Here is a 57,671-nt window from a genome sequence, read left to right as displayed (position 1 = left end):
CATCAATTATCTTCAAGGACGTCCGTTGGCGCCCACCGGCGAACAATGGACCGCCGCCGTCGCCTACTGGAAGACCCTGCGATCCGATCCCGGCGCGCGCTACGACAAGGTGCTCCGCTTCAATGTCGATACCTTGACTCCGCAAGTCACTTGGGGCACCACTCCGGCCATGTCCGTCGGCATCAATGAATCGATTCCATCGCTCGCAAGCTTCTCCGATCCGGCTGCGCGCAAGGCTGCCGAGAACGCGTTGAAGTACATGGGGCTGACCGGCGGCACGCCGATCCGGTCCCTGCGGCTGGACAAGATCTTCATCGGCTCCTGCACCAATTCGCGCATCGAGGATTTGCGCGTGGCGGCCGGGATTGTGGAAGGAAAAAAAGTGGCCGCCAATATCCGCCAGGCCCTGATCGTTCCCGGCTCCGGCCTGGTGAAGAAGCAGGCGGAAAGCGAAGGCTTGGACAAGATTTTCATCAACGCCGGATTTGAGTGGCGGGATGCCGGCTGCTCCATGTGCCTGGGGATGAACAATGACCGTCTTTCCGACGGTGAGCGTTGCGCCTCGACCTCCAACCGGAACTTCGAGGGACGGCAAGGCCATGGCGGCCGCAGTCATCTGGTGAGCCCGGCGCTGGCCGCCGCGAGTGCAATCGCAGGCCATTTCTGCTTGCCGGGAGAATACTGATGACACCCTTTGTCCGACTCACCTCCCATCTGGTGCCGATCGAGCGCGAGAATGTCGATACCGATGCGATCCTGCCAAAACAGTACATGGCGATGATCACGCGCCAGGGCTACGGTGCCTACCTGTTCGACAGTTGGCGCTACCGGGAAGCCGGCGCACCCGGCCAGGACAATTCCCATCGCACGCCCTATCCCGACTTCCCTTTGAACATGCCGGTGTACGAAGGCGCACAGATCTTGCTGGGCGGAAAAAATTTCGGATGCGGATCCAGCCGCGAGCACGCGGTCTGGGCGATTCAGCAATATGGCATCCGCGCCCTGATCGCCAGCAGCTTTGCCGACATCTTTTATGGAAATTGCATTCGTAACGGCGTGCTTCCCATCTCTCTTCCCGCAGAGACCGTGGATGCACTGTTCGACCTGGTCAGGCAGCATGGCCGGGTGGAAACGACCATCGACCTGGAGGCCCAGCAGGTGCGCGTCGCCAGTCAACACGCTGAAATCACCTGCTCCTTCGAGATCGAGGCGCGGCACAAATCTTCACTCTTGCTCGGGCTGGATGAAATCGGACGAATTCTGGCGGAAAACCGGACGGCACTTGAGAAACTGGAGGCACGACGGTTCGTTGAAGAGAGTTGGCTAAAGTAAAAATATTCGTTAAATAAGATGAGGAGCAGACAATGCCTGAAGCGATAAACGCCGTATCACCCGCGTCCAGAAAATGGAACGCACGATTGACCCCGAAACACTGGAAGACATTGAAAGGAGCATTTCTCGGCTGGATCTTCGACGGCTATGAAGCGCTGGCCCTGATCGTCGTCTTGTCACCGCTGCTCAATTCCCTGCTGACGACAAGCCAGGCCGCCTCCAAGCCATTCTATGCCGGGCTGGTAATCGGCATCACGCTGCTCGGATGGGGAATCGGCGGCCTGGTGGGCGGCGTGCTGGCCGACTACATCGGCCGCAAGACCGTCATGATGTGGTCCGTCTTCCTGTATGCGCTTTTTACCGGACTGACTGCGTTTTCCGACACCATCGTCACGCTGTGTGTCCTGCGTTTCATCACAGGCCTGGCCATGGGTAGCGAATGGAGCACCGGCATTGCGCTGGTGGCCGAAACATGGCCTCCGGAAGCCAAGGCAAAAGGTGCGGGCTTCCTGCAATCCGGCTTTGGCTGGGGCACACTCGCCGCCGCCTTCATCTGGTACGTCCTGCAATTGATCGGCCCCATCGGCATCGACAGCTGGCGCGTGATGTTCGTGGTCGGCGCGCTGCCGGCTTTCTTTGTTCTCTATATTCGCAAGGATGTCGACGAATCGGAAGAATGGATCACCGCGCTCAAGAGCCAGGAATGGGGCGCCACCGAACAATCCACCGAGAAGGGCGGCAAGCGTCCGTTCACCCTGAAGCAGGTTTTCACCGAGCGCGAAGCGGTCCGCCGCATTCTGCTGACTTCCTTGTTGTCAGTGGTGAGTATTGCCGGCTGGTGGGCGGTGTCGAGCTGGCTGACTGAATACACGCGCATTCTCAGCGCAGCGCAAGGAGGTCAGTTCCATTGGGATTCCTATGTCTCGCTGCTCTACACCACCGGCGCAATCGTGGCTTACATGGCGTCGGGCTTCATCGCAGACAGCATTGGCCGGCGCTGGTTTCTCTTCCTGACCTTTGCGGGATCGCTGGCAACCACGTTTCTCATCTACAGCTATGCCTCGACACCGATGGAAATCCTGATTTTTTCGCCGGTCAATGGTTTCTTCACGCTGGGTTGTGCGTTCGCGTGGCTGGCGATTTATCCATCCGAATTGTTCAACACTTCAGTGAGATCAACTGCCGTCAGCTTTGTTTTCAACTCGGCGCGATTGCTGGCTTGCCTCTTCCCCATCGCCGCCGGTGCAATGATCAAAGCCTTTGGCGGCATCGCTCCTACGGCCCTGGCGTTCGGGTCCATCTATGTGATCGGCCTGATCGTCCCCTGGTTCTTGCCTGAGACGGTCGAGCGCAGCAACTAGAAGGGCGGCTTTCCCGGCCTCATCCCGCGAATTGGAATTGATTCCTTCGCGGGATTTTTTTTGGGCTGCCGCCAACGTCCGGCTTGCTTCGCGCGCTCGGAGGATCTGGCCCGGATCAGCTGCTGAATGGCCGATAACAGCGCATGGCGGCGGTTGTTCCTGCGTGCGTTCTTGCCCATAATCAGTCTCGCTGCGCAGATCCGTGACCTGCGCGCCTCCACCTTGATTACGTATTGACAGCTCAGAGCATGAAACCAAGCCTCACCGTTGACTCCCCTCTTCCCGATATCCTGGCCGCGGGTCTCGACGTCATTTTCTGCGGCATCAATCCCGGCATGCGCGCAGCGGCGAGCGGTCATCATTTCATGGGCAGGAGCAATCGTTTCTGGAAGACCGTGCATCTCTCGGGCTTCACGCCTGAACTCATCGATCCGCTCGATGACCGCAACATTCTCGGCCATCGCTGCGGCCTGACGACCGTGGTTGAACGTCCGACTGCACGCGCCGACGAGGTGCTGCGCGATGAGTTCATTCGTTCCGCCGCAACGCTGTGCCAGAAGGTAGAACTGCTCAGGCCGAGGTGCCTGGCCTTCCTCGGCAAACCGGCCTATCAGGCCATCACGGGGAAACCGAAAGTCGAATGGGGCAAACAGCCGGAGGCATTCGGCGGCGCCATGGTGTGGCTCTTGCCGAACCCCAGCGGACTGAATCGCGGATTCAGCCAGGACATGCTGGTGCAGGCTTATCGGGAGTTGCGCGAGGCGCTCGCAGAGAACGTTCCGATCATGTCCGGAGAAAGTCGTTCAGCCCTTGCCGAAGCGGCGCTTGATCGGTGACGCGCTCGACACCACCATCATCAGGCGCGCGGTCTTGGCGCCTATGTTGCGGCCCATGTGGGGTTTCTCGCAATTGAAATGCAGGCAATCGCCGCGCTCCAGAATCAGCACATCGTCGCCGATGTGGAATTCCAGTTTGCCGTCGAGCATGTACAGCACTTCTTCGCCTTCATGCGAAACCAGCGTCGGCTGCTTTTCCTGGTTGGCGGGGAACTCCAGTTCGAACGCCGCCAGCTGCTGCCCGGGCAGATCGCCGCACGAGCGGTGGAAGGTGTACCCGGCCGCCGACAGCGGCGCTTCGTCGTTGCGCGCCTTGGCCTTGGACAGGACATAATCGGGAGGCGGCGGCGCTGCTTCTGCGGACGTCTGGAACAGATCCTGCAGCGACAAGCCGAGGTACTTCGATATCGAAATCAGGTTCGCGATCGAGGCGCTGGCTTCGCCGCGCTCCAGCTTCGACAGGAAGCCCGTAGACAGCGCGGTCTCGTCGCTCAGGACTTGCAGGGTGATGTTCTTCGCGCGCCGGCATTCGCGGATGCGGCTGCCGATTTGTATCGCCACTAATTCTGGATTATCCATGCGTTGTTCTTGGTGAGGGACGAAGGCCTGTGCCTGTTTCCGGCATTGTACCTGTCCTCGTGCGCAGCAAAGACAAACGGCCGCATGCGTCCATGCGACCGTTTTTGCAGCAGACGGCTGATGCAAAAATGACCGTACTCAGATGTCAGTTCGCTCCAGCGCAATATCGACACGTTTGGCCATGTTGAAACGCTTGTCGTAGATCGGCCGCCCGCCCGTCGTCGGTCCCGGATACTGCACGATCAGGATCACGCCGCCGAGTTCGGTATGCAGCTCTTCTTCGCAATGCGGGTCGCCGTGGCACAGCATGGTGCCGGGCGTGCACACCCTGCCGCCGATGGTGAACTCGCCTTCGAGGATGTACCAGACCTGGGCAAAATCATGGCGATGCCACGGATGATGCGCACCCGGCGCCAACCGCAGCAGGCCGGCGTTGGGAGCGGTTGGATTTTCTTCGCTCGGATGAAACAGCATCTTGCCGGTTTCACCGGGCCAGCGGATGGTCTCCCACTCCATCTCGTCGACGTGGCGCACTCGTGGGGGCGGATCTTTTTGCTCGGATTTCTTTGCAACTTCAGACATCGTCATCTCCTTGATTGATGATGGATTATTTCTTCACCAGCGGGCAGTCGCTCTGCGCCAGCGGCTTGAAGATCTTGTCACCGGGGATGGTGGACAACACCTTGTAGTAGTCCCACGGTACTTTCGATTCGGAGGGCTTCTTGACCTCGACCAGGAACATGTCGTGCACCATCTGGCCGTCTTCACGCAGGCGGCCGTTCTGCGCGAACATGTCGTCGACCGGCAGCTCGCGCATCTTCTTCATGACCTCGGCGGCGTTGTCGGTATTGGCCGCCTTGACCGCCTTGAGGTAGTGCAGCACGGAGGAATAAACGCCGGCCTGGGTCATGGTCGGCATGGCCTTGCGGCGCTGATAGAACCGTTTGGCCCACTCGCGCGTGCGCTCGTTGCGATCCCAGTAGAACGCCGTGATGAATCGCAAACCCTGCGCCGCCTTCAGCCCCATGCCGTGGATGTCGGTCAGGAACACCGCCGGCGCCGCCAGCGCCTGGTTGGCCGTCACGCCGAATTCGCCGGCCTGCTTGATCGCAGTCGTCATGTCGGCGCCGGCGCTGGCCAGGCCGATGATCTTGGCTTTGGAGGCTTGCGCCTGCAGCAGGAAGGAACTCATGTCGGAGGCGTTGAGCGGATGGCGCGCCTCGCCGGCCACGGTGCCGCCGGCGGCCTTGATCGCCGCTTTCATGTCAGCGGCGAAAGCATGGCCGAAGGCATAGTCGACCGTCAGCAGGAACCAGGTGTTGTAGCCCTGCTCGGTCAATACCTTGGCCAGGCCGTAGCCGTTGGTGTAGCTGTTGTAGACCCATTGCACCGAAGTCGCGGTGCACGACTTGCCGGTGAAGTCGGACGACGCCGCGGCGATCATGGCGATCTTGCCGCGCTCCGCGGCCAGCCCCTGCACCGCGAACGCCACCGACGAATTCGAGAAATCGGCAATCATGTCGACGCCGTCCTTGTCGAACCAGGCGCGTGCAATCACCGCGCCGACATCGGCCTTGTTCTGGTGGTTGCCGGACACCAGCTCGATCTTTTTGCCGGCGACCGTGCCGCCCATTTCCTCGATGGCCATCTTGGCCGCCTCAACCGACCCCAATCCGGCCAGGTCGGCATACAAACCCGACTGGTCGTTAAGAATGCCGATCTTCACCACGTCGCCGGAGAAAACACCGGGAGCAGCCTGTGCGCCGCCGAAAGCGCACGCCAGCAGCGCCGCCAGTCCGGTGCGTTTCAATCCGGTCGTCCAGCCGCGTGCTTGCCCTGATTGCCGCCGCCTGGCCACCGTTTTCATCTGTGTATCCATGTCTTTCGTCTCCTGTTTTATTGTCTTGCCTGCCTTGTCTCGTGTTTACTATAGTGCAAATATTTTATTCATACAATGAACAATTTAATTTTTCTTTTGCACAAAAACATCACGTTGCAAGAACAAAAACAAGCAGCGCCGGACGTGCCGGAGCGCAACCGCACGCCGGTACGGCACGGGAAATCCGAGGAGAAATCCGAGAGGGAAGCGCGAGGAGGAAGGAAAGGAGAGAGGGAAAAGCGCGCTGAAACTCAGCGCTCCATGAGAGCGTTGATGCCGTTCTTGATTTCTTCGAGCAGGGTATACGCCAGCCGCGACGGCGGCCGCGCCTTCGGGAAAATCGCCCAGACGTTGACCATGATCTGCGGCCGGAACGGCACGATGACCACCGCCGGATCATTGCGCAGCGTGCTCGCGGAAAACCAGTCCACCACAGTCACGCCGACGCCGGCGCGCACCAGCAGGCAGGCGGTTTCCGAATAGCGTACTTCAACCGCCGCGCGGTGCGGCACGCCGGCATGGCTGAACGCGGCGCGCACCATCGGACTGAGGCGCGCGGAGCTTTCCAGGGCAATCAGCGGATGCGCGCGCAGGTCTTCCGGCGAGATCGTCGTCCTGCCCGCCAGTGCGTGGCCGGCAGGCAGCACGCAGACCATTTCGATGTCGGTCATCAACACCATCTTCAGACTGTCGCTGAGCTCAGGTTCGAGCGCGATCGCCAGTCCGAAATCGGCGGCCTGGGCGTCGACGCTCTCGATCACCTTGTGTGAATCGATGACGTCGCACAAGACTTTGACCTTGGGCCGCTCGGCCAGGAAACGCTGGATCGCGCCGGGCAACACGGTGTGGCCGAGCTGCGGCGTGGCCGTCACGCGGATGCGGCCAACGCGGTTTTCCTTGAGGTCTTCAGCGACGTCGTCGAGCTTGCGCGAAAACAGGAACATGGCGTCGGACTCGGTCAGCAGCACCTTGGCTTCTTCGCGCGCGACCAGGCGGTTGCCGACGCGGTTGAACAGTTCGAAGCCTAGCTCTTCTTCCAGCTGGCGGACGGCATTGCTGACCGCCGGCTGCGAAATACCCAGGCTGCGCGCGGCGCCGACGGTGCTCTGGCTGCTCATGACGGCGCGAAAGATGCTCAACAGGCGCAAATTCATAATAACCAAACCTAATAGAAAGTGAATAAATATTAATAGTTGACTATTATATCCACGCCCCTAAAATTGGTCCCGGGTTAATCACAAGTTGATCCGGAAACACCGCAGCTGCTCCGCTTTGCCCGCCGGCGATGGCCATCGCCGACACGTTGTCAATGTCGTCAAATGTCATCCATCGTCACCATCGCCAATCCAAAGGGGAGCGCCATGAATCCGGCAACCGCAAACGAAGACAGCCACCACGATGCTGTCCTGATGAAGAAACTGATGTGGAAGATCATTCCCTTCCTCATGCTGCTGTACTTCATCGCCTTTCTCGACCGCGTCAACATTTCCTTCGCCTCGCTGCAGATGAACGCCGATCTCGGCCTGTCGAGCATCGCTTACGGCTTCGGCGCCAGCATGTTCTTCATCGGCTATTTTTTCTTTGAAGTGCCGAGCAACCTGATTCTCGCCAAAGTCGGCGCACGCGTCTGGATCGCCCGCATCATGATCACCTGGGGCATCGTCTCGCTCTGCATGGCCTTCGTCAGCGGCGAGAAGAGCTTCTACGTGCTGCGCTTCCTGTTGGGCGCTTCGGAAGCCGGCTTCTTCCCGGGCATCATGGTGTACATCGGCCGTTGGTTCCCGACCAGCTACCGCGCCCGCGTCACCGGCATCTTCATGGTGGCGATCCCGCTGTCGGGCCTGATCGGCAGCCCGATCTCGGGCGTCATCCTCGACGGCATGAACGGCGTGGCCGGACTGCGCGGCTGGCAATGGATGTTCATCATCGAAGCCATCCCCGCCCTGCTGCTGGGCCTGGCCTGTCTGCGCATGCTTGCTGACGGCCCGTCCGAAGTGAGCTGGCTCAGCGCCGGCGAAAAACAGCGTCTGGAACTGATCATGACCCGTGAACGCCAGGCGCTGGACGCCGGAGGCCATTACAAGCTGTCGGCCGCGTTCACCAATCCGGCGGTGTTGCTGCTGGCCGGTACGCTGTTCTGCATCGTGTTCGGCACCACCGGCATCGCCTTCTTCCTGCCGCAGATTATCAAGAGCTTCGGCTATACCGATTCCGTGGTCGGCTACCTGAGCGCCGTGCCTTACCTGTTCGGCGCGCTGGCGATGGTGTTCTGGGGTCGCCACTCGGACGCCAAGCGTGAACGCGTGTGGCATCTGATCGGCTCGTTCGCGCTGGCCGCAGTCGGCTTCCTGGTGCTGTCGCGCATGCTGGACGTGCATGCGGCGGCGATGTGCGGCCTGATCATTGCGGCCATGGGCGTGTACGCCTCCAACGTGGTGTTGTGGAGCCTGCCGACCTCTCTGCTGACCGGAGCCACCGCCGCCGCCGCCGTGGCCTTCATCAATTCACTGGCCAACCTGTCCGGCGTGATCGCGCCAAGCCTCCTGGGCTGGAGCCGCCAGACCACCGGCAGTTTTGCCGCCACCGGCTATATCTTCTTCGGCTTCATGGCGTGCGGCATCGTGCTCATGCTGCTGTTCCGCACCACCACGCTGTACCGTTCGAGCCGCATCTCGGGCGCGGCGGCTAATACCGATACTGATACTGCACAGACTGACGATGGGAAATTGCATGCACAAACAACTGGCCGCTGAACCGATCAGCGCGGAACGCTTCGCCGCCTTCGGCGAACTGCTGGAAAACAAGACCGACCTGCGCCGCCAGGACTTCAGCCTGCAATTCGCCGGCGACAACCGGCCGCAACTGTGGGTCAATCGCCTGCCGCAGGTGGCCGATCCGGTGGTGCTGGTGGACGTCATGGAGAGCCACCCGCATTCGGCGCAGACCTTCGTGCCGATGCAGTCAGGCCGCTGCCTCGTGGTCGTGGCGCCCGGCGGCGCCGACGGCCGGCCCGACCTCGGCGCCTTGCGCGCCTTCCTGACGCAGGGCGGCCAAGGCGTGAGCTACCGGCCCAACGTGTGGCACTATACTTTTACCTCGGTCGACGGCCCCAATGAGGTGGTCGTGATGATGGGGCACACCGGCCGCGGCGACGATACCGTGATTGCGCACCTGGAACAACCGGTGGCGGTCACCGTCGCCGTCTCCGGACAAGGAGGACATCATGTCTGACGCCGCTTCCGATCCGCATTCCCATCTTGCGCGCGACTTCGTCGGCTACGGCGAACAGCCCCCGCATGCACGCTGGCCCGGCAACGCCAGGCTGGCGCTGAACATCGTCGTCAATTACGAAGAAGGTTCGGAGATGTCCTTCGACGACGGCGACGGCGTCACCGAGTCCGGTCTCATCGAGGGCGGATCGGGCGGTTTCGAAGGCCGCGACCTGGCAGCCGAATCGATGTACGAATACGGCAGCCGTGTCGGCATCTGGCGAGTGCTGCGCCTGCTGCAGGCGCGCGCCATGCCGGCCACCGTGTTCGCCACGGCGCTGGCGCTGGAACGCAATCCGGCCGTGGCGCGCGCCATCCGCACCGCCGGTTATGACGTCTGCAGCCACGGTCGCCGCTGGGTACGCGCCCAGCAATTCACGGCCGAACAGGAAGCCGAAGAAATCCGCGCGGCCTACGACTCCATCACGCGCAGCATCGGCACGCCGCCGCTGGGCTGGTATTGCCGCTATGCGCCGACGCTCAATACGCGCCGGCTGCTGGCCGAGCACGGCGGTTTTTTGTACGACGCCGACGCCTATAACGACGAGTTGCCGTACTGGGTGCGCGTGCAGGAGCGGGATCACCTCGTGATCCCCTACAGCCTGGCCAACAATGACGGCAAATTCAGCCGCGGCTCGATGACTACCGCCAACGACTTCTTCGAGTTCTTGCGCGACAGCTTCGACATGCTTTATGAGGAAGGCGCGACCGCGCCCAAGATGATGTCGGTCGGCCTGCATCTGCGCCTGATCGGCCACCCGGGCCGGGCCGTCGGTCTGGCGCGCTTCCTGGACCACGTCGCTGCGCACCGGGACGTCTGGGTCTGCCGCCGCGCCGACATCGCTGCGCACTGGAAAGCCGTCCATCCGCCACGGCCATGAGCTGGTCCCGGCCATTGTGGAATTGCAGCGCGTCGGACCTGCACGCACGCGTGCTGGCAGGCGCCTGCAGCGTCGAGCAGATCGTCGCCGCCACGCTTGAACACATCTCCCGGCGCGAACCGGATGTCCGCGCGTGGAGCTGGCTCGACGCCGATGGCGCACTGGCCGCAGCACGCCGGCAGGATCGCGACGGCGCACACGGCCCCTTGTCCGGCGTGGTGGTCGGCCTCAAGGACATCATCGACACCGCCGACATGCCGACCGCTTACGGTGCGGCGCTCTACCGCGACCACCGCCCGCTTCGCGACGCCGCGCTGGTGACGCGCCTGCGCCGGGCCGGCGCCATCATCCTCGGCAAGACCGTCACCACCGAATTCGCCTATGCCGCGCCCGGTCCGACACGCAACCCGCATGACGCGGCGCATACGCCGGGAGGATCGTCGAGCGGCTCGGCGGCAGCTGTTGCGGCCGGCATGGCCGGCCTCGCCATCAGCTCACAGACTGGCGGCTCCACCATCCGGCCGGCGGCGTTTTGCGGTGTGATCGGATTCAAACCCACCCTTGGACTCGTCGACAGCAGCGGCATGAAAGCGCTGGCGCCTTCCAGCGACACGGTGGGATGGCATGCACGCAGCGTCGCCGACATCGCGCTGGCGTTTGCCGTGCTGGCCGATGGCCCGGCGCCTGCGCGCGTGGGCTCGCCAATCCGCATCGCCTGGTTTCCCGGACCGCATGCCGCCGAGGCATCGTCCGCTGCCGCCGCCGCGCTGGAGCAAGTGCGCCGTACGCTACAGAAACACGGCATGCAATTCGCCGCGCCGGACATCGAAGCAGCTGACGTGGCAAGACTGGGCGAATGCAATAGCCTGATCATGGCGGTCGAAGCCGCGCACTCGCTGGAGCCTGAATACCACCGGTACTGCGAACGGCTGGCCGCCCCCACGCAACGCCTGATCGAAACCGGCCGGGCAGTGCCCGTGGAACGCTACCGTAAAGCCTTGGAATTCGTTGAACAATGCCGCGCCGGTTTCGACGCCGCCATGACAAACGGCGGTTTCGACGCCTTGCTGAGTTTCAGCGCACCAGGCATCGCGCCGGCGGTCGCAGACGGCACTGGCAACTCGCTCTTCAATCGTCCCTGGAGCATGCTGGGCGCACCCTGCCTGGGCCTGCCTTGCGGTTTTTCCGCAGGCTTGCCGCTGGGTGTGCAACTGGTGGCTCGTCGCGGCGCCGACCTGGCGCTGCTGGAATTGGGCGGCGAGGTCGAACGCTTGCTGCAGCAAGATCTGCACATCCCTGCCTGAAACGGCATTCCGAGGCAAATACTTGCTTCTGTAGCAACACCATCCCTCTCCCGTTTTACATGCCCGCGCCGGTCAATTCAGCCTGCCGTTGCATTACAATGTGCGGTTTCTCCGATTTGCGGTCGGACCGCATCCGCCAAGGCGAACTCAAGCCCGTCGGAGACCGTTTTCATTTGCAGCAATCAGTAAGGAACAACATGCTTTTGTCGCACAACATGAAGAGGCTCGCCGCCTTGCACTGGCCTTACAAGAAACGCCTCGCCATCGCGTTCCTGGCCATGATTGTCACGGCGGCCACCGAACCGGTGGTGCCGTATATCTTCCAGGTGCTGCTGGACAAGGGCTTTGTCGGCAAACCGGCCTTCTCGCTGTGGCTGGTGCCGGTGGCGGTGATCGGCATCTTCTTCATCCGCGGCATCGCGACGTTCACCAGCTCGTACATGATGACCTGGGTGTCGACCCGCATTCTCAACGAACTGCGCCGCCAGATGTTTGCGCGCATGCTCGACCTGCCGGTCAACTTCTACGCCACCAACACCGTCGGCAAGGTGATCAACTCGATGATGTTCGAAGTACAGCAGATCATCGACATGGTGACCAAGGTGTTCACTTCCATCGTGCGCTCGGCGCTGACGGTGCTGGGTCTGCTGGCCTGGCTGCTGTACCTGAACTGGGTGCTGACCATTGTCACGCTGGTGCTGCTGCCGCTGGTGACCATCGTCGTGCGCACCACCGGCAAGCGCCTCAAGAAGCTCAATCGCGATTCGCTCGCGGTCAACGCCGAACTGACCCAGGTCATCGAAGAAACCACCCGCGCCCAGCAAGTCATCAAGGTGTTCGGCGGCCATGACTACGAGAAGGGCCGCTTCCACGAGCGCGCCGAAAACCTGCGCCGCTACACCATGCGCATGACCACCGCATTTTCGGCCACGGTGCCGATCACGCAACTGATGACCGCCTGCGCGGTGGCGATCGTGATCGTCATGGCGCTGATCCAGTCCGGCAACGGCCAGATCACGGTCGGTGGCTTCGTCTCCTTCCTGACCGCGATGCTGATGCTGCTGGCGCCGCTCAAGCAACTGGCGGAAATCAACGGCCCGCTGCAACGCGGCATGGCGGCGGCGGAAGAAGTCTATATCCTGATCGACAAGCCCATCGAACGCACCGGCGGCGAAACGCTGTCGGCACGCAGCACCGGCAAGCTGGAACTGGTCAACGTCAATTTCTCCTACCCCGGCCATTCCCAGCTGGCGCTGCAAAACATCAACCTGAGGGTGCAACCGGGCGAGACCATCGCCTTCGTCGGCATGTCCGGCGGCGGCAAGTCGACGCTGGTGAGCCTGATTCCCGGCTTCTACTCTGCAACAGGCGGCGAGATCCTGCTCGACGGCAAGCCGATCGAGTCGATTTCTCTGACCAGCCTGCGCCGGCAAATCGCCATGGTCAGCCAGAACACCGTACTGTTCGACGACACGCTGGCGGCCAACATTGCCTACGGCGACGCCCGGCCCGATGCTGAGCGCGTACGCGCGGCGGTGGTCGCCGCGCATCTGACCGATGTCGTGGAAGGCATGCAGGAAGGCCTGGAAACCCGCATCGGCGACAACGGTTCGCGCCTGTCCGGCGGACAGCGCCAGCGCGTGGCGATTGCGCGCGCGATCTACAAGGACGCGCCGATCCTGATCCTCGACGAAGCCACCTCGGCGCTCGACACCGAATCCGAGCGCGCCGTGCAAGCCGCGCTGGACCGGTTGATGGAAGGCCGCACCACCTTCGTCATCGCCCACCGCCTGTCGACCATCGAACGCGCCGACCGCATCGTCGTGCTGTCGCACGGTCAGATCGTCGAAGTCGGCAGTCATCAGCAGTTGCTGGCCAACGAGAGCGTGTACGCCAATCTCTACCGCCTGCAATTTTCCCAACAAGCCGACTGATTTCGCGTCAATAACAACAACCGTTATCCATGCCCCAGACACCTCAGACACTGATCCCGCCAGCGCTGCTGAAGAAGTCGGACAAGATCCTGTTCATCGCCCACCTGGCGCTGGGCGATTTCACTTACCTGCAGAATTTCTTCCAGGCTTTCGCGCGCGCCAACCCGCACCTGAAAGTTCATCTGTGGGTTGACGAAGTTCGCCGCACCAGCGACCCGGCGCAATGGAAGCACCTGGGAAAATATTCGCTCTACGACTGGGTCGCGGCCTGTCCGTTCTTCGACAAGATCTACACCCGCACCTACAGTCCGGCGCTGTATCAGGAGTCGATTGAGGAAGCGCAACGCGAACACTATCCCATCGTGGTGTCGCTGGCGACGCTGCGGCCGCACCTGTATGCCGGCCTGGCGCGCAGCATCAGCCCGGACGGGCTGGTGATCGGCATGAAGAAGCGCGTCAAGTTCTACCAGCCGCACCACCAGCTGGCCTACCGCAAGCTCAACGCCGCGATCCCGCCGTACAGCGTCGACCGCGCCAACCCGCAGCACATCAGCGACGTCTATGCGCACTGGTTCCATCAGCTCAGCGGCCTCGAGGTCGGCGCCGCCGAGCGCTTTCCGTTCGTCGATATTCCGCAGCAGTGGCGCGACTACGCGCAAGAGAAGCTGACTTCCTGGAATGCCAAAGCGGCGTCGGGACAAAGCGGCAAACTGGTGTTCATCAATCCCTACGCGAAGACCAAAAAACGCTGCTGGCCGCTGGAACATGTCGCCGAACTGATCATCGGCATGAAGAAACTGGACGCCTGGCGCGACAGCAGCTTCATCGTCAACGCGGTGCCGCAAGAGCTCGAGCACGCACGCGCCATAATCAGCGGCTACCAGTTGGAACGCACCGAACTGTTCAGCGCCGAGGAGAATTTCTTCCAGCTCCCGGCCATCCTGGAACGCTGCGACCTGATCATTTCGGTGGAAACCGCCGTCATGCACCTAGCCAACGCCGTCCACGTACCCGTGATTGCGTTGATGCGCCAGAAGAATCCGGAATGGGTGCCGATCGATCGCGCCAACAGCACCGTCATCACCGCCCCCAGCCGCCGCGACTGGGTCAAGGCCGTCAGCGTCGAACAAGTATTGAAAGCGATCCCATGAACCAGTCCGTGAACCAACCCGTGAATCCGCAAGCCGCCCCCGTGGGCAGCAACGGCAAGCCATCCTTCCATATCGCCTTTTGCGTCGACAACAATTATTTTCGCGCGATGGGTGGCACCATCTCGTCCATCATCGACAACAATCCGGGCCAGCATTTCACGTTCCACGTCCTGGCGTTTGAAGTGTCGGAGGATCACCAGCGCCGCCTCAGGCAACTGGAAGACATGTACCCGGTCAGCACCCAGCTGCACCTGCTCGACCTGAACTCGTTCACGCAGTTTTCGCACTTCATCGGCCACTCCCACTATTCGCTGTCGATCTTCACGCGGCTGGTGATTCCGACCGTATTGAAGGGCCAGACCGACCGCGTGCTGTATCTCGACGCCGACATCCTGTGCGTCAACAAGCTCGATGAAATGGTCGACATGGACATCAGCGGCGACATCGCCGTGGTGGTGCCGGACGCGCCGGTAACGCTGCAGCGCCGGGTCGCCGCGCTGGGACTGAAGCACAACGAGTATTTCAATGGCGGCGTGATCTTCATCAACATCGACAAGTGGATCAGCGAAGACATCACCAAACAGACGCTCGACGCGCTGCTCGACAGCAAGACCGACATGCGCTTCAACGACCAGGATGCGCTCAATATCGTGCTCAACGGCCGCGCCCGCTACATCTCGCCGCGCTGGAATTACCTGTACGACCTGATCCATGACCTGAACGTCAACAAGTTCGCGCTGCGCCCGGTCGGCAAGGCCGTGTTCGTGCACTTCGCCGGTGCCGTCAAACCCTGGACCGACTGGAGCGGCCACGACGCCCGCCATCTGTTCCGCAAGTATTTGTCGCTGACGCCATGGGCCGACATGCCGCTCGACCCGGAACCGAAGAACACCAAGGAAATGCGCATGCACTCGCGCTTCATGTACCGCCAGGGACGGCCGCTGGAAAGCCTGAAGTGGTATATCCGCTATTTGCGCAAGCGCGCTGCGAAATAAGCCTCGCTCTTATCAACAGAACTACGCCACCCGATCTGCCGACAGAAATGCCCATTACCAGCAAACACATTCTCATCAGTCGCCAGGACAATATTGGCGACGTCATTCTGACGCTGCCGATGGCCGCGCGCCTGAAACAGCTCAATCCCGGCGTCAGGATCACACTGCTGTGCCGCGCCTATGCGGCGGAGGTAGTGCGGTACTGCAACGATATTGACGACGTGGTGGAGATTGAAAGCATCGAGAACGATCTGGTCGGTTACCTGAAGCGGTCAGACATTGACACGGTCATCCTTGCGCAACCTGACCGTGCGCTGGCGATTGCATCGTTTCGCGCGGGCATCCGCCATCGGATCGGCAACGCCAGGCAAAAGATCTATCAGTTGATTTACTGCAATCGCCGCGTGCGATTCAGCAAAGGATTGTCGGAACATCACGAGTCGCAAATCAACTTCGAGTTTTTGCGACCTTACGGCGACAAACACATCCCGGAACGCAACGAGATTCCATCGTTCTATCATTTCAGCATCCCCCACGACGAAGCCAGCAGCGCGCTGTTGGCGCCGCATGCGTTCAACCTGATTCTGCACACGAAATCCAACGGTCACGGCCGCGAATGGCCGATCGAGTCCTATCTGGCGCTGGCGCAGGAATTACGCCGGCAGCCGGGTGTGCATGTCTGGCTCACGGGCAGCCCGAAAGAAGGAGAGTGGCTCAGGGAAAATGCGCCGGAACTGGTCGGTTTGCCGAATGTCAGCAATGTCTGCGGCACGCAAACGCTGGCCCGACTCACCAGCTTCATCCACCAGGCCGACGGCCTGATCGCCAGCGGCACCGGCCCCTTGCATCTGTCGGCGGCGATCGGCCAGCGTACGTTGGGCCTGTTTCCGCCTACCCGCCCTATGCATCCGGGTCGCTGGGCCGCCATCGGAAAACGCGCCAGCAACCTGTGCCTGGCCGAAGCCGGCTGCGTCGGCTGCAGCGCACGCGACAAGATCACCTGCGATTGCATGCGCGCGATCACGCCGCAAGCGGTGATAGAAGTAGTGCGTGGCTGGATTGAGGAAAAACAGGCCGCCGGCAGGTAAGTTTGCCTAGCCGACCGGAAACTGACGAACCCGGCGGTTCGTCAGTAGTTTGAGACGGAAGCGCATATCGGCCGCAAGGCCGGCGCGGCATCAGGCCATCGCTGCCGGCTCAGTCCTCAGTACTTGCTGCGCCAGGAAACTCTTGCGTTTGATCACATAAGTCATGCAAAACGCGGTACTGATGGCATAAAACGGATAGCACTCCCACCACAGAAACACCACGTCAACCAAGCCGAGCGTAAAAAATCCCAACGACAAGGCCATTCCCATTCCTGCCACGCAGCGGACTTCCATATCGGCATGACGTACGTCCCGGATGAAATAATAGAGAGGGACAAAGTACACTGCCAGAATCGCCAGCAATCCCAGCACGCCAAGCCTTGCCATCATGAACAGGATCTCATTGTGCGAATGCGGCAGACTCGCGGAGAAAGGGCTGATGATCTTGCGCTCGGCCAGTTCCTGCAACGCACCCTGATACTGTTCTACGCCGACGCCGAACAAGGGGTGTTCCTTGAACAGGATCCACGATCCATGCCACAGCTGGAAACGGATTCCGAGCGAAGTGTCGCGATCCGTACCGGTCGTATATAGCTGAATATCTTTTTCTGCAACGGCGAGCCGTTCCTTCAAAATACTGCTGTGCTGAAAGACGCCGGCGACGACGACGGCAAAGACGATGGCGGCACCGATCTTGTACACCCGGGGAATATGCCTGACCACCATACTGCCCAATATCGCAAAGACGAAGATCGTCACCCACGTCCCTCTCGATTGCGACAAATACGCGGCGTAAACGCCGGCACCGGCGGCAACGATTTTCAATCCCATGAGCAGCCAGGAATGGCGCTTGTCCCATGCAATTGAAAAGAGAGAAAATACGCCTAGCAGCAATACCAGTTCCGCAAAAATGATAATCGGGATGAAGTCCGTACCGTAGCGCGTTTCCCCTCCTGCTGTGAGCGTATATATCTTCACGATCGCCAGGCAGGCACCCACAATCAATCCCCACTGCACTTGCTTGAGATAGTTGAGCGGCACCAGCAGCATGACCCAGAAGACCAGTCCGAACAACGCCAGACGTGATTGCGAGTCGTAACTTCTGCCCGCAAAATGCCCTGTCGCCAGCTGATTGGCCAGCACGGCGACCAGCGGCGCGCTCATGGCTGCAAGAAGAGGCCAATATTCTTTCGCCAGGAGGAAAAAGGTCTTTCCTTCAGGCCGGGCGCGACCGATGATGCCGGCGAGCGCCAAGAGCAGCAGCAAGGAATAGATGACGCCGGCGGACCGATCCACCACCAGCACGAGCGCATAAAACAATGTGACCAGCATGGCGACTGGCAGTTTCAAATATTTCAATCAATACTCCGCGTTCAAAAATATGTCCGAAGAGCGCCGGAAAATACCTGACGCGCCGGGGAAACCATCTGTCAGAAGCGCCGCCCGGGAAAAACACGATGCGATCGGCGGCAACACTTATGTTTCAGCTCATTTTTTGCCGCGGGAATGAAAACGGCCGAGAGCGCGTTTCCACAAATACTTCGCGTGCCAGGCAGTGCCTTCGAGGGTTCTTCCTTGCCGGACCAGAAACTTGGAAAACAGCTTTAGTTCCCTGGTGCTCCTGGGTTGATCCAAGGGCATATCCGCCCACGAAGACAAATTCTGATAACCGATGAAGATCGGCTTCGCCTCATGCAGGCACCAGTCGTGCCAGGGCTTGACCGGACCGGTGAAATGCATGAACACCACCGGCGCGGTCACCTCCAGCTTCGACTTGCCTTTGCTGAGGAAATCCACCAGGTGATAGCGGTAATTCCACTTGTCCCCGATGAACTTGATGCGACCGTTGAGAGCGATGTTGAGCGCATCCTGATCGGCAAAGACCAATTCCTGCGTCGACAAGATGGTGAGCGCGCGCACTTGCGTGTTGTTGGCGATCCAGTTGTCGACATTGATATACATGACGCCGGCGTTGAAATATTCCTGCACCGGCAAACCGAGCGCGACGATCTGTGTCTTGGCGGTAGTTTCGATCTGGTCGTGCACTGCGGCGGCAATGCAGTCGTCAATGTCCATCGACAGCAATTCGTCCATCTTGCCCATGCATAGCAGGTCGGCATCGAGATAGAGCACGCGTTTGGCCACGCCTTGCAACAGATCGGGAATCAGCAGACGGATGAAGGTGCCGAGGTGATGCTGCGCAAAGCAGGGAAAATTCCGGAACTCATCCAGCACGTGCGGATCCAGCACATGGATGCGGATCTCGATCGCGTATTGCGCTTCCAGTTGCACAATGCGGCGGCGACTGTCGTCCGACACCGAGAAGGCGAACGCGTGGAAGACGAAACGTATGGCGGGATTGTTCTTGATTACTGAAGCAATCGCCACGCCCATGCCACGAAAATAGCTGCTGTCCACGCCGAAAGCGATATGCAGGGCGTCACCCCCCGACGATGCACCCGCAGTACTCAAAGAATCACTCATGTTCCTCTATCCTGGCCGGCCTTGCCGACCGTCTTTTATTTCGGCGTCGTATGCCGACCCCGGTTTGTCTTTATTAATATTCAACAACCACGGCTTCCTGTCCGAACGATTCCTTCAATGACGACTGCAAGCCGTCGCTGGGAACCACGCGCCAGGAATCTCCGAGAATCACTTCGCAGCCGACTCCGGACTGTACATATTTCATGACGAAGGGTAAACCCTGCGGCTGACGGTAGGATGACAGTGTGTCGCGCAGGTACGCCGGATCGACGCCCTTGTTGAGCGACACCACCACCCGCTGCCCGTACTGGATACGTGCTGCGCCGATGTCCATGACCTTTTCGGCGGAGATGCGCAGGCCGCCGTTGAAGCGGTCTTCCGACACCTTGCCCTGCACGATCAGCAATTCGTCTTCCTTGAAAAAGGCCTTGTTCGGTTCGGCCAGTTCGCCGTAGACCGTGACGTCGACCGTGCCGCTGCCGTCGTCGAGTGAAACGATCAGCAGCTTGCCGCGCTGGGTCATCTGCACGCGGATGCCGGTGATGATGCCGGCCAGCGAACGCGGATCGCGTGACGGCTCCAGACTGGAAATCTTGGTCCGCACAAACTGGCGCACCTCTTTTTCGTAAGCGTCGAACAGATGGCCGGACAGGTAGAAACCGAGCGCGGTCTTTTCTTCCGTAAGGCGCTGCTTGTCGCTCCACGCGCGCACCTGCACGTATTCCAGCGGCGTCTCGAGGTCGCTGTCGTCGCCGCCGAACAGGCTGACCTGGTTGGCCGAGGCTTCCATTTGTTCCGCATTTTCCCAGGCCAGGCCGACCGTGGCTTGCAGGATTGCGCGGTCGACGCCGAAGCAGTCGAAGGCGCCGGCGCGTATCAGAGAATCGACCGTGCGGCGGTTGATCTGCTTCTTGTCGACGCGCTTGGCGAAGTCGAACAAGTCCTTGAACGGACCATCCTGGCGCGCCGCGATGATGGCCTCGATCGCGCTCTGGCCTGACCCCTTGACGGCACCCAGGCCGTAGCGGATATGCACGGCCTTCTTGCCCGGTTCGCCGACCGGGGTGAAGCGGTAGTCGGACAGGTTGATGTCGGGCGGCAGCAGGCTCAGGCCGCAGACATCGAGCGAGTCTTCAACCAGGATCTTGATCTTTTCGGTATCGTCCATGGCGAGCGACAAGTTGGCGGCCATGAACGCGGCAGGGTGATGTGCCTTGAGATAGGCGGTGTGATACGACAGCAGCGCGTAGGCAGCGGCGTGCGACTTGTTGAAGCCGTAGCCGGCGAATTTTTCCATCAGGTCGAAGATTTCGTCGGCCTTCTCCTGCGACAGGCCGTCCTTGGCGGCGCCTTCGCGGAAGATGTTGCGATGCTCGGCCATCTCTTCGGCTTTTTTCTTGCCCATCGCGCGACGCAGCAAGTCGGCGCCACCCAGCGAGTAGCCTCCGACCACCTGCGCCATCTGCATGACCTGCTCCTGATAGACCATGATGCCGTAGGTCTCGGACAGGATGCCTTCGGTGCGCGGATCGGGATAGTCGAATTTTTCGCCGTGCTTGCGCTTGCAGAAGTCGGGGATCAGGTCCATCGGACCTGGACGATACAGCGCCACCAGCGCAATAATGTCCTCGAAGCGGTCGGGCCGCGCGTCTTTCAGCATGCCTTGCATGCCGCGGCTTTCCAGCTGGAACACGGCGACCGTCTTGGCCTTGGTCAGCAGGTCGTACGAAGCGCGGTCGGTCAGCGGCAACCGGGCCAGATCGAAATCGGCCATGGCCGGATCGAGCTGCTTGATGTAGCGCACCGCGCGATCGAGGATCGTCAGCGTGGTCAGGCCCAAGAAGTCGAACTTCACCAGGCCGACCGCTTCAACGTCGTCCTTGTCGTATTGCGACACCACGCCGGCATCGCCGCCCTGCGTGTACAGCGGGCAAAAATCGGTCAGCTTGCCCGGTGCGATCAGCACGCCGCCGGCGTGCATGCCGATGTTGCGGGCGATGCCTTCGACCTGCTGGGCCAGGCCCATCAGCTGCTTCACTTCTTCTTCGTTTTCCAGCCGCTCTTTCAGCAGCGGCTCCTCTTCGATGGCGTCGGCCAGCGTGACCAGCTTGCCCGGCTTGAAGGGGATCAGCTTGGAGATGCCGTCGCAGAAGTTGTAGCCCAGGTCGAGTACGCGGCCGACGTCGCGCACCGCGCCCTTGGCCGCCATGGTGCCGAAGGTGGCGATCTGCGAGACCGCCTCCTTGCCGTAACGGTCCTTGACGTACTGGATAACGCGGTCGCGGCCTTCCTGGCAAAAGTCGATGTCGAAGTCAGGCATCGATACCCGTTCAGGATTGAGGAAGCGTTCGAACAGCAAGTTGTATTCGAGCGGATCCAGATCGGTGATCGACAGCGCATACGCCACCAGCGAACCCGCGCCTGAACCCCGGCCCGGACCGACCGGCACGCCATTGTTCTTGGCCCATTGAATAAAGTCGGCCACGATCAGGAAGTAGCCGGGGAATTTCATCTTGATGATGGTGTCGTTCTCGAACTTCAGGCGCGCCTCGTAACGGGGGCGCTCTTTCTCGCGGCGGGCTTCATCGGGATACAGGTGCTTGAGGCGCGCTTCCAGGCCGATCTTGGTTTCGGCCACCAGGAAATCGTCGATGGTCATGCCGTCCGGCGTCGGGAAGTTCGGCAACTGCGGCTTGCCCAGCGTCAGCATCAGGTTGCAGCGCTTGGCGATTTCTATCGTGTTCAGCACCGCGCCCGGCAGGTCGGCGAACAACTCCGCCATCTCGGCCTGGGTCTTGAAATTCTGCTGCTCGTTGAAGCGTCGCACGCGGCGCGCATTGGCCAGGATCTCGCCTTCGGCGATGCAGGTGCGCGCTTCGTGGGCGACGAATTCGTCCTGCGACAGGAACTGGATCGGATGCGTGGCCACCACCGGCAAGCCGAGGCGCGCCGCCAGGGCGACCGACTGGCGCACCTGGACTTCCATGTTGGGTTGGTTGGCGCGCTGGATTTCGACGTAGAAAGCGCCCGGAAAAACCTCGCTCCAGCGCTGGGCGGCGCGCTCGGCTGCCGCCACGTTGCCATTCTCGATGGCGATGCCGACATCGCCGAAATGCGCGCCCGACAAGGCGATCAGGCCATTGCCGCCTTCATCATGACGCAATTGTTCCAGCCACTCGGGGCGCAGTTCGGCGCGGCCGCGATGCAGGTTGGTAAGCCAGGCCTTGCTCAGCAGGTCGCACAGTTGCAGGTAGCCGTGATGATCCTTGACCAGCAACAGCAGGCGCGAGGGCTTGTCGCGGTCGTCGTCGTTGCTGATCCAGACGTCGCAACCGGCGATCGGCTTGACGCCCTTGCCGCGCGCGCCCTTGTAGAACTTGACCATGCCGAACAGGTTGGCCAGATCGGTGATCGCCAGCGCGGCCTGCCCGTCTTTGGCGGCCGCCTTGACGACGTCGTCGATGCGGACCAGGCCGTCGACGATGGAGTACTCGGAATGGAGTCGAAGATGTACGAATTGCGGTGTAGTCATAGCCCGCTATTTTACCGTGCCATGACATGGGGTCCGCCTCGAATTTGCTTTTTAAAGGACCGGCCGGGGACCTTCATTCGCAGTGAATTCGCGGCCGGCTTGTTTGATCTGCATCATGGCGCGCGCAGATTGCGCCCGACGCCCATCGCAGAACCGGCCCGGGGCGTTTATAATGCTGTTAATTCAAAGACTTAGGCAATACCATCATGCAAGAAATGCAACAAAACAGACAAGCGCAACGAAAGCAACAAGCGCAACAATCCGAAAATTCGTACGTCAACATCGCCGCTTACAAATTCATCACCTTCAGCGACACGGTTGAACAGCGTCCGGTGTTCCTGGCATTTTGCCAACAACACAATTTGCGCGGCACCGTCATCCTGAGCCCGGAAGGCATCAATCTGTTCCTGGCCGGCAAGCGCGCCGACATCGACGCCTTCTTGACCTGGTTGCGCGCCGACGCGCGGTTTGCCGACATCGAAGTCAAGGAAAGCTATTCCGAGCACCAGCCGTTCAACCGTATGCTGGTCAAGCTCAAGGCCGAGATCATCACGATGAAGCATCCGCTGATCAAGCCGGAAGAAGGTCGCGCGCCCTTTGTCGACGCCGTGACGCTCAAGCGCTGGCTGGACCAGGGTCACGACGACAATGGTAAACCGGTGGTCATGGTCGACACGCGCAACGCCTTTGAAGTCGACGTCGGCACCTTCGAAAACACCATCGACTACCGCATCAACAAGTTCACCGAGTTTCCGCAAGTCATCGCCGACCACAAGGAAGAGCTCAACGACAAGACCGTGGTGACCTTCTGCACCGGCGGCATCCGCTGTGAAAAAGCCGCGATCCACATGCAGAACATCGGCTACGACAGCGTCTACCAGCTCGAAGGCGGCATCCTCAAGTACTTTGAAGAAGTCGGCGGCGCGCATTACCAGGGCGATTGCTTCGTGTTCGACTATCGCACCGCGCTCAATCCGCAGCTGGAAGAAACCCAGACCGCGCAGTGCTTTGCCTGCCGCGCCGTGGTGACGCCGCGCGAACAGCTGTCGCCAGCTTACGTGCCCGGCAAGTCGTGCCCGCATTGCGCGCCGGAAGCGGCCGATAGCGGTACCGGCAACGTCACGGCGAACATAACGACTGCGGCCACCGCCTGATTCATTCGGCAGATCCCGCCCCGGCCAACAAAAAGCCCACCTTGCGGTGGGCTTTTTGCATGGAACGCGTGCAACGTAAAACCCGGCAGCTTACTTCTTGAACTGCGCAGCGGTTTCAGCCACACGCTTGCCGAACAGCTTGGCGGTTTCCAGGTCGCCCGGCAGCGGGCCGTCTTCCGGCGATGAATCCGACGGGCTTTGCGCCATCAGTCCGGAGAAAGAACCGACGAAGTTGATGTCATTGCGTTGCGCCGCCTTGGAATTGGCAGGCATCAGGCCGGTGCCTACCCAGATCATGCTGTGCTGCATGCCGAGCGTGAACAGGTAGTGCAGGGTCGACAGCTTGTCGCCGTTCATGGTGGCCGAGTTGGTGAAGGCGGCGCCGATCTTGTCTTTCCACTTTTGCGTGAACCATGGCTTGGAGCTGGCGTCGGCGAATTTCTTGAATTGCCACGACACCGAACCCATGTAGGTCGGCGAACCGAAGATGATGGCATCGGCAGCGTCCAGCGTGGCCCAGGCGGCGTCGCTGATGTTGCCTTCGGCGTCGATGGCGATCAGGTCGACCGTAGCGCCTGCAGCCGCAGCAGCGCCGGCGTAGACGGCTTCCGCCTGCTTTTTGGTGTGGCCGTAGCCCGAGTGATAAATGATGGCGACTTTGCTCATATTCGATTCCTTGTTGTCATGTGAGTGTACCGATGGAAAAACGGGCAAACGCTTGCTGCACCGGCGAGCATAACGCTCCGCGCCGCGCTTGTGCTACGTTTGAGATGCATTCATACAAATTTTTTGGTGCTGATTTACACTATATCTAATGGTCTCCCACAAAATAAGCACTGTAATTTAGACATCTCATTCAAAAAATTTAAACAAGCGCATGAACCTCACGCTGGAATCCCTGCAAATCCTCGACATGATCGACCGCAAGGGCAGCTTTGCCGCTGCTGCGGTGGTGCTCGACCGGGTGCCGTCGGCGCTGACCTACAGCGTGCGCAAACTGGAAGACGACCTCGACGTGCTGCTGTTCGACCGCCGCGGCCACCGCGCCAAGCTGACGCCGGCCGGGCGCGAATTGCTGACCGAAGGCCGCCACCTGCTGGCCGCTGCCGATGATCTCGAGCAACGCGTCAAACGCACCGCCACCGGTCGTGAGACCGAGTTGCGCATCGTCCTCAACAGCATCATCCCGTTCGCCAACATGCTGCCGCTGATCGCGGCGTTCGATCGCGAAGCCGGCGGCACGCGCCTGCGCTTCACCCCCGGCGTGCTGTCCGGCACCTGGGACGACATGCTGGCCGGACGCGCCGACCTGGTCATCGGCGCAACGCTGGACGGCCCCGAGATCGTGCGCACCAGCGGCCGCTTCCAGACGCGCCAGCTGGGCACGATCGAATGGGTATTCGCGGTGGCGCCGGGCCATCCGCTGGCCGACGCGCCTGAACCGCTGTCGCCGGAACTGGTGCGCCGGCATCGCGCCGTCGCCGTCGGCGACAGCAGCCGCAACCATCCCGGCCTGACCATGGGCCTGCTGGCCGGCCAGGAAACGCTGACCGTGCCGACGGTCTCGGCCAAACTGCAAGCGCAACTGGCCGGGCTCGGTTGCGGCCATTTGCCGCGCTACTGGGCTGCGCCTTATCTGGCCGGCGGCGCACTCATCGAAAAACAGACCCTGCTCAGCAAACCGCACGAAAACTTCCTGATCGCCTGGCCCAAGGCTGAGCAGGGAAAATCGCTGAAATGGTTCCTGCAGCATCTGTCGCAACCCGAAGTCCAGCGCGCACTGCTGAGCGGTGCCCCTCCTCATGAATAATATCGAACGCTACGTCGGACGCTTCGCCCCGTCCCCTTCCGGCCCCTTGCATGCCGGCTCGCTGGCCGCCGCCATGGCCAGCTACCTCGATGCGCGCGCGCACGGCGGACGCTGGCTGCTGCGCATGGAAGACATCGACGAAACGCGCACCGTGGACGGCGCCGCGCACGAGATCGAAACCGCGCTGCATGCGCTGGGCATGCGCTGGGATGGCCCGGTGCTGGTGCAAAGCGAGCGCAAGCAACGCTACCTCGATGCCTGCGCGCGCCTGGCCGGCTACGTCTACCCCTGCGGCTGCACGCGCAAGGAAATCGCAGATTCCAACCTCGGCGTCGGAGCCGATGGCGCCGCCATTTATCCCGGCACCTGCCGCCACGGACTGGCGCCCGGCAAGCAGGCGCGCACGCTGCGTTTGCGCGTGCCTGACGCCGGCGAGGACGGCGAAGAAATCAGTTTCACGGATCGCTGGCTGGGCCGGCAAAGCCAGCACCTGGCAACGCAAGCGGGGGATTTTGTATTGAAACGCGCCGACGGTTTCTGGGCGTATCAATTGGCGGTGGTGGTGGATGACGCCGAACAGGGCGTGACGCACATCGTGCGCGGCGCCGACCTGCTCGACTCGACCGCACGGCAGATTTACCTGCAGTGCTTGCTGGGTTATCCGACGCCGGCTTATTTGCATGTGCCGCTGGTGCTGCATGACGACGGCGAGAAACTGTCGAAGCAAAATGGCGCGCAGGCGCTGGACCTTGCACGTCCGCTGGACGAACTGCACCGCGCCGCCGCATTCCTGGGCCTGGACATGACAACGGCGACCGAAGTCGCCGCATTCTGGGAGCAGGCGCTGCCGGCCTGGCAGCGTCGCCTCGCTGATCTGAAGTCCTGATCAGCGCTTGGGCATGCCGCCCAACAGTGCCGCCACCTTGTGCTTGGATGGCTTGCCGGCCGGCTTGGCCGCGCCTGCAGCGCTGACGGAAGCGTCAACCGGCGCCGGCGCGGCGGTCGGCTCGTAGGGCTTCAGGAACCACGGATCGACCTTTTCACGGCGCACGCCGCCGCTGCGGCCGTAGGATTGGGTATCGCGGCGCACGCTGGAGCGCTCGCCATCGCTGCTGCCGGAAGCTGCACTGCTGCTGCGCTCGCCACGATCACCACGATCGCCCCGTTCAGTACGTTCGCCACGGCCGCTGCGTTCCGGGCGTTCACCACGCTCGCCACCGCGATCGCTACGTTCGCTGCGCTGACGCGGCACGAAGCCCGCCAGTTCGGCACGCACGAACTTGATCTTGATCAGCTTCTCGATGTCGACCAGCAGGCGCTCATCCTTGTCCGAGAACAGAGAGATCGCGTCGCCCGAGGCGCCCGCGCGGCCGGTGCGGCCGATGCGGTGGACGTAGTCTTCGGCGTTGTACGGCAAGTCGACATTGATCACGCACGGCAGGTCGGTGATGTCGAGGCCGCGCGCAGCGACGTCGGTGGCCACCAGCACTTCAACCTGGCCCTGCTTGAAGGCTTCCAGTGCGGCCATGCGCTCGCCCTGGGATTTGTCGCCGTGGATCGCGGACGCCTTGACGCCATCGTTCTCGAGCTGGCGCGCCAGCTTGGAAGCGCCGATCTTGGTGTTCGAAAACACGATCACCTGCTTGAGCTGACGCTCGCGGATGATGTGCGCAACGGCGTCGCTCTTGGCGTCTTCGTTGACCTTGTAAATGGTCTGCGTCACGCGATCGGCGGTGGCGTTGCTGCGCGCGACTTCGATGGTGACCGGGTTGTTCTGGAAGCTGGCGGCCAGCTTCTTGATTTCCGGCGAGAAGGTCGCCGAGAACATCAGGTTCTGGCGTTGCTTCGGCAACAGATTGATGATGCGCTGCAGGTCCGGCAGGAAGCCCATGTCGAGCATGCGGTCGGCTTCGTCCATGACCAGGATCTGCGTCTGCGACAGGTTCACCGTCTTTTGCTGGACGTGGTCGAGCAGACGGCCCGGGGTGGCGATGACGATTTCAACGCCGGCGCGCAGGGTCGCGGTTTGCGGCGCCATGTCGACGCCACCGAAGACCACGGTGGAACGCAGCGGCGTGAAACGGGAATAGGCTTTGACGTTGTCGGCGACCTGGTCGGCCAGTTCACGCGTCGGCGTCAGGATCAGCGCACGCACCGGATGGCGCGCCGGCGACATGCTGGTGCTGGCGTGGGCCAGCAGCAACTGGATGATCGGCAGCGAGAAGCCGGCAGTCTTGCCGGTGCCGGTTTGCGCGGCGCCCATGACGTCGCGGCCCTGCAACACGATCGGAATCGCCTGCTCCTGGATCGGCGTCGGATGGATGTAGCCTTGCGCCGTGAGCGCCTTCAGGATATCGGGAGAGAGGCCGAAGTCCTCAAAGCGGACGGCAGGCGTTTCTGGTGTTGCGGTTTCGGGCAATTGCTCAGGCATGTTTGGAGAGTGTCCTCAGGCGAACCCTGCGTGAATCGATGCAATGCGACACAATATTCTGCACAGCAGATTGCGGCGGATACATTCGCGAAGAGGCTCTGTAGCTTTCAGTAAAAACGGATGTTTGACATATCGCGCGACGCCGTTCATGAAAGATCATGCAAGATCATGCAGGAAGGACGGGAGGCTCGCGTCAAGAAATTTCCGATGGGAAATCACCCGGCAATCCGCTATTATACGCCGCCCCGCAATTTGGCTTCATGACAGTTTCATGTTGCTTTGTATCGCCGATATCAAAACGGCAACATGAGCCCGGGAGCCGCTCCGGCAAACGGAACGGCCCCCATAGGAGAAAATCAGGCGATCGTGATGTTCAGGTCGGCCAGGCCGTCAACGTGACCGTGCAACTTGTCGCCCTTGACCACGGCGCCCACGCCTTCCGGCGTGCCGGTATAGATCAGGTCGCCGGGGAACAGCTCCACCAGTCCCGACAGATAGGAAATGGTCTCGGCCACGTTCCAGATCAGGTCCGACAGGTCGCCCTGCTGGCGCACTTCGCCGTTGACCTTGAGCCAGATCGCACCTTGCTCAGGATGGCCGATCTTTGACACCGGCAGCAGCGGCGCGCATGGCGCCGAATGATCGAAGCCCTTGCCCATGTCCCAGGGCCGCGCCAGTTTCTTGGCTTCGCCCTGCAGGTCGCGGCGCGTCATGTCGAGGCCGACGGCATAGCCGAACACCAGATCCAGCGCCTGGTCGGCCGGCACGTCGCGACCGCCCTTGCCCAGGGCGACAACCAGTTCGATCTCGTGCTGGTAGTCGCTGGTCTTGCTCGGATAAGGCACGGCGCTGCCGGTCGGCACGATGGCGTCGGTCGGTTTCATGAAGAAAAACGGTGCTTCGCGGTTGGGATCGTGACCCATTTCGCGCGCGTGCGCGGCATAGTTGCGGCCGACGCAGTAAATGCGGCGCACCGGGAAAGGATCGCCGCCGACGACGGGAACGGTGGTGACGGCGGGAACGGGAATGGCGTAAGACATGCTGGGGCTCCGTAAGTATTCTGATGAAACGGGGATGCGGTGGCGCCGTTGAGGCTCTGCGAGTGTAAAAGAAAACGCCCGCGCGCGCAGGCGACATGCGGCAAATTCCGACATGACAGAGGTTTTTTTGTGTAGCATCGTCAGACTTGACGCCTCGTTTGACGGCTTGCCACGCGAACCAGCAACCCAATTCAGTAACCGACCTCACCTATGCGCCCTAACCAAAATCCCGCAGCCGCCGCAGTGCAAATCCAGCAAGCAGTCGCGCTCCACCAGAGCGGCGAACTCGACAAGGCCGAAGCCCTGTACACCAAGGTGCTCTCCAAATTTCCCCGGCATTTCCAGGCGCTGTACCTGCTCGGCATGCTCGAACTGCATCGCAAGAACCACAAGGAAGCACTGGAACTGATCGATGCCGCGCTGAAGATCAATCCGACTCATATCGACGCCTTGTTCGACCGCGCCACCATCCTCGAAGACACCGAGCGCTACACCGAAGCGCTGCGCGCCTATGACCTGGTGCTGGCGCTGAAATCCGATTTCACCGAAGCGCTCTACCGGCGCGGCAACGTGCTGCGCGCCATGAAGCGGCACATGGAAGCGCTGGATTGCTACAAGCGCGTGCTGGCCGTCAAACCCGACCACGCGCAAGCCTGGCTCAAGCAGGGCAACTCGCTCAACGATCTGGGCCGCCTGCGCGAAGCGCTGACTTGCTACGAAAAAGCCGTCGAAGCAGCGCCCGAATATCCCGAGGCGCTGTTCAACCTGGCCAACACGCTCAAGGAATTCGATCGCCTGGACGAAGCCATGGCGACGTACGACAAGGTGCTGAAGATCGAACCGGATTTCTCCGAAGCGATCGCCAACCGCGCCTTCCTGCTGGTGGGACAAAACCGCCTGGAAGAAGCGCTGGCCGCGTACGACCACGCGCTGCAGCTGATGCCCGATTCCACCGAAGCGCTGTACAACCGCGCCGCCACGCTGGAAGAACTGCAACGCTACGATGAGGCGATCCAAGCCTACGGCCGGGTGCCGCAGAACAATCCGAACTTCCAGTCGGCGCGCTGGAACACCGCCCTCGCCAACCTGAAACTGGGCAATCTCGAAACCGGCTGGCGCCAGTACGAACAACGCTGGCAAACCGAACAGATGCGCAAGACCCAGCGCTATTTCAGCCAGCCGCTGTGGCTGGGCCAGGAATCGCTGCTGGGGAAAACCATCCTGGTGCATTCCGAACAGGGTTTTGGCGACACGCTGCAATTCGTGCGCTACGTCCCGTTGCTGGCGGAACGCGGCGCGCGCGTGATCCTGCAGGTGCAACCGGCTTTGAAGCCGCTGCTGGCGAAGGTCAAGGGCGTCGCCTTTCTGTTGGCGACCGGAGAGCAGCCGCCGCCATTCGACCTGCATTGCCCGCTGATGAGCCTGCCGCTGGCGCTCGAAACATTTGCGCTGTCGGACATCCCGAACCAGACATACCTGGCCGCCGATCCGGTCAAATCGGAAGGCTGGCGAGTGCGGCTGGGAGACAAGCACAAGCCGCGCGTCGGCCTGGTCTGGGCGGGCAGCAATCCGCGCGCCAACAGCCCGGCAAGCAAACGCCTCGATGCGGTGCGTTCGGTACCGTTCGCGGCCTTGTCGCCGCTGCTGCAAAACGACGCCGTCGACTATTCCGCGCTGCAGGTCGGCGAGGAAGCACTCATGCAATTGCGCGTGCATGGCGACGGCAAGCGCGTTGCCGATTACTCCCGCGAGTTGCGCGACTTCTCCGACACCGCCGCGCTGATCGACAACCTCGACCTGGTGATTTCGGTCGACACCGCCGTCGCTCACCTCGCCGGCGCGCTGGGCAAGCCGGTATGGCTGCTCAATCGCTACAACCCCGACTGGCGCTGGCTGCTCGAACGCAACGACTCGCCCTGGTATCCAAGCATGCGGATTTTCCGCCAGAGCAAGGCCGGCGACTGGAGCGACGTGATCCGGCAGGTGCAAGCCGAACTGCAAGCACAAACGCAACGCTGATAAAAAAGCCCGGTAAGTCTTACCGGGCTTTTTTTATTTTCGGATTTTTTCTCTAGCCGCCGAAACGCACTTCCGGCAATCCCCGCACACCATCCAGCGTCACCGCGAACAAGCCGCCGGCCGTCGGCTCGCGCGTCCTTGCCGCCTCATCCATGCCCTCATGCGCGGTCGTCACGAACAGGGTGTCGAGATTGGCGCCGCCGAACGCAGGGCAACTCGGCTGGGATACCGGCACGGCGACGATACGGTCAACCAGGCCGTCGGGCGCGTAGCGCACCACGCGCGCTCCGCCCCATTGCGCATTCCACAGATAACCCTGGCTGTCGATCGCGGAGCCGTCGGGCCCACCCTTCTCGCCCGCGAGATCGACGAACAGGCTGTATGCGCCGACTGCGCCACTGACAGGATCGTAGTCGCACGACATGATCTTGTCCTGCATGGTGTCGCAAAAATACATGCGCGTTCCGTCCGGGCTGAAACAGATGCTGTTGGAAATCGCCACGCCCGGCAACGGCAAGCGCTCGAAGCTGAGGTCGGTGTTGAGCCGGTAGAAACTGCCGATCGGCGCACGCCCCTTGTCCTCATTAAGGGTGCCGAACACGAAACGCCCCTGGCGATCGCAACGGCCATCGTTCAGGCGCGTGGTCGGCAGGTCTTGTTCCACCGAGCGGATCGTCGTGATCTCGCCGCTGTCCAGGTTGAAGAACGCCAGCCGGGACGCCAGGCCGATCAGCAGCCGGTCGGTTTGTGCCGTCAGTGCGAACACCGACAGACGTTCCGGCATGGGCCAGCTGCGGGTGGCGCCGTTGGCCGGGTTGTGATTCCACAGCGTGGCTCCCTGGATGTCGGTCCAGAATATCGATTGCGTCCTGTCGCACCAGATCGCGCATTCGCCGAGTTCATGTTTGCCGTCAACGATCAGGCTTGCTTGCATGGGATGTCTGCTCCGTGATGGGAAATCCTGCCGCCGATTTCCGGGTATGAAATTCGATGGTGAAATCCGAAATGAGACTTGAAACTTTAAACGAAAAGAGGCAAGCCGTGGCTTGCCTCCTTCCGCTGCTGCGTTTTTACTGCGCTCTGCCGCTCGTTACGATCGGATCCTCATACGATCAGAACGAGTGGGCAATGCCGAAATAGCCGCCAGTCTGGCTTTGGCCCGCCAGCGGCGCACCGGCTTCGTCGGCTTCCAGCGAGAAGGTGCCTGCGCCGCTGTTGCGGACAGTGCCGGCGCCAACGTACAGCAGGGTGCGCTTGGACAGGTTGTAGTTCAGGCCTGCCATGAACAGGTTGGCCGAACCGCCGTTGTTGTTGGCGTTCACGTGGAAGACCGAACCGATCAGCGTCAGCGCAGGCGAGAGCTGGTAGTTGGCGCCGATCCAGTAGTGATTGACCTTGTCGGTCGAACCAGGAGCGACATCCGGCGCCTTCAGGTTTTCATAGCCCAAATACATCTTCAGCTTGTCGATGGTGTAAGTACCGCCCAGGATCAGTTCCTTGGACGAGTCATACACGTTGCCGGCAGTTGTAGTGCCATCCTGATTGGTCTTGATGCTGCCATACTTGCCGTTGGCGTCACGCACCAGATCATAGATCGCGCGCAGTTCCAGGCCCTGGTTTTCATAGACCAGCGACACGCCGTCCTTGCGGCCCTTGGTGGTCGAACCGGCCTTCTCGCCGAGGCTGGTCTGGAACGTCGCGTTAAAGCCGCCCCAGGTCGGGGTCTGATATTCGATGATGTTATTGGCGCCGCCCCAGTTGCGTCCATGCACCAGATTGGCAGTGCCGATCCATTGCTGTCCGGTCGGATCGAGGAACCAGACGTCGTTGTCGATGAACAGGTTCTTGCCGATCTTGACCGAACCGGCGCTGCCGTTCAGGCCGACATACGAACGGCGGTTGAACAGTTCAGGACCGTTGGTAGCGCCCTTGGTGGCGCCGAAGCCCGACTCCAGCAGGAAGAAGCTGTTGAGGCCGCCGCCCAGGTCTTCTTTGCCCTTGAAGCCGATCATGCTGGTGCCCCACTGGTTGCTGGCGGCACGCACTTGCGTACCGGTGGCGCCGTTGGCCTGGTGCACATTGCTCTGAACATCAACGCCGGCGACGACGCGACCGTAGATGGTGACGCTGTCTTCCGCCTGCGCAGATGCCAGGCATGCGCCGAACAAGGAGGCCGTGCCCAGGGCCTTGAGAATGGTTTTGGTTGAGATGGACTGAGTCATCGTGAAGTCTCCGTAGATCTTTGTAGTCAACAGGGTGGAGTCGATTGCTGCACCCTCGCTTTTTTTGTATGAAACCCGCGTTGAATTGACGCGCAAAAATCCTCCTCGATACCGGTTTTCGCAACCGTTCGATCAGCATTTCGTCAGCTTCATTTCAACGTGAAGTCCAGAGCGTGAAACCGTCTGGACTGGCCTAGATACTAAGGATTTGCGACATATATTTCTAATGAATTATTTGCCTCAGCCGATACTTGATTTGATATCATCCTGAGATATAAAAAAGGTAGCGGAGACAAATGAAAAACAGCGACCCGAACTGGTTCCTGCGCGCGCGACTGAAGACCCGGCAACTGTTGTTGCTGATCGCTCTGGACGATGAACGAAACATCCATCGCGCCGCCAACGAACTCAACATGACGCAGCCTGCGGCATCCAAGCAACTCAAGGATCTCGAGGACATGCTCGGCGTGACCTTGTTCGATCGCCTGCCGCGCGGCATGCGTCCGACCATCTACGGCGAAGCCATGATCCGCCACTCGCGCATGGCCCTCACCAGCCTGTCGAAAGCGCACGAAGACATCGTCGCGCTGAAGTCCGGCCTGTCCGGCCAGGTTGACGTCGGCGTGATCCTGTCGCCGGGCATGTCGCTGCTGCCGGCGGCGATTGCGCGCGTCAAGGAACACTCACCCATGCTGCGCATCGGCGTCGAAGTCGAGAGCAGCAATATCCTGCTGGCGCGACTGCTGCGCGGCGACCTGGACTTCCTGGTGGCGCGCATCCTGGACGAAGAAGTCAGTCACAACCTGCACTACGAAGAGCTGTCCGACGAGCCCATCTGCGCCGTTGCACGCGTCGGCCATCCGTTGCACGAGCACAAGAACCTGACGCTGAAAGACATCGTCGACGATCCCTGGATCATGGCGCCCAAGGGCAGCATCCTGCGCAGCCGCGTCGACCTGATGTTCCGCAAGAGCGGCCTGACGCCGCCGGCCAACGTGGTCGACACCACCGCCATCCTGACGATCACCAGCCTGCTGCAACAGACCGACTTCCTGTACGCCATGCCGACCGAAGTCGCACGCTATTATTCCCAGGCGCGGCTGATGGATCTGTTGCCGATAGAATTGCCGTGCAAGATGGACGGCTTCGGCATCATCACCCGCCGCGAACAGCTACTGTCGCCGGGTGCGATGATCCTGCAGCAGGCGATCAGGGATGTGGCGAAGACGATTTACTGATTTCGAAATTTTCACGGCAATAAAAAAGCGAGACCGAAGTCTCGCTTTTTTTCATCTTTATCGGACCTCACCTAGATTGGTGAGAAAGTGCCGATAGCAAGGCGCGCCGACGCAGACAGTGCGTGAGCACGGCAAGGAGAAGCAACGCCGCTAGCGGTGCTTTATCACCAATCTACGCCCAACCGGCGTCGACGATGAATTCTTGTGCAGTACACATGACGCTTTCATCCGACGCCAGGAACAACACCATCCGCGCCAGATGCCACGGCAGCAATTCACCCTGCAGGCATTGGTTGCGCTTGATGTCTTCCTTGCCCTTTTCATCCAGCCACAATTCGATCTGGCGCTCGGTCATGACCCAGCCTGGCGTCACGGTGTTGACGCGGATGTTGTGTGCGCCGAGGTCGCGCGCCAGGCCGCGGGTCAGGCCCAGCACCGATGACTTGGCCGTGGTGTAGACCGGGAAGCCGCCGCTGGACGTGTGCCAGCTGATCGAGCTGAAGTTGATGATGGAGCCGGCCTTCTTCCTGATCATGCCCGGCGCGACGGCCTGCACGGCGAAGAACGATGGACGCTGGTTGATCGCGATGCGGTTGTCCCAGTATTCCTGCGTCACGTCTTCGAGCTTGTGACGTTCATCATTGGCGGCGTTGTTGACCAGCACGTCGAAATCGCCCAGCTGCTCAGCCAGTTCCTTGATGGTGTTTTGCAGCGATCCGATGTCGCGCAGGTCGCAATAGCGGAACGACGGCGCAGTGAATCCGGCTGCAGCGATCTGCTTGCACAAGGCTTCGCTGGCGTCCCTGGCGATGTCGACAAAAGCGACGATGGCGCCCTGTTCAGCCAGCGCGCTGACGATCGCAGCGCCGATGCCGGTGCCGCCGCCGGTGATGAAGACGCGCTTCCCCTTGAGGCTGGGGTAGCTCGCCAGTTGATATGTTGCAGACATGTTTTCTCCAGAATCCCTGAGTTGAATTGCGCTTCAGAGGACGTGTACGTGCGGATGCGGCACATCGTCCAGGCTGAGGCGATTGCGCAGCGCCGGACCGAAGGCAGCGACATCGATTTCAAACGTCTCGCCCGGCGTCACTGTGATGTTGTCCGAGCAGCTCAGCGTCGCGGTGCCGAAGAAGTGGATATGGACGTCGCCGGGACGGCGGAACAGCGGATACTTGAAGTGGTGGTATTCCAGGTTCGACACCGTGTGCGACATGTTGTCCTCGCCGCTGACGAAAGGTTTCTCCCAGCGGACCTTGCCGTCTTGCGCGCGGATGCGCGACATGCCTTGCACGTGCGCCGGCAATTCACCCACCAGCAATGCCGGTCCGACCGAGCAGACGCGCAGCTTGGAATGCGCCAGGAACAGGTAGTTCTGGCGCTCGGTCACGTGATCCGAAAACTCGTTGCCGATGGCGAAACCCAGGCGATACGGCTGGCCGTTGTCGCCGATGATGTAGAGGCCGGCGATCTCCGGTTCTTCACCGCCGTCGAGGGCGAAGTGCGGCATCGCCAGCGGCTCTTCCGCGGCGCGCACGATGGAGCCGTCGCCCTTGTAGAACCATTCCGGCTGCACGCCGATCTTGCCGGCTGCAGGCTTGCCGCCTTCCAGACCCATGCGGAACATCTTCATGCTGTCGGTCAGGTTGTCGCCGGCGCCGTCGAGCTTCTTGTGCATGGCATCGCGGCCATCGGCGCTGCCCAGATGGGTCAGGCCGGTGCCGGTGACGTAGCAGTGCGCCGTGTCTTCATGGTCCAGCGGGGCCAGCAGGCCACCTCGCTCTGCAACAGACGCGTAGTCGACCACGGTCGAGCCGAGCGCTGCGGCGGCGAACTCGTGCAAGGAACTCTTCTTGGCGATGGCGGCGCGCGCCAGGGCGTAGGTGCTGCGATAACCGTCGACGACGCGGATCTTCTTGCCGTCGTCTTCGAGGCTGCCGACCAGGCGCGAGCCGTCGGCTTGTTTGAATTGCACCAGCAACATGGTGGTTACTCCGGTTTAATGTGAATGTTTTGGAACGGCGGCGCCGCGGCAGCCGACCAGAAAGTCGAAATCGCAGCCTTCATCGGCCTGCAATACGCGGTCGATGTACAGCGACTGGTAGCCGCCCTGCATCGCCGGCTTGACCTGCGCCAGCTTCTCGGCGCGCGCGGTCTGGCGCTGCGCCATTTCTTCATCGCTGATGTCGAGATGCAGGCGTCCGGCGGAACAATCCATTTCGATCCAGTCGCCGTCCTGCACGATGCCCAAGGGGCCGCCTGCGGCAGCTTCCGGCGCGACGTGGAGGACCACGGTGCCGTAGGCGGTACCGCTCATGCGGGCATCGGAAATGCGCACCATGTCCTTGACGCCTTGCGCCAGCAGCTTGGGCGGCAAGCCCATGTTGCCGACTTCAGCCATGCCCGGGTAGCCCTTGGGGCCGCAATTCTTCATGACCAGCACCGAGCTGGCATCGACGTCCAGATCGGGATCATTGATCCGTTCCTTGTAGTGCGCGAAGTCTTCGAACACCACGGCCTTGCCGCGATGCTTCATCAGCTCGGGCGACGCCGCCGACGGTTTCAGAACCGCGCCGCGCGGCGACAGGTTGCCGCGCAGGATGCAAATGCCGCCGTCGTCGATCAACGGATTGTCGAGCTTGCGAATCACTTCATCGTTGTATTGCGGCGCATCCTGGTTGTTTTCCCACAATGTCTTGCCGTTGACCGTCATCGCGTCTTTGTGCGGGATCAGGTCGGCTTCGCCGAGGCGGCGCAGCACTGCCGGCAAGCCGCCGGCGTAGTAGAACTCTTCCATCAGGAAACGACCCGACGGCTGCAGGTCGACAATCGTCGGCGTGCCGCGGCCGACTCGGGTCCAGTCTTCCAGCTCCAGGTCGACGCCCATGCGGCCGGCGATGGCTTTCAAATGGATCACAGCGTTGGTGGAGCCACCGATGGCGGCGTTGACGCGAATGGCGTTTTCAAACGCTTTGCGCGTCAGGATCTTGGACAGCGTCAGGCCTTCCCAGACCATCTCGACGATGCGCATGCCGGACATGTGCGCCAGCACATAGCGGCGCGCGTCGACGGCAGGAATTGCGGCATTGTGCGGCAGCGACGTACCCAATGCCTCGGCCATGCAGGCCATGGTCGAGGCCGTACCCATGGTGTTGCAGGTGCCGGCCGAACGCGACATGCCGGCTTCGGCCGCCATGAATTCGTGGATGGAAATCTTGCCCGCCTTGACCTGTTCGCTCAGTTGCCAGACCACGGTGCCGGAGCCGATGTCCTTGCCTTCGTGCTTGCCATTCAGCATCGGGCCGCCGGTGACGACGATCGCCGGCACGTCGCAGCTGGCCGCACCCATCAGCAGCGCCGGCGTGGTCTTGTCGCAGCCGACCAGCAGCACCACGGCGTCGAGCGGATTGCCGCGGATCGATTCTTCCACGTCCATGCTGGCGAGGTTGCGCGTCAACATCGCGGTCGGACGCAGGTTGGATTCGCCGTTGGAGAACACCGGGAACTCGACCGGGAAACCGCCCGCCTCGATGATGCCGCGTTTGACGTGTTCCGCGATCTTGCGGAAGTGCGCGTTGCACGGCGTCAGTTCGGACCAGGTGTTGCAGATGCCGATGACCGGCTTGCCTTGGAACTCGTGATCGGGAATACCCTGGTTCTTCATCCAGCTGCGATACATGAAACCGTTCTTGTCGGCCGTACCGAACCAGGCTGCGGAACGCAGTGTGCGCTTCTTGTCGATAGTCATTTACTCATCCGTTGGAATAGTGCGGTCGCCACCTCCCGGTGTGGCGACGCTGATGAAAACGGCTGCAAGAAACTCCTCTCGCAGCCCCCCTCTGGCAGAACTTTATTTTCTGTTATTTATTTTTGTTGTAGACATCGAAGAACACGGCGGCCAGCAATACCAGGCCCTTGATCACTTGCTGGTAATCGATGCCGATGCCCATGATGGACATGCCGTTGTTCATCACGCCCATCACGAAGGCGCCGATGACTGCACCCATGACCTTGCCCACGCCGCCGGAGGCCGATGCGCCGCCGATGAAACAGGCTGCGATCACGTCCAGCTCGAAGCCGGTGCCGGCTTTCGGCGTCGCCGTGTTCAGGCGCGCCGCGAAGATCAGGCCCGCCAGCGCCGCCAGCATGCCCATGTTGACGAAGGTGTAGAAGCTCACGCGTTCGGTCTTGATGCCGGACAGCTTGGCAGCTTTTTCATTGCCGCCGACAGCGTACACACGACGGCCGATGGTGGTGCGGTTGGTCACGAAGGTGTAGATCACCATCAGCGCGAACATGATGATCAGCACGTTCGGCATACCCTTGTAGGACGCCATCAGGTAGCTGAAGGCGATGATGGCCGCGGCGAACAGGACATTCTTGAGCAGGAAGAACAGGGCTGGTTCTTCTTCCATGCCATGCTTGACCTGCTTGCTGCGACCGTGGACTTTCACCGCCAGCAGGATCGCCGCCGCCACTACGCCGACCAGCAGCGACGTCAGTCGCACGCTGCCGGTATCGGCAAAGAGTTCCGGGATGAAGCCCGAGCTCAGCAACTGGAAGCCGCGCGGGAAAGGTCCGACCGACTGGCCTTCCAGCAGCGCCAGCGTCAGGCCCTTGAACACCAGCATGCCGGCCAGCGTGACGATGAAGGACGGGATGCGGAAGAATGCCACCCAGTAGCCCTGCGCTGCGCCGATGGCCGCGCCGGCGATCAGGCAGATAATCGTGGTCAGGATGAAGTTGACTTCATAGTTGACCATCAGCACCGCCGCCAGCGCACCGATGAAACCGACTACCGAACCCACCGACAGATCGATGTGGCCCGCCACGATCACCATCAGCATGCCCAGCGCCATGATCACCACGTAGCTGTTTTGCAGCACCAGGTTGGTCAGGTTGAGCGGCTGCATCAGCGTGCCGTCGGTCATGACCTGGAAGAAGGCCATGATCGCCACCAGCGACAGCAGCATGCCGTATTCGCGCATGTTGTTCTTGAGGAAGCCGGCATATTCCCGCTTGGCTTCAGGGACCGCGTCGAGCGTAGGTGTCTTGCTCATTTCATTGTTCTCCATTCTTCACAATCCTCTCGTTCCTTACGATGGAACGCATGATTTTTTCCTGCGATGCTTCCGCCGCCGTGTATTGGCCGACGAACTGCCCTTCGTTCATGACATAGATCCGGTCGCACATGCCGAGCAGTTCCGGCATTTCCGACGAGATCATGATGATGCATTTTCCTTCTGCGGCCAGCTGGTTGATCAGCGTATAGATCTCGAACTTGGCGCCGACGTCGATGCCGCGCGTCGGCTCGTCGAGGATCAGCACTTCCGGATTCGAAAACAGCCATTTGCTGAGCACCACCTTTTGCTGATTGCCGCCGGACAGGTTCACGACCTTTTGCAGCACGCTCGAGCAGCGGATCCGCATCTTGGTGCGGAAGTCGGCAGCGACCTTGAACTCGCGCGCCTCGTCGATCACCGACTTGTCGGAAATCGCGCCCAGGTTGGCCAGCGAGATGTTCTTCTTGATGTCTTCGTCCAGCACCAGGCCGTCGCCCTTGCGGTCTTCCGTGACGTAGGCGATGCCGTGGTTGATGGCTTTCTGGATGGTGCCGACGTCGATCTTCTTGCCGTGCAAATGCACTTCGCCGCTGATCTTGGCGCCATAGGCGCGACCGAAGATGCTCTTGGCCAGCTCGGTGCGGCCGGCGCCCATCAGACCGGCGATGCCGACGATTTCGCCCTTGCGCACGTTGAAGTCAATGTCCTTGATCACCACGCGATCGGGATGAATGGGATGATGCACGCGCCACTGCCTGACTTCGAAAATGGTCTCGCCGATATGCGGCTCGCGCTTGGGATAGCGATCCGCCATCTCGCGGCCGACCATGTTCTGGATGATGCGGTCTTCGCTGATCTCTTCCTTGCGGCAATCGAAGGTATCGACCGTGGCGCCATCGCGCAGCACGGTGATCGAATCGGCGACCTTGGAAATCTCGTTCAGCTTGTGCGAAATCAGGATCGATGAAATGCCCTGCGCCTTGAGTTCCAGCAGCAGTTCGAGCAAGGCGTCGCTGTCGCTTTCGTTGAGGCTGGCGGTCGGTTCGTCGAGGATCAGCAGCTTGACCTCTTTCGACAAGGCCTTGGCGATCTCGATGAGTTGTTGCTTGCCGACGCCGAGGTTGGTGATCAGCGTCGACGGCGGATCCTTCAGGCCGACCTTGGCCAGCAGTTCCTTGGCTTTGGCGTACGACTGCTCCCAGTCGATCACGCCGCCGCTGGCCTGCTCGTTGCCGAGGAAAAGATTTTCGGTAATCGACAGCAGCGGCACCAGGGCCAGCTCCTGATGGATGATGATGATGCCGACGCTTTCGCTGTCGACGATATCCTTGAATTCGCGGGTCTGCCCCTGATAGATGATGTCGCCGGAATAGCTTCCGTGCGGATAAACGCCGCTCAGCACTTTCATCAGGGTGGATTTGCCGGCGCCGTTCTCGCCGACCACGGCGTGGATTTCGCCGGTGCGCACTGCCAGGTTGACGTTGTTGAGCGCCTTGACACCTGGGAATGTCTTTTCAATTCCGCGCATTTCCAGAATTGTACTCATGTGTTCTGACCTCTTCTTCTGCTCCGGCCTGCCGTTGTGGTGGGATGCTGCGGGCCGCTATCCTGGTCCCCGGCCGGCGCTGCTGCAGCTGCAACAACGCCGCCTCCGGAAACACCAACCCCGCGCGCGCGGCGCGGGGTTGCTTTTTTGTCCTGCCGGCTTGCGCCGGCCGGACCGTGCTCACTCAGCGCAACAAGTGGATTACTTCACTTGCGCTTCGGTGTAGTAGCCGCTGCCGACCAGCACTTCTTTCCAGTTGCTGGCGTCAACGCTGACCGGCTTCAACAGGTACGAAGGGATAACCTTCACGCCGTTGTTGTAGGTCTTGGTGTCGTTGATGGTTGGCGCTTTGCCCGACAACACGGCGTCCACCATGGAAACGGTGACCTTCGCCAGCTCACGCGTGTCCTTGAAGATGGTCGAACGCTGTTCGCCGCGGATGATGGACTTGACCGAAGGCACTTCCGCATCCTGGCCGGTCACGACCGGCATCGGCAGCTTCGGCGTACCGTAGCCGACGCCCTTGAGCGAGGAGATGATGCCGATGCTGATGCCGTCATACGGCGACAGCACTGCGTCGACGTGGGCATTGCCGTAGTAGGCGCTCAACAGGTTGTCCATGCGGGCTTGCGCAGTAGCGCCGTCCCAACGCAGGGTTGCGACCTTGTCCATGCCCATTTGCTTGCTGCGCACGACCAGCTTGCCCTTGTCGATGTATGGCTTCAGGACCGACATGGCGCCGTTGTAGAAGAAGAAGGCGTTGTTGTCGTCAGCCGAACCGCCGAACAGTTCGATGTTGAACGGGCCCTTGCCGGACTTCAGGTCCAGCGCCTTTTCGATGTAGGAAGCTTGCAGCACGCCGACCTGGTAGTTGTCGAAAGTCGCATAGTAGTCGACGTTCTTCGAGTTGCGGATCAGGCGATCATAAGCGATGACCTTGATGCCCTTGTCGGCGGCTTTTTGCAGCACGTCGGACAGCGTGGTGCCGTCGATCGCCGCGATGACCAGCACTTTAACGCCCTTGGTCACCATGTTTTCGATCTGCGCCAGCTGATTCGGGATGTCGTCTTCCGCGTATTGCAGGTCGGTCTGGTAGCCCTTTTCCTTGAATACCTTGACCATGTTGTTGCCGTCGGCAATCCAGCGCGCCGACGACTTGGTCGGCATGGAGATACCGATCAGGCCCTTGGTCTGGGCGCTCACTTGCGCGCTGACTGCCATCAGACCCATGCTCAGGCCAAGCGTCAGCCCGGCCAATACCGATTTGAGTTTCATACTTCTCGTCTCCTAAATGTTTGTTGTTTTACTGGCAATGCAAAACATCTCTCAACGCGCGGGGAACGCCCGATGTTTTGCAAGGCCTCTACGATAATCATTAAACCAATACATTTCTAATGATTTTTTTGCTAAAACCCATATTGTTTTCAACATCAGTTCTGCGCAAACGGCAGGACTCGCGTCTGCCGTTTTTTGCCCTTTCCACATGCCTCAAGCCGCCTGCGCGGACGGCTTGACGGCAACCGCGGCGCCATTCGCATCTGCCGCCTTGGCAGCGCCCATCGACATCAGGCGCTGCGCCAGGCAAAACACGAACAGCAGCACGCCAATCACAATCTTGGTCCACCACGAACTGAGCGTACCGTCGAAGGCGATCAGCGTCTGGATCACGCCCAGGATCAGCACCCCGGTCAGGGTGCCGGCCACATAGCCGTAACCACCCGTCAGCAAGGTACCGCCGATGACCACCGCAGCGATGGCGTCGAGTTCGGTGCCCTGCGCATGCAGGCCGTAGCCGGACAGCATGTAGAACGAGAACAATACACCCGCCAGCGCCGCGCAGAAACCGCTGAATGCATAAATCGCGACCTTGGTGCGCCCCACCGGCAAACCCATCAGCAGCGCCGACTGCTCATTGCCGCCAACGGCGTAGACGGCACGGCCGAAGCGCGTGTAATGCGCCAGGTAGATCGCCAGCGCCAGCATCAGCAGGGCAATCGCCACGCTGGGCGAGATGAAGGCGTCACCGAACTCCAGCCGCGTCTGCGACATCGCCACATACAGCGGATCGTCGATGGTGATGGAATTGATGCTGATCAGATAACACAGGCCGCGCGCCAGGAACATCCCGGCCAGCGTGACGATGAACGGCTGCAGCTTGAAAAAATGGATCAGCCCCCCCATCGCCGCGCCGAACAGGCCGCCCAGCACCAGCACGCAGACGATCACCAGCAGCGGATGCCAATGCCACGACTGCAGCAGATAGGCCGAGATCATCGTGGTCAACGCCAGCACCGAACCGACCGACAGGTCGATGCCGCCGGACAGGATCACGAAGGTCATGCCGATGCCGATCACCAGCAGGAAGGCGTTGTCGATCAGCAGGTTCAACACCACCTGCACCGAAAAGAAACCGTCGTAGGCAACCGAGCCCATCGCAAACAGCACCACCAGCAAGGCGACGGTGACCAGCGAGGTGAAGTACGGCGTAGCCAGCAGATGGTGAAAAAAAGAGCGAAAATTCTTCATGATTTTTCCTGGATTTTTCCTTGATTTTCCCTGGACATCAGGCTTGGTTGCCGGATTTGAACAAACGCAGACGGCGGAATTCCGGGGATTGCGACAGACAGACCAGGAACACCACCACCGACTTGACCACCATGTTGACTTCCGGCGGCACGCCCAATGAATAGATCGTGTACGTCAGCGCCTGGATGATCAGCGCGCCGATCACGCTGCCGACCAGGCTGAACTTGCCGCCAGCCAGCGAAGTGCCGCCCAGCGTCACCGCCAGGATCGCGTCCAGCTCGAGCAGCAGGCCGGCGTTGTTGGCGTCGGCGCTCTTGATGTTGGCGCTGATCATCAATCCGGCCAGTCCGGCGCACAGGCTGCAGAAGATGTAGACGAAAAAGATCAGCGCCGCGGTGCGGATGCCGGCCAGCCGCGACGCCACCGGATTGATGCCGACCGACTGGATGAACAGGCCCAGCGCGGTCTTGCGCATCAGCAGTGCGAGCACCACGAACATGCCGGCGACGATGAACAGCGAGAACGGCAAACCCCACAGGTAACCGCTGCCGAGATAGAAGAACGGCTTGTAGTACACCGTGATGATCTGGCCATCGGTCAGCAGCTGCGCCAGCCCGCGCCCCGCCACCATCAGGATCAGCGTGGCGATGATCGGTTGCAGGCCCAGCGTCGCCACCAGCAAGCCATTCCACGCGCCGCACAGCAGCGCCACGCCGAGCGCGGCAGCCAGCGCCCAGCCCATCGGGATATTGCTGACGTATTCCGGCACGCCGTTGTTGACGACCATGGTGCCGCCGATCAGCATCGCCGCAATCGTGCCCGAAATCGCCACCACCGCGCCGACCGAAATGTCGATGCCGCGCGTGGCGATCACCAGCGTCATGCCCAGCGCCGCCAGCATCAGCGGCGCCGCGCGGTTGACGATATCGATCACGCTGCCGTACAGATGGCCATCCTTCATCTCAATGCGGAAGAAACCCGGGATCATGAAGAAGTCGATCAGCAGCAGTACCGCCAGCGCGCCCAGCGGCCGGCTCAGGGGATGAAACAAGGCGCGTCGCAGGCGGTTGGCGGCGGCGCCCGAAAAGGCAGTGCGATTGGAAACCAGATTGGAATTCATTGATGCGCTCACGCTGATGCTCCTACATTCTCGCCCGCAATCACCTGCAGCACCGAGGCGTCGTCAAGCTCGCCGCGCAGGTACTCGCCGCAGCCGCGGCGATCGCGCAGCACCAGCATGCGGTCGCTACAGCGTAGCACTTCCGGGATCTCGGAAGAAATGAAAAGAATCGACATGCCCTTGCGGCACAAGGCCATGACGTAGTCCATGATCTCCTGTTTGGCGCGCACATCGATGCCGCGCGTCGGTTCGTCCAGGATCAGCATGTCAGGATCGGTCGCCAGCCAGCGCGCCAGCAAGGCCTTCTGCTGGTTGCCGCCGGACAGCAAGCCGATCGGGGTTTCGATGTCGGCGGTCTTGATACCCAGCCATTTGACGTAGTCGGCCGCGAGCTGCTGCTGGCGCTTGCGCGGAATCACGTGCAGCAAGCCGTTGCGAGCCTGCAGCGCGAGGATGATGTTTTCGCGTACCGACAAATCGAGGATGGTGCCCTCCTTCTTGCGGTCTTCGGAACAGAAGCCGATGCCGGCGGCGATGGCGTCGCGCGGCGTGGAGAATTTCACCGGCTTGCCCTTGATGCTGATCTCGCCGCCGTCGGCCTTGTCCGCGCCGAACAGCAAGCGTGCGGTCTCGGTGCGGCCGGAGCCGAGTAGGCCGCACAAGCCGAATACTTCACCGGCGCGCAGGTCGAAGTCCTGTGGCGCCAGCGCGCCTTTGCGTGCCAGCTCCCGCGCCTGCAGGAATATCTCGCCGGCGTTGGCGGCCGGCGTGATGTCGGCATGGTCGGCCAGCGCCTCGCCGGCGGCGGTGGCGTCAACCGGCACGCCCACCATCTTGTTGACCAGATCGAGGCGCGACAATTCGCTGGCGGCGTATTCGCCTTCGCGCACGCCGTTGCGCAGCACCGTGATGCGATCGGAGATTTCATAGGTCTGGTCGAGGAAATGCGTGACGAACAGGATCGCCATGCCTTCGTCGCGCAGGCTGCGCAAGACCTTGAACAGCAATTGCACTTCCGCCTCGTCCAGGCTGGAGGTCGGCTCGTCGAGGATCAGCACGCTGGCCGACACGCTCACGGCGCGGGAAATCGCCACCATCTGCTGGATCGCCAGCGGATATGCGGACAAGGGCTTTTGCACGTCGATGTGCAGATCGAGCTTCGCCAACAGTTTGGTGGCGCGGCGCTGCATGGTGGCCCAGTCGATCGGACCGACGCCGCCCCATTTGCGCGGATAGCGGCCGATGAAAATATTCTCTGCCACGGTCAGGTTCGGACACAGATTGACTTCCTGGTACACGGTGCTGATGCCGAGCTGCTGCGCTTCCAGCGTCGAGCCCGGCCGGATGGAGCGGCCGCGCAACAGGATGTGGCCGTCGTCGGGCGTATAGACGCCGGTCAGTACCTTGATCAGCGTCGATTTGCCGGCGCCGTTCTGGCCCATGAGGGTGTGGACTTCGCCCGGATACAGGCGCAGGCCGACGTCGCTCAGCGCCTTGACGCCGGTGAAGGATTTATGGATGCCGATGAGTTCCAGCGCCGGTTCGGCGCCGATGGCAGTGGTGCTTGGTGACATTGCGTTCGACATGGCGTTACCGCAAGAGAAAAAAACGGCGGGCCGAAGCCCGCCGCTCAAAGCCTGTTGAGCAGATCCGCTGCAACACAGAGGGGCATTGCAGCGCATCGTTCAAGGCCCAGGGGTTACTCCAGAGCAGAGGAGAAACAACACCGGGAAATTGCTTTCCCGGCCATACGATCGGAACCGGCATGGGTCACATGCGGGGGAGACCGATCAGTATCCGGTATTAAGAGACGGTTTTATGAAACCGTCTCTAAGCATCAATACTTGCGGTTAGGGAATTCCTTGGCCGCGACTTCGGCCGGGAACACGCCTTCTTCAGTGGTGATGCGTTTCGGCACTTCCTTGCCGGCCTTGACGTCCTTGGCGATGGACATCAGTTGTGGGCCGAGCAGCGGGCTGCACTCGACGGTGACATTGAGCTTGCCGGCCATCATGGCTTCGAACGCGCCCTTCACGCCGTCAATCGAAATCACGATGATGTCCTTGCCCGGTTTCAGGCCGGCCTCTTCGATTGCCTGGATGGCGCCGATGGCCATGTCGTCGTTATGCGCGTAGAGTACGTTGATCTTCTTGCCGTCGGCCTTGAGGAAGGCTTCCATGACTTCCTTGCCCTTGGCGCGGGTGAAGTCGCCGGTCTGGGAACGGATGATCTTCAGATTGGGATTGGCCTTGATCACTTCTTCGAAACCAACCTTGCGGTCGATTGCCGGCGCCGAGCCGACGGTGCCTTGCAGCTCGACGATGTTGATGTCGCCGGCCGGCATGGTCTTGGCGCGATCCATCAGCCAGCGTCCGGCGCGACGGCCTTCTTCGACGAAATCGGAACCGATGAAGGTCACGTACAGCGACTTGTCGCTCACGTTGACGGCGCGGTCAGTCAGGATCACCGGGATCTTGGCGGCCTTGGCTTCGCGCAGGACCGTGTCCCAGCCCGATTCAACCACCGGCGAGAAGGCGATCACGTCGACCTTTTGCGCGATGAAGGAACGGATGGCCTTGACCTGGTTTTCCTGCTTTTGCTGGGCATCGGCAAATTTCAGGTTGACGCCTGCCTTCTTGGCGGCGTCCTTGATCGAGGCGGTGTTGGCGGTACGCCATTCGCTTTCGGCGCCGACCTGGGAGAAGCCCATTGTCAACGGTTTGTCGGCAGCCACGGCGCCGGAGAGGACGCTCAAGCCCAGGGTCATGCAAACGGCGGCGCCCAGCAGGGTTCTGCGAGTCATTTTCATTGTTGTCTCCAATTATGTTTATCAACACGAACTGTTTTTATTGGTGTCCGGCGCTGTCGTGGGGGAACGGAGGCGCCGTCATTTGCGGGTTCGCTGGCACATGGCGTGCAGCGAAATGTGCCGATCAATAGTAGGAGAGCGAGAAATATCTATCCAATGAATTTTTAGCCACATCCGATACCGAAACAAGCATGGCGTTTTATCAAACTACATCGATGACGAAATGCTGACTGCCAGATCGTTTTTGATATCAATGTTTATCAATTTTTCATTATTCCGCATCGGTCGGCGATGTTAGGATCGGCGCTGTTTTTGCGTTAGAGCTACTAACAAGACGTCGATGGCAAGGCGCGCCGACGAAGACAGTACGAACGTACGGCTAGGAGAAGCAACGCCGCCAGCGGCGTTTTGTTAGTCGCTCTTAGGCAGCAAGCCCAGGCGGAGCAGACCGTACAGCATCCGCCCAGATAATCGAGACAGCAACCGAGACGCCATGACCACATCCCCAGCAGCGCAGCGCGGCGGCGCGTCCGCCATTGAGACCGTGACCCTTCGGTCCGGACATCAACGCCTGAGCGTGCTGCCCGGACTGGGCGCCAGCATCGCGGCATGGGACCTGGAATGGCGCGGCGCATGGACGCCGCTGCTGCGCCCCTGGGCCGGCGCCGACGATCTCTACACGACCGCCTGCTTCCCGCTGGTGCCGTGGTCGAACCGCATCACCGAAGGCGGCTTCATGCACAAGGACCTGCACTATCCCGTCCTGCAAAACCGCGCCGGTGAAAACTATCCCATCCACGGCGACGGCTGGCTGCAGGCATGGCGCGTCGCCGAACAAAGCGACCAGCACATCGTGCTGGCGCTGGACTCGGCCCAGTACGACGGCGATCCATATACCTATAGCGCGACGCAAACGCTGACACTGAACCAGGATGGCCTGACGATCGACCTGCAAGTCACCAATCGCGGCGCGGAAGAACTGCCGTTCGGCCTCGGCCTGCATCCCTACTTCCCACGCAATGCCGAAACGCGCCTGCAGTCGCGCGCCGACGGCGTCTGGCTGTGCGGCGCCGATCCGATCCCGACCGGGCATACGCGTGACTTCCCGGCGACCTTCGACTACAACCGGTTCGCACCGGTCGAGTTCCCCATCGACGGTCCGCTGATCGACAACTGTTTTACCGGCTGGGACGGCGTCTCGCACATCGACTACCCCGACCGCGGCCTGCGCCTGAGCATGCAGATGGAAAACTGCACGGGCTACAGCCTCATGTACCGCCCGCCCGGCCTCGACTATTTTTGCCTGGAGCCGATCACGCATCCGATCGACGCCTTCCACATGCCCGGCCGCGACGGCCTGGTCAACCTGGCGCCGGATGCGTCGATGCGATTGCTCACGCATTTCATCGTGAGCGAGATTTGAATCTGCTCTGACCTTGCACTGACACCGAATACACAATGACGCCAGCAACTCCTTCCTCATCCTCCACCGGCCTGATCGCGCTCGACTGGGGCACCACCTCGCTGCGCGCCTACCGCTTCAACGCCGACGGTCGCGTGGCCGACAAGCGTGCGTTGCCGTGGGGGATCATGAATTTGCCGCCGGCCGAAGAAGGTACGGATGCTGCCGCCGACACACCCGACGCCGGCTTCCGTCGCGCGCTGCAAGCCGCCTGCGGCGACTGGCTGCGCGATTTCCCGATCACTCCGTTGATCGCCGCCGGCATGGTCGGCAGCAAACAGGGCTGGCGTGAAGCGCCCTACCTCGACGTGCCGCTGGCCGTCAGCGAAGTGGGCAACACCATGACCGTTGTCGACACCGGCTTCGGCGTGCCGCTGCATATCGTCCCGGGATTGCTGCAACGCTCGGCGCTGCCCAACGTGATGCGCGGCGAGGAAACCCAGGTCGCCGGCATCCTCGACCAGCTGCAGGTCGATGATCTCCTGATCGGCCTGCCCGGCACGCATTCGAAATGGGTGCACGTGCGCGGCAAGCGCATCGAACATTTCGACACCTTCATGACCGGCGAGATGTATGCCGTGCTGAGCAATCACACCATCCTCGGCCGCACCATGCAGCGCGCCGCCGCCGATACAACCGATGCCGAGGACAACGCCGCCTTCGCGCGCGGCGCGCTGGTGGCGAAGTCGGCCGACGGCCGTGCCGGCATGCTGTCCAACATCTTCAGCAGCCGCACGCTCGGCCTGACCGGCGAACTGTCGCCGCGCGCCCAGGCGCACTATCTGTCCGGGCTGCTGATCGGCCACGAAATCGCCGCGCTGCTGGCAACCACCGACGGGATCCGGCAGCAGCGCATCGCCCTCATCGGCGACGACGCACTGTGCGAGCGCTACCGTCAGGCGCTGGCGCTGTACGACCTGACCAACATTGAAATCGCCGCTGCCGCCACCGAGCACGGCTTGTGGAAACTGGCCGCGCATGCGGGCCTGGTTTCCCCCTCACCGCGAACATCGAGAAAGTAGAATCATGCCGAAGAATCATTTCCAGCAAGCCCTGCAGCACTGCGGCCTGATCGCCATCCTGCGCGGCGTCCGTCCCGACGAAGTCGAAGCCATCGGCAAGGCCTTGTATGAAGCCGGCTTCCGCGTCATCGAAGTACCGCTCAACTCGCCTGAACCGCTGCAAAGCATCGCCACGCTGCGCCGCACGCTGCCGGCCGATTGCGTGATCGGCGCAGGCACCGTGCTCAGCCCCGAACAAGTCGCCCAGGTCAAGGCCGCGGGCGGCGAACTGATCGTCATGCCGCACAGCGATGCGCGCGTCATCGGCGCCGCCAAGGATGCCGGTCTGTGCAGCGCCCCCGGCGTTGCCACCGTGACCGAAGCATTTGCCGCGCTGGCCGCCGGCGCCGACGTGCTCAAGATGTTTCCGGCCGAGCAGCTCGGACCGCACGTCGTCAAAGCCTGGCGCGCAGTCATCCCGGCCTCGGTCGCGCTGCTGCCGGTAGGCGGCATCATGCCCAGCAGCGTATCGGTGTTCGTCAATGCCGGCGCATCCGGTTTCGGTCTCGGCTCGGCGCTGTTCAAGCCGGGCATGACGGCCGCCACCGTCGCCGAGAACGCCAAGGCCTTCGTCAGCGCCTGGCAAACCCGTCACGGTGCATCCACACCGACCACCTAAAAAAGAAGCCGGTCGCAGGGTCGCGAACATGAGCGTGACGACCGGACGCTCCTTAACCAGCCCGCCGCAAGAATGGGCGCTTTTTCTCAGAACGGATCATCTCCGATGAAAATCACAAAACTGACTACCTTTATCGTGCCACCGCGCTGGTGCTTCCTCAAGATCGAAACCGATGAAGGCATCGTCGGCTGGGGCGAACCGGTGGTCGAAGGCCGCGCACACAGCGTCGCCGCCGCCGTTGAAGAACTGGCCGATTACCTGATCGGCAAGGACCCGCGCAACATCGAAGATCACTGGACCGTGCTCTACCGCGGCGGTTTTTACCGCGGCGGCGCGATCCACATGAGCGCGCTCGCCGGCATCGATCAGGCTTTGTGGGACATCAAGGGAAAGGCGCTCGGCCTGCCGGTCAACCAGTTGCTGGGCGGCCCGGTGCGCGACAGCATCCGCGTGTATTCGTGGATCGGCGGCGACCGGCCGGCCGACACCGCGAAGGCCGCCAAGGATGCGGTGGCGCGCGGCTTCACCGCCGTCAAGATGAACGGCACCGAAGAAATGCAGTTCATCGACACCTGGGACAAGGTCGAACTCACGCTGGCCAACGTTGCCGCCGTGCGTGAAGCGGTCGGCCCCAACGTCGGCATCGGCGTCGACTTCCACGGCCGCGTGCACAAGCCCATGGCCAAGGTGCTGGTCAAGGAACTCGAACAGTACAAACTGATGTTCATCGAAGAACCGGTGCTCAGCGAGAACTACGAAGCGCTCAAGGAAATCGCCCACCTCACCGGCACGCCGATCGCGCTGGGCGAGCGCCTGTACTCGCGCTGGGACTTCAAGCGCATCCTCAGCGAAGGCTACGTCGACATCATCCAGCCCGACGTCTCGCACGCCGGCGGCATCACCGAGACGCGCAAGATCGCCACCATGGCCGAAGCCTACGACGTCGCACTGGCGTTGCATTGCCCGCTGGGACCGATTGCGCTGGCGGCTTGCCTGCAAGTCGATGCGGTGTCGTACAACGCCTTCATCCAGGAACAAAGCCTGGGCATCCACTACAACGAAAGCAATGACCTGCTTGACTACGTCACCGATGCCGACGTGTTCAGCTACAAGGATGGTTACGTCACCATCCCGAACGGTCCGGGCCTCGGCATCGAGATCAATGAAGAGTATGTCAGGCAGCGCGCCGAAGTCGGCCATCGCTGGCGCAATCCGATCTGGCGACATAAAGACGGCAGCTTCGCAGAATGGTAAAAATCTGCTCCTAGTCCTACTGCGGGGGCGTGATCCGCCGTCGTACGGTGCTCAGGATCCTCACGTACTAAAAGTACGTTGCGGTCCTTGCGCTCCGGTCGGCGGCGGCTGACGCCCTCCTCGCTACGGACCAGGAACAGATTTCGGTCTCTTAAGTTTTTCTCGTACGCCACCTCATTCCGATCTGGTTTTGTTTATTGAAATCGTATTGTCCTCTTCAATATATTTCATCCATGCGGCCCGCATCTGCTCAGCAGACCGGGCCGCAGCCACGTAAAATAGCGGTTTCCCTCCGTAGCAATTCCACAGGATTCATCATGCATTGGCCCCTCTTCGCGCTCGCCGTCGCCGCCTTCGGCATCGGCACTACAGAATTCGTCATCATGGGGCTGCTGCCTGATGTTGCGCGCGATCTCGGCGTCTCTGCGCCGGCGGCAGGCATGCTGGTATCCGGCTACGCGCTGGGCGTGGCGGCCGGTGCGCCGGTGCTGGCGATCGTCACCGCCAAATGGCAGCGCAAACGCGCGCTGGTCGGCCTGATGTGCCTGTTCATCCTCGGCAACGTGCTGTGCGCGATTGCGCCGAGCTACAACTTCCTGATGGTGGCGCGCGTGGTAACGGCGTTCTGCCATGCCGCGTTCTTCGGCATCGGCTCTGTGGTCGCCGCCGAACTGGTGCCGCGCGAAAAGCGTGCGCAAGCCGTGGCGCTGATGTTCACCGGCCTGACCGTCGCCAACATCCTCGGCGTGCCGTTCGGCACCGCACTCGGCCACGCTGCCGGCTGGCGCTCGACCTTCGGCGTGATCACGCTGATCGGCCTGGCCGCCGTGATCATGCTGTGGATCTGCCTGCCGAAGAAAATCGCCATGCAAGGCGGCAGCATCTTCAAGGAATTCCGCGCCATCGTCCATCCACAGGTGCAGCTCGCACTGCTGACCAGCACGCTGGCATCGGTCAGCATGTTCAGCGTGCTTACCTACATCGCCTACATCCTGCTCGACGTCACCGGTTTCACGGCACATCAGGAAAGCTGGGTGCTGCTGCTGTTCGGCGCCGGCATCACGGTCGGCGGCCTGATCGGCGGACGCCTGGCGGACTGGCGATTGATGCCGGTGCTGTTCTCGATGTTCGTCTGCATCGCGCTCATCCTGGTGCAGTTCTCGTGGAGCAGCCATCACCAGATTCCGACGCTGATGACCATGTTCGTCTGGGGCGCCTTCTCGTTCGCCGTCGTGCCGGCCGCGCAGATCCGCGTGCTGGACAAAGCCAGGGATGCGCCGAACCTGGCATCGACGCTCAACCAGGGCGCGTTCAACGTCGGCAATGCGACCGGCGCCTGGCTGGGCGGACTGGCGATTTCGGCGGGCCTGCCGCTGACCGACCTGCCGCTGCTGGGCGCGGGCGTATCGGTGCTGGCCTTTCTGACGGTGCTGACTTCGGCCTTGCTGGATCGGCGTGCGGCGCGCGCCGCAGCGTGATTCGACTGGTCTTGAAAAAGTGCGGCTATAATGCCCTGCCATGAAACGCTACGCCCTCATTTTCCTGCTGATGCTGCTGCCCTTCCAGTTTTCCTGGGCGGCGGTGGCGTCGTATTGCCAGCATGAAAGCGATCCCGTTGCACAGCACGTCGGCCATCACGCCGCTGCCGATAGCAAGCAGGATCAACAACCGGACAATAGCGACGACAGCAAATTCAACACCGGCAGCGACGCCGATTGCAGCTTCTGCCATTTCTCCTGCAGCAAGCCGATGAATTCGCACGCGGCATGGACGCCGCCGGCGCAGGAAAAAAGCAGCTTCACGCCTTCATTACTCCCGCTGTATCTCTCCCACATCGGGGAATCTCCGGAAGAGCCCGACTGGATGCTCGCCGCTTAAGCCGGCGAGTCGTCTCTCTCTTTTCATTACACTGCTGACCGCTCGCCGAATTCCTTCCCTCTTGTCCGGAGAATTCGATGTACACCCGTTTCTATCCGCTGGGACTGGCGCTTCTGCTCGCCTGTCCGGCCTACACGCATGCGCAGGAGGCGGCGACGCCCCTGACGCTGAGCAACGCCGTCGCGCTCGCGCTCGACAACAACCCCGAACTGTCCGCCGCCCGGCATGAACTTGAGGCGGTCGACGCCACCGTCGCGCAAGCCGGCGCACGCCCCAATCCCGAACTGTCGACGCTGATGGAAGACACGCGCAAAAGCACGCGCACCACCACCATCCAGCTCAACCAGCCGATTGAACTCGGCGGCAAGCGCGCCGCCCGCATCGGCGCCGCCGAACGTTCACGCGAGGCTGCCCGCATCGAGCTTGCCATCCGGCGCGATGAAATCCGCACTGCCGCCACGTCTGCGTTCTTCGCCGTGCTGACGGCACAGGAACGCCGACGCCTGGCGCAAGAATCCGCCGATCTGGCCTGTAGCGCCGCCGACGCCACCGGCCGTCGCGTCACCGCCGGCAAGATCTCGCCGGTGGAAGAGACCCGGGCGCGCGTTGCCGCTGCCTCGGCCCGGCTGGAGCTGAGCCAGGCCGACGGCGAACTCGACCTCGCGCGCCGCCGCCTCGCCGGACTGTGGGGCAACGCCCAGCCACACTTCACGCTGGCCGAAGGCGCTGCCGGGCAATTGCCGCCGCTGCCCGCCATCGCCGATATCGCCGGGCGCAGCGCCGACGCGCCGCAACTGCGGCTGGCCCGGCTCGAAGTCGAACGTCGCCAGGCCTTGAGCAAGATCGAGAGCAGCAAGCGTATTCCCGACGCCACGCTGAGCCTGGGCAGGAAGCGCGACGAAGAAGCCGGCCGCAGCATGTGGGTGGTCGGCGTGTCGATGCCGCTGCCCTTCCTCGACAGCAATCGCGGCAATCTCGAAGAAGCCCTGCGCCGCACAGACAAGGCACGCGATGAACTCGCCGCTGCGGAGACGCGCATGCGCACCGACATCGCGCAGGCCTATGAAAAGCTGCGCAACGCCCACGCCGAAGTTGCCGTCCTGCACAGCGACATCCTGCCCGGAGCACAGAGCGCCTATGCCGCCGCCGGCAAGGGCTTCGAACTCGGCAAGTTCAATTTCCTGGAAGTGCTGGACGCCCAGCGCACCTTGTTCCAGGCGCGCTCGCAATACCTGCGCGCGATCTCCGACGCCCACCTTGCCTCGGCCGAACTGGAGCGCCTGCTCGGTTCCGCCGGCCCCAACCAATAACCGGACGCCATCATGACCAAGAAACAGAAACTCACCATCGCCGCGATTGTGGCCATCACGGCGCTGCTGGCCGCACTGATCCTGTTCAGCGGCGCAAGCAAATCTGCACCGGCCGACGCCCATGCCGAAAGCGGCCATAACCACGCCGCAGAAAAGACGACCAAGGACGATCACAAGGAAGCCAAAGGCGGCCACGACGAAGACAAGGATCACAAAGACGACGACCACGATGAAAAGGGTCACGATGGAAAGGGTCACGACGAAGACAGCAAGATCGCCTTCAGCGACCAGCAACTCAAAACCGCCGGCATCGTCCTCGATACCGCCGCCCCCGGCCGCATCCGCACCAGCCTGCAACTGCCCGGCGAAATTCGCTTCAACCAGGACCGCACCGCGCACGTGGTGCCCAAGGTCAACGGCGTGGTCGAATCGGTCAGCGCCAATCTCGGCCAGCAGGTAAAGAAGGGGCAAGTGCTCGCCATCGTCAGCAGCAGCACGTTGTCGGAACAACGCAGCGAGTTGCTGAATGCGCAGCAGCGACTGACGCTGGCGCAGGCAACCCACGCGCGCGAAAAAACCTTGTGGCAGGAAAAGATCTCCGCCGAGCAAGACTACCTGCAAGCCGGACAAGCGCTGAAGGAAGCTGAAATCGCCGTGCGCAATGCGCAGCAAAAGCTGGCCGCCATCGGCGCAGGCGCCAGCGCTTCAGGACTGAACCGCTACGAAATCCGCGCCCCCTTCGACGGCATCGTCGTGGAGAAGCATCTCGCGCTCGGTGAAGCCGTGAAGGAAGATGCCAGCATCTTCACCATCTCCGACCTGTCCAGCGTCTGGGCCGAGATGACGGTCGCCGCCCGCGACATGAACGCCGTGCGCGTCGGCGAAAGCGTCACCGTCAACGCCACCGCATTCGCCTCCAGCGCCAACGGCAAGATCGCCTACGTCGGCGCCCTGCTGGGCGAACAGACGCGCACCGCCAAGGCCCACGTGGTCCTGCCCAATCCCGGCAACGCCTGGCGTCCCGGCCTGTTCGTCAATGTCGACGTGCTGGCGCAGGAAACCGACGTCGCACTCGCCGTCGCCGCCGATGCGGTGCAGTCGGTCGAGCAGAAACAGGTCGTCTTCGTGCGCGTCGCCGACGGCTTCCGCAAGCAGGAAGTCACGCCCGGCCGCAGCGACGGCAAGCGTGTGGAAATCCTCAAGGGCCTCAGCGCGGGCGATGTCTACGCCGCCGCAGGCAGCTTCGTCATCAAGGCCGAACTGGGTAAAGGGAGCGCCGAACATGCGCATTAAAAATCTGCTGAATAGCGACCGCACCTCCCACTCCGAGCGAGAAGGACACTCCCATGTTTGAACGCATCATCCGCTTCGCCATCGAGCATCGATGGCTGGTCTTGCTGGCCGTCTTCGGCCTGGCGGCCTATGGCGTCTACAGCTACCAGAAGCTGCCTATCGACGCCGTCCCCGACATCACCAACGTCCAGGTGCAGATCAACACCTCCGCGCCCGGCTACTCGCCGCTGGAAACCGAGCAGCGCATCAGCTTCCCGATCGAGACCGTCATGTCCGGCCTGCCCAACCTCGACCAGACACGCTCGCTGTCGCGCTACGGGCTGTCGCAGGTGACCGTCATCTTCAAGGACGGCACGGATATCTACTTTGCGCGCCAGCTGGTCAATGAACGCATCCAGGAAGCGCGCAGCAAGCTGCCGTCCGGCATCGATCCCGCCATGGGACCGATCTCGACCGGCCTCGGCGAAATCTACCTGTGGACGGTTGAAGCCAAGGAAGGCGCAAAGAACGCCGACGGCGTGCCCTACTCGCCCGCCGACCTGCGCGAAATCCAGGACTGGATCATCAAGCCGCAGCTGCGCAACGTGCCCGGCGTGACCGAGATCAATTCCATCGGCGGCTACGCCAAGGAATACCATGTCGCACCGTCGCCGGCCAAGCTGGCCTCCTACGGTCTGACGCTGCAAAACGTGGCGGCGGCGCTGGAGCGCAACAACGCCAACGTCGGCGCCGGCTACATCGAGAAGCGCGGCGAGCAATACCTGATCCGCGCGCCCGGCCAGGTGGCCTCGCTCGACGACATCCGCAACATCATCCTCGGCAACGTGCAAGGTGTGGCGATCCGCATCCGCGACGTCGCCGAGGTCGGCATCGGCCGCGAACTGCGCACCGGCGCCGCCACCGAGAACGGCCGCGAAGTCGTGCTCGGCACCGTCTTCATGCTGATCGGCCAGAACAGCCGCACGGTCTCGCAAGCAGTCGACAAGAAGATGGCCGAGATCAACCGCTCGCTGCCCGAAGGCGTGCAGGCCGTCACCGTGTACGACCGCACGGTGCTGGTCGACAAGGCCATCAGCACCGTCAAGAAGAACCTCATCGAAGGCGCGGTGCTGGTGATCGCGGTGCTGTTCCTGTTCCTCGGCAACATCCGCGCGGCCGTGATCACGGCGATGGTGATTCCGCTGGCGATGCTGT

48 protein-coding genes (2 of these 48 running past the window's edge) are annotated in these 57,671 nt (G+C 61.6%); 26 read left to right on the top strand and 22 right to left on the bottom strand.

Translation table 11 applies throughout. The annotated features are described in order from the left end of the window. From leuC to mug, 4 genes are all read left to right on the top strand, one after another. On the top strand, window positions 1–685 hold the end of the coding sequence (gene leuC, locus F506_RS07450) for a 3-isopropylmalate dehydratase large subunit (RefSeq protein ID WP_053196242.1). 719 nt of this gene lie to the left of the window's left edge; the window shows 685 of its 1,404 coding nt (coding positions 720–1,404); its start codon lies beyond the left edge, outside the window; its stop codon occupies window positions 683–685. After that, the gene (gene leuD, locus F506_RS07445; protein ID WP_053196240.1) at window positions 685–1,332 is read left to right on the top strand and encodes a 3-isopropylmalate dehydratase small subunit; all 648 of its coding nucleotides are present in this window, start codon (window positions 685–687) and stop codon (window positions 1,330–1,332) included. Before leuC ends, leuD begins: the two co-directional genes overlap by 1 nt. Window positions 1,333–1,442: 110 nt before the next feature. Further along, window positions 1,443–2,693 (top strand): MFS transporter, encoded by a 1,251-nt coding sequence (locus F506_RS07440; RefSeq protein ID WP_235471422.1) that lies wholly within the window; start codon window positions 1,443–1,445, stop codon window positions 2,691–2,693. Between the two features lie 248 nt (window positions 2,694–2,941). Beyond that, window positions 2,942–3,529, top strand: a complete 588-nt coding sequence (gene mug, locus F506_RS07435) for a G/U mismatch-specific DNA glycosylase (RefSeq protein WP_053196234.1) — start codon at window positions 2,942–2,944, stop codon at window positions 3,527–3,529. On the opposite strand, the gene F506_RS07430 is transcribed toward mug, so the two are convergent. The 4 genes from F506_RS07430 to F506_RS07415 form a co-directional block, all read right to left on the bottom strand. After that, entirely contained in the window at window positions 3,497–4,108 is a 612-nt protein-coding gene (locus tag F506_RS07430; protein ID WP_053196232.1) for a helix-turn-helix domain-containing protein, read from the bottom strand. The two genes, mug and F506_RS07430, sit on opposite strands and share 33 nt — an antisense overlap. A gap of 138 nt (window positions 4,109–4,246) precedes the next feature. Further along, on the bottom strand, window positions 4,247–4,690 hold the full coding sequence (locus F506_RS07425) for a cupin domain-containing protein (protein ID WP_162490553.1): 444 nt from the start codon (window positions 4,688–4,690) through the stop codon (window positions 4,247–4,249). A 25-nt stretch (window positions 4,691–4,715) separates the two neighbouring features. Continuing rightward, a complete protein-coding gene (locus tag F506_RS07420; RefSeq protein ID WP_235471421.1) occupies window positions 4,716–5,987 on the bottom strand; it encodes an ABC transporter substrate-binding protein in 1,272 nt (423 codons plus the stop codon). A 251-nt stretch (window positions 5,988–6,238) separates the two neighbouring features. Continuing rightward, window positions 6,239–7,126 carry a LysR family transcriptional regulator gene (locus F506_RS07415; RefSeq protein ID WP_235471420.1) on the bottom strand — a complete coding sequence of 296 codons (888 nt, stop codon included), beginning with the start codon at window positions 7,124–7,126 and terminating at the stop codon, window positions 6,239–6,241. Window positions 7,127–7,306: 180 nt separating this feature from the next. On the opposite strand from F506_RS07415, the gene F506_RS07410 reads away from it, so the two are divergent. The 8 genes from F506_RS07410 to F506_RS07375 all read left to right on the top strand — a co-directional run bounded on the left by F506_RS07410 (window position 7,307) and on the right by F506_RS07375 (window position 16,609). Then, window positions 7,307–8,740 carry an MFS transporter gene (locus F506_RS07410; RefSeq protein WP_053196226.1) on the top strand — a complete coding sequence of 478 codons (1,434 nt, stop codon included), beginning with the start codon at window positions 7,307–7,309 and terminating at the stop codon, window positions 8,738–8,740. Then, a complete protein-coding gene (locus tag F506_RS07405; protein ID WP_053196224.1) occupies window positions 8,718–9,218 on the top strand; it encodes an ureidoglycolate lyase in 501 nt (166 codons plus the stop codon). The genes F506_RS07410 and F506_RS07405 overlap by 23 nt, the downstream gene beginning before the upstream one ends. Continuing rightward, window positions 9,211–10,137, top strand: coding sequence for an allantoinase PuuE (locus tag F506_RS07400; RefSeq protein WP_053196223.1), 927 nt, complete (start codon window positions 9,211–9,213; stop codon window positions 10,135–10,137). The genes F506_RS07405 and F506_RS07400 overlap by 8 nt, the downstream gene beginning before the upstream one ends. Further along, complete coding sequence (locus tag F506_RS07395; RefSeq protein WP_053196220.1) at window positions 10,134–11,441, top strand: amidase; 1,308 nt, start codon at window positions 10,134–10,136, stop codon at window positions 11,439–11,441. The genes F506_RS07400 and F506_RS07395 overlap by 4 nt, the downstream gene beginning before the upstream one ends. A gap of 215 nt (window positions 11,442–11,656) precedes the next feature. After that, window positions 11,657–13,375: a lipid A export permease/ATP-binding protein MsbA gene (gene msbA, locus F506_RS07390; protein WP_407638225.1), complete on the top strand. Its 1,719-nt coding sequence runs from the start codon at window positions 11,657–11,659 to the stop codon at window positions 13,373–13,375. Window positions 13,376–13,404: 29 nt separating this feature from the next. Beyond that, window positions 13,405–14,526: a glycosyltransferase family 9 protein gene (locus tag F506_RS07385; protein WP_053196215.1), complete on the top strand. Its 1,122-nt coding sequence runs from the start codon at window positions 13,405–13,407 to the stop codon at window positions 14,524–14,526. Next, window positions 14,523–15,521, top strand: coding sequence for a glycosyltransferase family 8 protein (locus F506_RS07380; RefSeq protein WP_053196212.1), 999 nt, complete (start codon window positions 14,523–14,525; stop codon window positions 15,519–15,521). Before F506_RS07385 ends, F506_RS07380 begins: the two co-directional genes overlap by 4 nt. A gap of 47 nt (window positions 15,522–15,568) precedes the next feature. Next, window positions 15,569–16,609, top strand: a complete 1,041-nt coding sequence (locus F506_RS07375; RefSeq protein ID WP_053196211.1) for a glycosyltransferase family 9 protein — start codon at window positions 15,569–15,571, stop codon at window positions 16,607–16,609. A gap of 90 nt (window positions 16,610–16,699) precedes the next feature. On the opposite strand, the gene F506_RS07370 is transcribed toward F506_RS07375, so the two are convergent. The 3 genes from F506_RS07370 to dnaE all read right to left on the bottom strand — a co-directional run bounded on the left by F506_RS07370 (window position 16,700) and on the right by dnaE (window position 22,625). Beyond that, window positions 16,700–17,968: an O-antigen ligase family protein gene (locus F506_RS07370; RefSeq protein ID WP_053196209.1), complete on the bottom strand. Its 1,269-nt coding sequence runs from the start codon at window positions 17,966–17,968 to the stop codon at window positions 16,700–16,702. A 129-nt stretch (window positions 17,969–18,097) separates the two neighbouring features. Further along, window positions 18,098–19,093, bottom strand: a complete 996-nt coding sequence (locus F506_RS07365) for a glycosyltransferase family 8 protein (protein ID WP_053196207.1) — start codon at window positions 19,091–19,093, stop codon at window positions 18,098–18,100. Between the two features lie 73 nt (window positions 19,094–19,166). Beyond that, window positions 19,167–22,625, bottom strand: a complete 3,459-nt coding sequence (gene dnaE, locus F506_RS07360; protein ID WP_053196205.1) for a DNA polymerase III subunit alpha — start codon at window positions 22,623–22,625, stop codon at window positions 19,167–19,169. 215 nt (window positions 22,626–22,840) lie between these two features. Here dnaE and F506_RS07355 point away from each other — a divergent pair, with 215 nt between their 5' ends. Beyond that, window positions 22,841–23,779 (top strand): sulfurtransferase, encoded by a 939-nt coding sequence (locus F506_RS07355; RefSeq protein ID WP_053201353.1) that lies wholly within the window; start codon window positions 22,841–22,843, stop codon window positions 23,777–23,779. A 90-nt stretch (window positions 23,780–23,869) separates the two neighbouring features. Here the strand turns inward: F506_RS07355 and F506_RS07350 are convergent, their stop codons facing one another. Then, complete coding sequence (locus F506_RS07350; protein ID WP_053196202.1) at window positions 23,870–24,445, bottom strand: flavodoxin family protein; 576 nt, start codon at window positions 24,443–24,445, stop codon at window positions 23,870–23,872. A gap of 211 nt (window positions 24,446–24,656) precedes the next feature. On the opposite strand from F506_RS07350, the gene F506_RS07345 reads away from it, so the two are divergent. Then, window positions 24,657–25,589, top strand: coding sequence for a LysR family transcriptional regulator (locus F506_RS07345; RefSeq protein ID WP_053196200.1), 933 nt, complete (start codon window positions 24,657–24,659; stop codon window positions 25,587–25,589). Beyond that, a complete protein-coding gene (gene gluQRS, locus F506_RS07340; RefSeq protein WP_053196199.1) occupies window positions 25,582–26,475 on the top strand; it encodes a tRNA glutamyl-Q(34) synthetase GluQRS in 894 nt (297 codons plus the stop codon). Before F506_RS07345 ends, gluQRS begins: the two co-directional genes overlap by 8 nt. Here the strand turns inward: gluQRS and F506_RS07335 are convergent, their stop codons facing one another. Beyond that, window positions 26,476–28,020 (bottom strand): DEAD/DEAH box helicase, encoded by a 1,545-nt coding sequence (locus F506_RS07335; protein ID WP_053196197.1) that lies wholly within the window; start codon window positions 28,018–28,020, stop codon window positions 26,476–26,478. It abuts the gene before it with no gap. A 356-nt stretch (window positions 28,021–28,376) separates the two neighbouring features. After that, a complete protein-coding gene (locus F506_RS07330; protein ID WP_053196195.1) occupies window positions 28,377–29,060 on the bottom strand; it encodes a fumarylacetoacetate hydrolase family protein in 684 nt (227 codons plus the stop codon). Window positions 29,061–29,270: 210 nt separating this feature from the next. On the opposite strand from F506_RS07330, the gene F506_RS07325 reads away from it, so the two are divergent. Next, window positions 29,271–31,079: a tetratricopeptide repeat protein gene (locus F506_RS07325; RefSeq protein ID WP_053196192.1), complete on the top strand. Its 1,809-nt coding sequence runs from the start codon at window positions 29,271–29,273 to the stop codon at window positions 31,077–31,079. Between the two features lie 52 nt (window positions 31,080–31,131). On the opposite strand, the gene F506_RS07320 is transcribed toward F506_RS07325, so the two are convergent. Together F506_RS07320 and F506_RS07315 are read right to left on the bottom strand one after the other, a co-directional pair. Continuing rightward, on the bottom strand, window positions 31,132–32,013 hold the full coding sequence (locus F506_RS07320) for an SMP-30/gluconolactonase/LRE family protein (protein WP_053196191.1): 882 nt from the start codon (window positions 32,011–32,013) through the stop codon (window positions 31,132–31,134). 178 nt (window positions 32,014–32,191) lie between these two features. After that, entirely contained in the window at window positions 32,192–33,301 is a 1,110-nt protein-coding gene (locus F506_RS07315) for a porin (RefSeq protein WP_053196189.1), read from the bottom strand. Window positions 33,302–33,597: 296 nt separating this feature from the next. Here F506_RS07315 and F506_RS07310 point away from each other — a divergent pair, with 296 nt between their 5' ends. Further along, complete coding sequence (locus tag F506_RS07310; protein ID WP_053196187.1) at window positions 33,598–34,539, top strand: LysR family transcriptional regulator; 942 nt, start codon at window positions 33,598–33,600, stop codon at window positions 34,537–34,539. Between the two features lie 172 nt (window positions 34,540–34,711). Here the strand turns inward: F506_RS07310 and F506_RS07305 are convergent, their stop codons facing one another. From F506_RS07305 to F506_RS07260, 10 genes are all read right to left on the bottom strand, one after another. Next, window positions 34,712–35,488: an SDR family NAD(P)-dependent oxidoreductase gene (locus F506_RS07305; protein ID WP_053196186.1), complete on the bottom strand. Its 777-nt coding sequence runs from the start codon at window positions 35,486–35,488 to the stop codon at window positions 34,712–34,714. 33 nt (window positions 35,489–35,521) lie between these two features. Beyond that, window positions 35,522–36,520 (bottom strand): AraD1 family protein, encoded by a 999-nt coding sequence (gene araD1 / locus F506_RS07300; RefSeq protein ID WP_053196184.1) that lies wholly within the window; start codon window positions 36,518–36,520, stop codon window positions 35,522–35,524. A 15-nt stretch (window positions 36,521–36,535) separates the two neighbouring features. Then, window positions 36,536–38,284, bottom strand: coding sequence for an IlvD/Edd family dehydratase (locus F506_RS07295; protein ID WP_053196183.1), 1,749 nt, complete (start codon window positions 38,282–38,284; stop codon window positions 36,536–36,538). A gap of 112 nt (window positions 38,285–38,396) precedes the next feature. Continuing rightward, complete coding sequence (gene mmsB / locus F506_RS07290) at window positions 38,397–39,596, bottom strand: multiple monosaccharide ABC transporter permease (protein WP_200907717.1); 1,200 nt, start codon at window positions 39,594–39,596, stop codon at window positions 38,397–38,399. A 1-nt stretch (window position 39,597) separates the two neighbouring features. Then, window positions 39,598–41,145 carry a multiple monosaccharide ABC transporter ATP-binding protein gene (mmsA, locus tag F506_RS07285; RefSeq protein ID WP_053196179.1) on the bottom strand — a complete coding sequence of 516 codons (1,548 nt, stop codon included), beginning with the start codon at window positions 41,143–41,145 and terminating at the stop codon, window positions 39,598–39,600. Window positions 41,146–41,346: 201 nt separating this feature from the next. After that, complete coding sequence (chvE, locus tag F506_RS07280; RefSeq protein ID WP_053196177.1) at window positions 41,347–42,420, bottom strand: multiple monosaccharide ABC transporter substrate-binding protein; 1,074 nt, start codon at window positions 42,418–42,420, stop codon at window positions 41,347–41,349. Window positions 42,421–42,633: 213 nt separating this feature from the next. Continuing rightward, window positions 42,634–43,671 (bottom strand): galactofuranose ABC transporter, permease protein YjfF, encoded by a 1,038-nt coding sequence (gene yjfF / locus F506_RS07275; RefSeq protein WP_053196175.1) that lies wholly within the window; start codon window positions 43,669–43,671, stop codon window positions 42,634–42,636. Window positions 43,672–43,708: 37 nt separating this feature from the next. Further along, window positions 43,709–44,803 (bottom strand): ABC transporter permease, encoded by a 1,095-nt coding sequence (locus F506_RS07270; protein ID WP_144424009.1) that lies wholly within the window; start codon window positions 44,801–44,803, stop codon window positions 43,709–43,711. Next, on the bottom strand, window positions 44,800–46,377 hold the full coding sequence (locus F506_RS07265; RefSeq protein ID WP_235471417.1) for a sugar ABC transporter ATP-binding protein: 1,578 nt from the start codon (window positions 46,375–46,377) through the stop codon (window positions 44,800–44,802). Before F506_RS07265 ends, F506_RS07270 begins: the two co-directional genes overlap by 4 nt. Before the next feature lie 251 nt (window positions 46,378–46,628). Further along, window positions 46,629–47,600 (bottom strand): ABC transporter substrate-binding protein, encoded by a 972-nt coding sequence (locus tag F506_RS07260; protein WP_053196172.1) that lies wholly within the window; start codon window positions 47,598–47,600, stop codon window positions 46,629–46,631. Window positions 47,601–48,093: 493 nt separating this feature from the next. Here F506_RS07260 and F506_RS07255 point away from each other — a divergent pair, with 493 nt between their 5' ends. The 9 genes from F506_RS07255 to F506_RS07215 all read left to right on the top strand — a co-directional run. Next, window positions 48,094–49,023, top strand: coding sequence for an aldose 1-epimerase (locus tag F506_RS07255; RefSeq protein WP_053196169.1), 930 nt, complete (start codon window positions 48,094–48,096; stop codon window positions 49,021–49,023). Window positions 49,024–49,058: 35 nt separating this feature from the next. Continuing rightward, complete coding sequence (locus F506_RS07250; protein ID WP_053196167.1) at window positions 49,059–50,084, top strand: 2-dehydro-3-deoxygalactonokinase; 1,026 nt, start codon at window positions 49,059–49,061, stop codon at window positions 50,082–50,084. Between the two features lie 4 nt (window positions 50,085–50,088). Beyond that, window positions 50,089–50,742 carry a 2-dehydro-3-deoxy-6-phosphogalactonate aldolase gene (locus F506_RS07245; RefSeq protein ID WP_053196165.1) on the top strand — a complete coding sequence of 218 codons (654 nt, stop codon included), beginning with the start codon at window positions 50,089–50,091 and terminating at the stop codon, window positions 50,740–50,742. A 105-nt stretch (window positions 50,743–50,847) separates the two neighbouring features. After that, on the top strand, window positions 50,848–51,996 hold the full coding sequence (dgoD, locus tag F506_RS07240; RefSeq protein WP_053196163.1) for a galactonate dehydratase: 1,149 nt from the start codon (window positions 50,848–50,850) through the stop codon (window positions 51,994–51,996). A 317-nt stretch (window positions 51,997–52,313) separates the two neighbouring features. Next, window positions 52,314–53,474, top strand: a complete 1,161-nt coding sequence (locus tag F506_RS07235) for an MFS transporter (protein ID WP_053196161.1) — start codon at window positions 52,314–52,316, stop codon at window positions 53,472–53,474. Between the two features lie 40 nt (window positions 53,475–53,514). Further along, a complete protein-coding gene (gene czcI, locus F506_RS07230) occupies window positions 53,515–53,874 on the top strand; it encodes a cation efflux protein, CzcI family (protein ID WP_053196159.1) in 360 nt (119 codons plus the stop codon). A gap of 77 nt (window positions 53,875–53,951) precedes the next feature. Next, window positions 53,952–55,184, top strand: coding sequence for a TolC family protein (locus F506_RS07225; RefSeq protein ID WP_053196158.1), 1,233 nt, complete (start codon window positions 53,952–53,954; stop codon window positions 55,182–55,184). Between the two features lie 12 nt (window positions 55,185–55,196). Then, complete coding sequence (locus tag F506_RS07220) at window positions 55,197–56,477, top strand: efflux RND transporter periplasmic adaptor subunit (RefSeq protein WP_053196156.1); 1,281 nt, start codon at window positions 55,197–55,199, stop codon at window positions 56,475–56,477. A gap of 53 nt (window positions 56,478–56,530) precedes the next feature. Further along, window positions 56,531–57,671: the 5' end (the start) of a CusA/CzcA family heavy metal efflux RND transporter gene (locus F506_RS07215; RefSeq protein WP_053196154.1), read on the top strand. The gene runs 2,075 nt beyond the window's last position; only the first 1,141 of its 3,216 coding nucleotides appear in the window; its start codon is at window positions 56,531–56,533; the stop codon falls past the right edge of the window.

Origin of the sequence: Herbaspirillum hiltneri N3 (assembly GCF_001267925.1) — a bacterium.
In the GTDB taxonomy this organism is placed as follows: Bacteria; Pseudomonadota; Gammaproteobacteria; order Burkholderiales; family Burkholderiaceae_D; genus Herbaspirillum; species Herbaspirillum hiltneri.
The sequence above is the reverse complement of the archived record's forward strand: the minus strand, read 5'-3'. Positions and strand labels throughout refer to the sequence as shown.

Coding starts and splice junctions, on each gene's coding strand:
- F506_RS07320 (WP_053196191.1), bottom strand. CDS start 32,013: ATGCAAGCAAGCCTGATCGTTGACGGCAAACATGAACTCGGCGAATGC.
- F506_RS07220 (WP_053196156.1), top strand. CDS start 55,197: ATGACCAAGAAACAGAAACTCACCATCGCCGCGATTGTGGCCATCACG.
- F506_RS07235 (WP_053196161.1), top strand. CDS start 52,314: ATGCATTGGCCCCTCTTCGCGCTCGCCGTCGCCGCCTTCGGCATCGGC.
- F506_RS07425 (WP_162490553.1), bottom strand. CDS start 4,690: ATGTCTGAAGTTGCAAAGAAATCCGAGCAAAAAGATCCGCCCCCACGA.
- dnaE (WP_053196205.1), bottom strand. CDS start 22,625: ATGACTACACCGCAATTCGTACATCTTCGACTCCATTCCGAGTACTCC.
- F506_RS07345 (WP_053196200.1), top strand. CDS start 24,657: ATGAACCTCACGCTGGAATCCCTGCAAATCCTCGACATGATCGACCGC.
- F506_RS07430 (WP_053196232.1), bottom strand. CDS start 4,108: ATGGATAATCCAGAATTAGTGGCGATACAAATCGGCAGCCGCATCCGC.
- F506_RS07325 (WP_053196192.1), top strand. CDS start 29,271: ATGCGCCCTAACCAAAATCCCGCAGCCGCCGCAGTGCAAATCCAGCAA.
- gluQRS (WP_053196199.1), top strand. CDS start 25,582: ATGAATAATATCGAACGCTACGTCGGACGCTTCGCCCCGTCCCCTTCC.
- F506_RS07395 (WP_053196220.1), top strand. CDS start 10,134: ATGAGCTGGTCCCGGCCATTGTGGAATTGCAGCGCGTCGGACCTGCAC.
- F506_RS07420 (WP_235471421.1), bottom strand. CDS start 5,987: ATGGATACACAGATGAAAACGGTGGCCAGGCGGCGGCAATCAGGGCAA.
- F506_RS07380 (WP_053196212.1), top strand. CDS start 14,523: ATGAACCAGTCCGTGAACCAACCCGTGAATCCGCAAGCCGCCCCCGTG.
- chvE (WP_053196177.1), bottom strand. CDS start 42,420: ATGAAACTCAAATCGGTATTGGCCGGGCTGACGCTTGGCCTGAGCATG.
- F506_RS07305 (WP_053196186.1), bottom strand. CDS start 35,488: ATGTCTGCAACATATCAACTGGCGAGCTACCCCAGCCTCAAGGGGAAG.
- mug (WP_053196234.1), top strand. CDS start 2,942: ATGAAACCAAGCCTCACCGTTGACTCCCCTCTTCCCGATATCCTGGCC.
- msbA (WP_407638225.1), top strand. CDS start 11,657: ATGAAGAGGCTCGCCGCCTTGCACTGGCCTTACAAGAAACGCCTCGCC.
- F506_RS07245 (WP_053196165.1), top strand. CDS start 50,089: ATGCCGAAGAATCATTTCCAGCAAGCCCTGCAGCACTGCGGCCTGATC.
- F506_RS07405 (WP_053196224.1), top strand. CDS start 8,718: ATGCACAAACAACTGGCCGCTGAACCGATCAGCGCGGAACGCTTCGCC.
- F506_RS07350 (WP_053196202.1), bottom strand. CDS start 24,445: ATGAGCAAAGTCGCCATCATTTATCACTCGGGCTACGGCCACACCAAA.
- F506_RS07375 (WP_053196211.1), top strand. CDS start 15,569: ATGCCCATTACCAGCAAACACATTCTCATCAGTCGCCAGGACAATATT.
- F506_RS07410 (WP_053196226.1), top strand. CDS start 7,307: ATGTCATCCATCGTCACCATCGCCAATCCAAAGGGGAGCGCCATGAAT.
- F506_RS07335 (WP_053196197.1), bottom strand. CDS start 28,020: ATGCCTGAGCAATTGCCCGAAACCGCAACACCAGAAACGCCTGCCGTC.
- F506_RS07315 (WP_053196189.1), bottom strand. CDS start 33,301: ATGACTCAGTCCATCTCAACCAAAACCATTCTCAAGGCCCTGGGCACG.
- mmsA (WP_053196179.1), bottom strand. CDS start 41,145: ATGAGTACAATTCTGGAAATGCGCGGAATTGAAAAGACATTCCCAGGT.
- araD1 (WP_053196184.1), bottom strand. CDS start 36,520: ATGTTGCTGGTGCAATTCAAACAAGCCGACGGCTCGCGCCTGGTCGGC.
- leuD (WP_053196240.1), top strand. CDS start 685: ATGACACCCTTTGTCCGACTCACCTCCCATCTGGTGCCGATCGAGCGC.
- F506_RS07265 (WP_235471417.1), bottom strand. CDS start 46,377: ATGTCGAACGCAATGTCACCAAGCACCACTGCCATCGGCGCCGAACCG.
- czcI (WP_053196159.1), top strand. CDS start 53,515: ATGAAACGCTACGCCCTCATTTTCCTGCTGATGCTGCTGCCCTTCCAG.
- F506_RS07255 (WP_053196169.1), top strand. CDS start 48,094: ATGACCACATCCCCAGCAGCGCAGCGCGGCGGCGCGTCCGCCATTGAG.
- F506_RS07385 (WP_053196215.1), top strand. CDS start 13,405: ATGCCCCAGACACCTCAGACACTGATCCCGCCAGCGCTGCTGAAGAAG.
- F506_RS07400 (WP_053196223.1), top strand. CDS start 9,211: ATGTCTGACGCCGCTTCCGATCCGCATTCCCATCTTGCGCGCGACTTC.
- F506_RS07250 (WP_053196167.1), top strand. CDS start 49,059: ATGACGCCAGCAACTCCTTCCTCATCCTCCACCGGCCTGATCGCGCTC.
- F506_RS07225 (WP_053196158.1), top strand. CDS start 53,952: ATGTACACCCGTTTCTATCCGCTGGGACTGGCGCTTCTGCTCGCCTGT.
- F506_RS07365 (WP_053196207.1), bottom strand. CDS start 19,093: ATGAGTGATTCTTTGAGTACTGCGGGTGCATCGTCGGGGGGTGACGCC.
- mmsB (WP_200907717.1), bottom strand. CDS start 39,596: ATGAGCAAGACACCTACGCTCGACGCGGTCCCTGAAGCCAAGCGGGAA.
- F506_RS07355 (WP_053201353.1), top strand. CDS start 22,841: ATGCAACAAAACAGACAAGCGCAACGAAAGCAACAAGCGCAACAATCC.
- F506_RS07260 (WP_053196172.1), bottom strand. CDS start 47,600: ATGAAAATGACTCGCAGAACCCTGCTGGGCGCCGCCGTTTGCATGACC.
- F506_RS07310 (WP_053196187.1), top strand. CDS start 33,598: ATGAAAAACAGCGACCCGAACTGGTTCCTGCGCGCGCGACTGAAGACC.
- F506_RS07330 (WP_053196195.1), bottom strand. CDS start 29,060: ATGTCTTACGCCATTCCCGTTCCCGCCGTCACCACCGTTCCCGTCGTC.
- dgoD (WP_053196163.1), top strand. CDS start 50,848: ATGAAAATCACAAAACTGACTACCTTTATCGTGCCACCGCGCTGGTGC.
- F506_RS07295 (WP_053196183.1), bottom strand. CDS start 38,284: ATGACTATCGACAAGAAGCGCACACTGCGTTCCGCAGCCTGGTTCGGT.
- yjfF (WP_053196175.1), bottom strand. CDS start 43,671: ATGAAGAATTTTCGCTCTTTTTTTCACCATCTGCTGGCTACGCCGTAC.